Genomic DNA, 57,671 nt, shown 5'->3' with positions numbered 1-57,671 from the left:
GAGGTTGAGCGCTGCGAGCGTCGACGACGGCGTTCCATTCGTCGCCAACGCGTACACGAGCGCTGCCAACAGATAGATGGCCATGGCCTGGTGGATGCGCATGCGAGCAGCGCTCTCGGACAAGCCCCTGCGCCGGACGAACCACGGCCCCAGCGTCACCACCGCCAGCCCCGCCAGCGCCAGCACCGGGCCGGGCCACAACTCGAAGATGTCCTCTCGGTGCGCCAACGCGTGGACCAGCAAGAGGATGCTCGCACCAAGCACACCGCGCCCCTGCGCCCTGGCCCCTCCGAGGAACAGCACCAGACCGGCGATGCAGACCAGGCCTGCCGCCGTGAGCCCGGGCTGGAAGAGGGCCGCGACGAAGACCACGCCCACACTGATGACCGAATGGCGCTGAAACAGGCGCTGGAAGGAGTCGGGCAGCCCCCGGAGCGAGGCAACGGCATAGACGAGCCCCGCGGCGGCGATGCCCGCGAAAGCCCGCTGCCACAGCAGGAACACTGTGTCTCCTGGTGCGAGCCACGCGTCCTTATCGAGCCAGTGCAGGGACTCGGCGCCGATGCGGACCCACCTGCCTTCGGACGACCACGCGTGCGTGAGCCTGGGCCCGAACAGCGACTGCCTCGCGGCCCAGAGTGCCGCACCTGGCAGGCCGAGCCAGAGCCCCACGCTCGCGAGCCGCACCGAGCGCGCGGACACGGAGAGCAGCAACATCAACACCGCGGGCCCCAGCAACATCAGGGGCGGAATGAGGGCCAGCGCACGGGACGGCCGGGGCAGGCCGACGAGGAGCGCGCCTTTCAGGAGCACACATGCCAGGAGCGCCACGCCCAGATGGGGAACCCAGTGGTAGAGCTTGCCGTGACGAGGCTTCTCCAGAAGCCCGGCGATCCAGGGCCCGAAGCGCCGTGTCGCCAGCGCGACGCCCCAGAGCGCGATGCCGATGAGCGAGGTCCGCAGAGCGGCGACGTCCGGCGGCGACGGCCGGCCCGCGCGGTTGAGCAGAGCGGTGAGCGCGATGAACGCGCCCAGCGACGCGAGCGTCACCACCGAGCCGCGCAGGTGCCAGGCCTCGAATCCGCGCGACACGAAGGCCACCAGCGCGACCAGGAGGAGCAGACCGGCCGCGAGCAGGCACGTGGCGCGCTCTGCATCCGTGGGCCTGGCCAGCCACCCGGCCAGCGTGAGCGCGGCGATGACCGTCTGCACCAGCGCCGCCGTGGCGAAACCATCCGTGAAGAGCGGCAGCCCCCGCGCACCGAGCGGCAGCCTGAAGAGGTCGAACATCCTCCGCCTCTCGCGCCCGGCAGCGGTGTCCGCGGCATCCAGCGGAGTGCGGCCGCGCAGTGCGGAGAAGGCCGCGAAGCCGAGCGCCAATGACGCGGCGACCAGGGCGGCTCGCGGGGATGCGAAGTCGGAGACGGTGCCCATCACCTGGGAGACCGCGAGCGCGAGCCCCGAGGCCGCGAGGAACCCGACGAGCCTGCTGCCATCCCGCCGGACACGCAGCAGCAGCCAGGCCGTAACCACGGCCGTGGGAAGCGCGGAGAGCACACTGGCTGACAGCCCCGTGACTGACACGAGCAGGTCCGGAGCGCTCGGAGAGGAATCCACGGCCAGGAGGACTCCCGCCGCGGCCAGGCAGAGGGCGAGGTCATCCAGGGGCAGCAGCCCATCCCTTCGCGACGCAGGCTGCGCCCACGCGCCCTGCACGAGCCCCGCGACACCGTAGAGCCCACTCACGAGCGCGAAGACCGCCAGCCGGCCCCAGCTTCCCTCCAACGCCGGGGTCCCCTCGACGAAGGCGAGCACACCGAAGAGAAGGCCCACGCCGCCCAGGTAGTGCAGGCCCCGCCAGCGCCAGCCGCCAGCAACGTGCGCGGCCCCAGCGATGACCAGCCCCGTCAGCACCTGGGGCCACGGCGAGGCGGCGCTGCCCACCTGGCTTACCAAGGGCATTGCCACCAGCGACCCAAGGAGGGTCCAGGCGAGCAGGCGGATACGAAGTCCCGGAAAGGCACTCCAACGCGCCAGGAACATCAAGCCCGCGGTCGCCACCGTGCCGCCGAATACCCACCAGCCCGGATCCGTCGGCGCCTGCGTGCGAGCGAACAAGGCTCCGGCGAGGAGCGTCGTCATCACCATGAGGTGGACCAGGGCCCGCCGCCGTGGCTCCAGCAGGAAGAAGACACCCGCCGCGATGAGTGGCGCGAGCGCCGAGGCCAGGTCGACCTGGAAGTCCCCTCCGGGCTCGCTGGAGAACGCGCCCAGCGCGCCCACGACCGCGCCACTGGCGAGCACCGCGTAGGCCACAATCTCCAGCACCGGACTCACGCGCGGATGGGCCTCGCGCGCGGCGTCGGTGGTCGCGGCCACGGCGATGACGGTGGCCAATGCCTGGGCCCACAGCGTGAGGCCCGCGAACAGGGCGCTACCTGGCTCCAGGGCGTCGAAGCCCGACGGTGCGCTCACCACACAGAAGACGGCGAGCCACAGCGCGCCATAGAGCGCGGCGCTCGCGCTGACGAGCGCCGTTTTTCCCTCCGTCGCCTTCCGTGCGCGCCATACCGTGGCGGTCAGGGCCATGACACCCACGGAGGCACAGAGCGTGCGCAGCCAGGGCGCGTCCTCGAGCGCCATCAGTGGAAGCCCCGCGAACAGGGAGGGCAGGAGCGCCAACCCCAGGGCCGCGGCGGAAGTGCCATGCAGCAGGCGTCCCGCCGACCTCAGCGGCACCATGCCCAGCGCGGCGGCGCCAAGCGCCACCGCGACACCGAGCCCAGGTGACAGGGCGAACAGCGACGACAGCGCGATGAAGGCGACGGGGAGCAACGCGAGGCCAATGCCCGAGAGCACGCGCCCCACCGGCATGGAGCGCCGGGACAGGAGCACACCGAGCCCGATGAAGCCCGCGTGGTATCCCCACAGAGCGCCCGTGACGAGGAGCTGGCGCGGAACGCCGCCGAGCGCCTGCCAGGCTTCGCGCACGCCCATGAGCGAGCCGCCCAGCACCAGCATCGCGCCAAGGAACCACCAGATGAACTCCTGGAACCGGGGCGCGCTCTCCGGCCGTGCATCGAGCGCCACGACGGCCTCGAGCCCTCCGCTGAGCGGGCCTGATGCACCCCGGTCGAAGAACGTCTGCCCGGAATCCAGCGCCGCGCCCAGGTCGTCATCCCCCGCCTCCGAGTCAGGCCGGAGCCCTCGACGCGTGCGCGCTCTCTGCTCCCGCTCCGCCTTCGCGGCTTCGTCCAACGAGCGCGCGAGCGCAGCGCCCCAGCCCCAGAGCCGCCATTCTCCCCCGTCACGAAGCGAGGTCGCGGCACCATCGGCCCAGGCTTCCGCGCGGGTCGCCGCGTCCACGGGAGGGACAGCTACCGCTTCGAAGAGGTCCTGGGCGGAGGCCTGCTCGCCCTCCTCTGCCTTCGGGGTTTCGGGGTGAGGGTCGGCTGCGCCAGGCGCGAGGGACTCGGCGAGCCGGGTCGCGGTGACGACGTCGATGAGCGCGCTGGCCTGCCAACCTTCGATGTGACGACGCAGGGTCTCCCTGACGAGTGCATCGAGATTCGGCTCAGTGGCGGGCACGAGCGGGGCACCGCACTCCTGACACATGGCCCCCAAGGCCACGTCACGGAGCCGAGCGCAGGCTTGGCAGATCATGATGCGGCAGCATAGCGCCAGTCCCTCGATGTCTGCTTGACGCACGTCGACACCGAGGCTGTCTCACTTCCGCGGAAAGTGGCTCATCACCTCGTCTCTCGCGGCAACAGGCGGTGCCGCGAGGGACCAGGCCCCATCAGCGCATGACGCCCTCTACCGACCACCGAGTTACGTGAAGGACACGACGTGCGCCGGGTGCTCCGGGGAGCACTCCGGCTGACGCAATCCGGTCCAGCGTCCCATGGTCCGTTTCAATGCCGGGCCCCCGGTTGCCGCCGTGGATGAGCTTCCCGGAGGGAGTCCTGACGACGAGGTCCCCATCGCCCGCGCGCCCATGACGTGGCGATTTGCAACTTGATACCATCCGCCACACCGATGCGTGTCCGACATGAGCGAGACATCGCCCATCGAGCATGCTGACACGTGCCTCGCGAACCTCCCGTGTCCTACCCGCCTCTCTGTCGTTGCTCCGGCAAGTGAACCCGTGGGCGCTGCGCCTCGTGAAGGAGGAGGGCTCTCCGCTCGCCACCGCCGCCCTCCCCAGCCAGCCGACATCACGCAACGAGCGAAAGGGCGGAGCTGCGTTGAAACGGACGGCGCCTTGCTGTCACAAACAGTGATGGAAGCCGACCCAGTTGTACGTGGTGCGGCCGTGCCCCACGTTTGAGCAGAGCCCCCCTGACCCACGTCATGCGGCCAGGAGGAATCAGGTGGCGGCCGCCACGTCGGCCGCCGTTCTGCTCGAGCAGGGAGGAGTGGCGCCATGCCAGCTGAACCCCACAGCACCGCCAGTTACTCGGAGGAGGTCATTCCTTTCCTAGCGGGTGACGGGCGTGCGTTGCACCTGATCCGCATCCGCGGTGATGCAAAGCCGAACAAGGGGCCAGTCGTCTTGGTGCACGGCGCGGGCGTCCGTAGCAACATCTTCCGCGCGCCGGTACGGCAGACGCTCGTCGACGCGCTCGTGGCCGACGGATACGACGTGTGGCTAGAGAACTGGCGCGCCAGCATCGACGTTGAGCCCAGCGAGTGGACGCTCGACCAGGCGGCCGTCCTGGACCACCCGGCTGCCATCCGCACGGTGGTGCGCGAATCCGGGCACGACACCGTCAAGGCCATCATCCACTGCCAGGGCTCATGCAGTTTCGCCATGGCCGCGGTGTCCGGGCTGCTTCCTGAAGTAGACGTCATCGTCACCAACGCCGTGTCTCTTCACCCAGTGGTACCCCACGCGGCTGCGTTGAAGCTGAAGCTCGCCGTCGCTCCGGTGGCCAGGCTGACGCCTTACCTGGATCCACAGTGGGCCTTTGGCCCGCCCACGCTGACAGCCAGGCTTCTCACGCTCCTGGTCCGAGCCTTCCACCATGAGTGCACCAACCTGGTGTGCCGCTGGTCCAGCTTCACCTATGGCGTCGGGTTTCCCGTGCTCTGGCGCCACGAGAACCTCAATTCCGAGACGCACGACTGGCTCCAGCAGGAGTTCGCCAAGGTCCCCCTCACATTCTTCCACCAGATGTCCGAGTGCGTGCGCGCAGGACACCTGGTGCCTGTGGAGGGCTTCCAGGCGTTGCCAGAGGACCTGGCAGTGCGTGAGCCGGAGACGGACGCACGCTTCGTCTTCCTTGCCGGTGAGCAGAATCGCTGCTTCCTCTCGGAGAGTCAGCGCCGCAGCTTCGAGCACCTGGAGCGATTCCGTCCCGGCTACCACATGCTGCATCTGGTCCCCGGTTACGGCCACCTGGACATGTTCATGGGCCAGGACGCCTCCCGTGATGTTTTCCCCCTCATCCTCGCCGAACTCGACAAACCGGTGTGAAGGAGCGCCGCCATGTTGTTCCGCCTGCCCAGCCGCATCCAGGCACAGTCCGGCCGTTACTCGCGCGTGGACGGCATCCCCTACACGCTGCCTATCAATTCCAAGTCCTCGCCGGTGCTGATGGCCGCATTCACTGTCGATGCCGAGCAGGCAGCCCGGCTGCTACCCGGCAACGAACTGCACCCACTTCGAGTGTCACGCCGGAGAGGCGTACTGCTCGTCACCGTCATCGACTATCGCACCACCGACATCGGCGCATACATTGAGTTCAGCATTGCCATCGCATGCACTCGCGGTCCCCGGCCATCACGCCCGCTGCTGCCCCTCATGTTCCAGAAACGCCACGGCCTGGGCCAGTACGTGTTCGACCTTCCCGTCAACACGGAGGTCTCCGTGAAGGGAGGCAAGGGCATCTGGGGCATGCCCAAACACCTGGCAAACCTGGACTTCCGTATCCAGGACGGAACGGTGAGCAGCCGCTACGACGAGGGCGGCCAGCAGGTGGCCCTCATCGAAATCGACCGGCCTCGCCGCGCGTGGCTGCCGCTGTACGCCACAGCCGTCAATTACTGCGCGTTCCGCGGCATGCTCTTCAAAAGCTACATCTACTTCCGAGGGAAGTTTGGCTTCCGGCTGGGGAAGCGCGCGGGTGCACGGCTCGTCATGGGTGACCATCCACGCATTCGACCACTCCGGGCGCTAGGCATCTCCCGGCGCGCGTTCTTCACGAGCTTCCTGCCCACATCCAGCGGGGTGCTCGACGACCACTTCGAGACCTGGTTCCTCAGTCAGGCCGTGCTGCCCGCGGAGACGTACCCGGAGGGGCTGGAGAGCGTGATGGGGATGGGCCAGGGGAAGACACCTCAGAAGCCGCCAGGGCCCCCACACACATGAGGCGCCACGAACCCGTTCCTCCTTCGACCTGGGCTGCTCCGACGCCTGACGCTACCTCACGGTGGCCGGCGAGCGGGGACTGCCCTCACCCCGGAGATGATGCACATGACGGAACCCGCACCCGACCTCACCTTCAGAGAGCGCATGTCCGGCCCCCTGGCGATGGGCGCCACAGACCCCATGGAGGGGGCGACCCAGGCCAATGCCGCGCGCTTCACCATGCATTGCACCATCAGCGTGGATGACATGGATGCCTTCACCCGCGATGCAGCTCACACTGCCCGGCTGGAGGCGCGCGTCAGCTACCCACCCCTGGGCAAGGAACTCCCCGTGCAACAGGGCCACTTCAACCTCTTCCGCAATGCGGAGGAGCCCGGCACGAAGCTCATGAGCTACGGCCTGCGCTTCGGCGCGAAGGGCCGCGAGTACTTCCTGGAGGGCACCAAGACGCTTCGCGATGAGCCTGGGTTCGACCTCTGGCGGGACACCACGCGACTCTACTGCTACCTCCACGAGGGCCCGGATGCCCGAGGCCCCGTGGTGGGCGCGGGCGTACTGACGCTTGGCAAACGGGCGCTCGTCGAACTCCTCGGCAGCATGCGCTCGTCCCGCCATGGCACCGCGGGATTCGGCGCCGTGAGCCACTTCGGCAGGTTCTTCCTGGGGACGCTTTGGGACGTCTATGCGCCCTGGGCCCGGCAGGCGGGGGAAGCGCCCTCCGCCTCATCCATGGAGAGGAGCTTGTAATGGCATTTCGTCCCGAGCACTTCGACGCAATCATCGTGGGCTCTGGCTTTGGCGGCTCGGTGATGGCGTACCGACTGGCAGAGGCCGGCTTGCGCGTGTGCGTTCTGGAACGAGGAAAGGCCTATCCACCTGGCACGTTCCCGCGCAGTCCCTACGACATGCGCAACAACTTCTGGGACCCGAGCAAGGGGTTGCACGGCATGTTCAACCTCTGGTCCTTCCGGGGGCTGGGCGGCGTCGTCTCCTCCGGGCTGGGCGGAGGCTCGCTCATCTACGCCAACGTCATGCTGCGCAAGGACGAGAAGACCTTCGTCCATGAGCATCCGCAGACCGGCGGTTATGAGTATTGGCCTGTCACCCGTGACGACCTCGAAGAACACTACGACGCCGTCGAGCGGATGATGCACGTCCAGCGATTTCCGCTGGCGCACCCTCCCTACGACGCCACGGCAAAGACGCTGGCCATGAAGCTTGCCGCCGAACGCCTGGGCCGTGCAGCCGACTGGCAGCTTCCTCCGCTGGCCATCACCTTCGCCAACGCCGGGGCGGCGCCCGCGCTCGGCGAGCCCATTCGCGAGGCGGCGCCGAACCTCTTCGGCCGCATGCGAACCACCTGCCGGCTGTGTGGCGAGTGCGACATCGGGTGCAACTACGGCAGCAAGAACACACTCGACTTCACGTACCTGTCCGCTGCGCATCGCGCGGGGGCTGACCTGCGCACCCGCGCGGAGGTGAAAGAGTTCTGGCCCGCGGATGGAGGGGGCTACGTGGTTCAGTACGTGGACCATGCCGAGGCCCGCGAAGGCGAGCGGCGCGAGGTGGCCTCGGACCAACTCCAGCGGGTGACGCTCACCGCGGACCGGCTCGTACTGGGGGCGGGCACCTTCGGCACCACGTACCTGCTGCTGAAGAACCGGGCGCACTTTCCACGCCTGAGCGCCCGGCTCGGCACACGCTTCTGCGGCAATGGAGACCTGCTGGGCTTCCTGCTGCGCAGCGTGGACAGCAGCTCCGGGACCCGTCTGCCTCGGGTGCTGGATGGCGGAAGAGGCCCCGTCATCACCAGCGCGCTCCACTTCCGTGGCAAGGAGGAGGGCGGCACCGGGCGCGGCTACTACATCGAGGACGCGGGCTACCCGGAGTTCATCAACTGGCTCTATGAAGGCTCGCAGCAGGCCCCCCTTCTGAGGCGAGGCATGCGCCTGGCCTGGCGCCTCGTCAAGGGCTGGATCGGCCTGACGCGCGACACGGATGTCAGCGAGGAGATTGCTGAAGCGCTGGGGGATTGCCTGGGCTCAGCCACGTCGCTGCCGCTACTCGCCATGGGCCGGGACATCCCCAACGGGAACATGCGGCTGACACGAGATGGGAAGCTGGACATCGACTGGCGCATGCATGGTTCGCGCGAGTACTTCGGCCGTGTGCGGAAATCCATGGAGGACATCGCCGACGCGCTGGAGGCGAAGATGGTGCACAACCCCCTCAGTTACTTGAGCCGGGTCATCACCGTGCATCCGCTGGGTGGTTGCCCCATGGGACAGACGCCAGCAGAAGGGGTGGTGAACGCCCATGGCGAGGCGTTCCACTACCCCGGCCTGTACGTGGCGGACGGCTCGGTGATGCCTGGCCCCACCGGCCCCAACCCGAGCCTCACCATCGCCGCGCTCGCGGACCGGTTCTCAGACCACTTGATTGCGCACTGGCCACGAACCACGGCGCTCCGCAAACACCCCACCACGGAGGAACGCATATGACGATACGAGCTGCCGGCGGGGGAACCGCCATCGGCGCCGGGGGACGCCACGAACCACGCAAGCCGCATGGCAAACCGATGGTGCGGTGGTTCCACCCGAGCACCCTGGTCAAGACGGGGGTGAAGGCCTTCCTCTCCGCTGTCATTGGCAAGCAGGCGGATCGCCGCCTTCTGGACGCGCTGACCAACCCGAAGCAGCCGCTGGAGCAGCCCTACTTCGACTGCACCGTGGACGACGAGAATCGGCCGCGCGACGTGCTGTGGCTCGACTACGTGTCCGACCTGGGTGATGGCTGGAACGCCACCTATGCGGTGGCGACAGCGGTGATGAACCCAGCACTGGCGCTGGAAGATCCGGAGGGGGAGACTCACCACACGCAGGGAGGCGAAGTGCTCGTCTTTGGGGGTGACGAGGTGTACCCCACCGCGAGCGTACAGGAGTACTACGACCGGACAGTGGGCCCCTATGAAGCGGCGCTGAACCACCGACGGCGCGTGCCCTCCCTGTTCGCCGTGCCAGGCAACCATGACTGGTACGACGGGCTTGTCTCCTTCGTTCGGCTGTTCTGCCAGGGCCGGACATCGGAGGCGTGGCGGACGCGCCAGCGACGTAGCTACTTCGCCATCAAGCTGCCGCATGGCTGGTGGCTCCTCGGCACGGACATGCAGTTGGAGTCCGACCTGGACAACACGCAGGTGGAGTTCTTCAAAGAGGTGGTCAGCTACATGCAGGACGGAGAGCGCGTCATCCTGTGCAACGCAGAGCCGGAGTGGGCCGTCAGCAAGATAAAGGCGATCGCCGGGCGCAAGGCATTGGAAGGCAACCTCCAGTTCCTGGAGCAACTGGTGCTGGGCAAGAAGGTGAGCATCTTCCTTTCGGGAGACCTTCACCACTACATGCGGCACTCGGGCAAGGACGGACGACAGAAGATCATCGCTGGCGGAGGCGGGGCCTACCTCTACCCCACACACCTGCCGGGCGAGAAACGAGAGACGGAGGGCTTCGAGCTGCGGCAGTGCTTTCCGCCGAGCCAGAAATCACGGCGTCTCACGTGGCACAACCTGGCGTTTCCCTTCCTCAACCCATGGTTCGGCGTCTTCATGGGTGCCTTCTACCTGCAGCTTGGGTGGGGGCTCGCATCTGACATGAACAGCACGGGCGTATCGGACAAGCTCTCACGCGTGCTTCACCGGGCGCTCAAGGGGACAGGGACCTTGTTCCTCGGGGGTCTCACCCTCGTGAGCGCCATCACGTTCGCGGACGCGCGCCGGGGCGCATCCTGGCGATGGCTTGCGGGCGGACTCCATGGGTCGACTCACCTGCTCACGGCAGGACTGCTGACTCGGGCGGCCGCCACACTGGTGAAGCAGCTCGGCGTGGGAGCTCCCGGAAGCCTGCGCCGAGACATCGCAAGCTGGCTCCTGCTATTCACGTCTGGCTTCCTGGTCGCTCCGGTCCTGGTGGGGCTGTACCTGATCAGCTCCCTCAACGTGTTTGGTTGCCACGCGAATGAGGCGTTCTCTTCACTGGCCATTCCGGACTGGAAGTGCTTCCTGCGATTGCGCATCGACGCCTCCGGATTGACGATCTACCCAGTAGGCATCCGGCGCGTCCCGCGCGCGTGGAAGCGAGGGGCGAATGGCAGAGACCCGGTGTGGGTGCCGGACCCCGCGGACACACGGGCCACCCGCCCGGAGCTCATCGAGAAACCCATTGTCATCGGCCCCACCCGGGCGCTTCCCGTGAGGGTCGGCGTCGGATTGCGGCCACTCGCGAGCGTGCCCTGAACCGTAGCAACCGCATGTCCTGGCGTCGTTCGCACCGCGGTTGAACATTCCGCAACGCCTCACGCCAACGAACACGTCCCGCCTGAACTCTCAGACGCGAGCCTCACTCGGTGGGTCGGCTACAAGTCTTGTAGCGGCAACGAGACGGCCCGTATCTCCGGACGTCAGCCGTTTCCCGAGCCCCCAGTGCCCGGCCCTCTCACGAGAAGGGCCGGGTCGCTCCGGCCATGTCACAGACACCGCGATGCGTCATCCAGCGATGCAATCCGTCTCAACCCACCGGGTGTCAAAAACACACCATTTACATTAAGTGAAAACCCCCATACACACCGCGCGTCTCCAATTCGGGGACAACTCGCAATGAGGGGGAAGTCATGAAGAAGCTCAATACGTTGGGAGTTGTGGGTCTGCTGTCTCTGGCTGCCGTTGGCTGCGGTGGGGAGTACACGCCGGAGGAAGAGCAGGCCATGCAGCAGCCTGAGCTGAGCGATGTGGAGCAGGCCATGGAGTCCGCGTGGATTGACGCTGGTCAGACGCGCGATTTCTCGACCTGGCTGTTCGGCGTGACGCCGTTCTCCATCCAGAACGTCGGTACCGCCCCCACGTCGTATTACGCGTACTGCGGGAGCAACAACATCTCCGGTACCGTCAACGTCGGCCAGACGCACAGCAACCTGAACCTCAACTGCGCGTGGCCCGGGGCGCGGCTCTACGTGAGCAACACGAGCGGCACCGTCGGTACCCACAAGCTCTACGTCTGGACCTGGTAGCGCGCTGTTTCAGCAGCCCACCATCCGGATGATGCACTGGGGGAACTCTCTGCAGGGGGTTCCCCTTTTTCGGTGTCGCTCGCCCCTTGACTGAACGTGCTTTCAGGCCCACGGTGGGCGCATGAAGGCGCGTCCCATCGACAATCCGCCCAACCCCTGGGCGAGCACCGCGGTGGAGTACCTGGACGAAATCCCGCCGTCCAAGCTGGAGGTCTTCGAGGACCACAGCCGGCAGGTGCTGTCGCACAACGACAGCCCGGACGTGGGGTTCAGTTGGAGCGTCAACCCGTACCGGGGCTGCCTCCACGCCTGCGCGTACTGCTACGCGCGGCCCACGCACCAGTACCTGGACATGGGCGCGGGCACCGACTTCGAGACGAAGCTGGTGGTGAAGCCCCGGGCGCCGGAGCTGCTCCGCGAGGCCTTCGAGAAACCCTCCTGGAAGGGTGAAACCGTCGTCTTCAGCGGCGTCACCGACTGCTACCAGCCGCTGGAGGCCTCCTTACGGCTGACGCGAGGCTGCCTGGAGGTCTGCGCCGAGTACCGCAATCCGGTGGGCATCATCACCAAGGGCGTGCTCGTCGAACGGGACTTGGACGTCCTCCAACGGCTGGCCCGGGACGCGCGCCTGTGGGTCAGCATCAGCCTCCCCTTCCACAACGCGGAGCTGGCCCGGGCCATGGAGCCCTATGCCGCCTCCCCCATGCGCCGGCTGTTGACCATCCGCCGACTCACCGAGGCGGGCATCGACGTGGCGGTGTCGGTGGCGCCCATCATCCCGGGCCTCAACGACGAGGACATCCACCGCGTGCTGGCCGCGGCACGTGAAGCCGGCGCCACCCGCGCGCACCACATCCTGGTGCGGCTGCCCGGCCCGGTGAAGGACGTCTTCGCGGAGCGGCTGCGCGCGAAGCTGCCCCTGCGCGCGGAACGGGTGCTCCACCGCATCCGGGAAACCCGCGGCGGGGAGCTCAACGACAGCCGCTTCAAGCACCGCATGCGCGGTGGCGGCCTCTACGCGGAGACCATCCACCGCCTCTTCCACACGGCGGCGCGCAAGGTGGGCATCCGCGCCTCTTACATCACCGAGGACGCTCCGGACACCTTCCGGCGTCCGGAGCGCAAGCCGCCGCCTACGCCGCAGCTCAGTCTCTTCTGAGCGCGCACGCGGGCGGCGGGCGTCATTTCCGGATGGCTTGGACAATGGTGATGAGGATGACGGAGCCCACCGTCGCCACCAGCAGTGACCAGAGGTTGAAGCCCGTCACCCCGGTGCCGCCCATCAGACTGAAAATCCAGCCGCCAATCATGGCCCCGACGATGCCGGTGGCGATGTTGGCGAACATGCCCATGCGGGCGTTGGTGCCCTTGATGATGCTGGCCAGCCAGCCCGCGATGCCACCCAGCACCAACCACGTACAGATTCCCATGACGACCTCCTTCGTGCCCTCCGGTTGCTATCAGACCTCCCGCCCTCGCGCAGCGGCCGGCCGTCCTCCGAATGTACGCGCGAACCATGGACGCATTGCATCCGGCCCCTGAAACGACGACGCCCCGTGCCTCGCTCGGAGACACGGGGCATCCACGCCGCACGTGGCGCGCACCGGAGTCACTCAGTCCTTGCCGAGCATCCCGTCACGCAGGCTGCCATCCACCGGGCTCTTGCCCACGAAGACGGAGAAGAGCGCGTCGGAGAAGTCCTTACCCTCGACGGAGATCTCCTTGCCCGTCTTGCTGGACACCTGCGTGCCCTGGCCGGGGATGTACGTGAGGATGAGCTCGTCACCCTTCTTCACGTCCGGGATGGCCGCGTTGAAGGTGTCCAGCTTGGGCTGGAGCTCCGGCAGCTTGGAGCCCGCGTTCTTCTTGAAGCCGTCGCCAATGGCATCGACGATGGTCTTCTTGTCCAGGTCCCGCAGCATGTACATGCGCACACGCTTGATCTGGTCCGAGCTGATGATGGCGGCGCCATCCTTGGACGGCGTCTCCAGGTAGAGCCCCGCCGTGTAGACCTTGAACACCAGCTTGCTGCGCAAGCCCACGCCGTTGAGCTTCAGCTCCTTGCCGGCAACGGACGCGGTCTCCGGGTACTTCACCCCCGCGACCTCCTTGGCGAAGGCCGGAGCGGCGAACATCAGGGACAGCACGACGGCGGTCAGCGTGGCTTTCATGAATCCTCCGGGTGAGGGTAATCCGTGCGGTTGGACGCAGCCTACCCGCGCGTCTTCACGAAGTGGTCCATGAAGGCGGCCAACGTGCGCACATTTTCGACGCTCACCGCGTTGTACATGGAAACGCGGATTCCTCCGGCCGTCCGGTGCCCCTTGAGGCCCACCATTCCTTGCTGCTTCGCGTCAGCGACGAAGGACGCATCCAATGCTTCCGTGGGCAACTGGAAGACAACGTTCATCACTGAACGGGATTCGCGCTCCACCGGCGCGCGGTAGAATTCCGGGTGCCGATCCACGGCCCCGTAGAGCAACGCCGCCTTTTCCCGGTTCCACTGCTCCAACTGCGCGAGCCCCCCCACCGACTGAATCCAGGCCAGGACGTTGCGCACCAGGTAGATGGCCAGGGTAGGCGGCGTGTTGTAGAGCGAGTTGTTCTCCGCGTGGGTGGTGTAGCGGAAGATCTTCGGAATGTCCGTCCGGCCCCGCGCGATGAACGCCTTGTCAGCCACCACCAGCGTCACGCCGGAGGGCCCCAGGTTCTTCTGCGCGCCCGCGTAGATGAGGCCGAAGCGGCTGACATCGAAGCCCTTCCACAGGAAGTCCGAGCTCATGTCCGCCACCAACGGCACGTTCCCCACGTCCGGGAAGGTGTGCCACTGGGTGCCGAAGATGGTGTTGTTGCTCGTCAGGTGGACATACGCCGCGCTCGACTCGAGGCGCAGCTCATCCTGGCGGGGCACCCGCGTGTAACGCTTGTCCGGCCGCGCAGTGCTCACCGCGACGCGCGGCGTGCCGTAGTACTTCGCCTCGTCGAAGGCCTTCTCGCTCCACACGCCCGTCATGAGGTAGTCCGCGCTGGCCCCGGGCCTCAGGAAGTTCATCGGCACCTGGGCGAACTGCTGGGAGGCGCCGCCAGTGAGGAACAGGACCTGGTGGGTGTCGGGAATCCCCAGCAGCCGGGTCAACAGGGAGATGGCTTCGTCGTGGACCCCCTCGTATTCCCGTCCCCGGTGGCTGTGCTCCATCACCGACATGCCGGAGCCCTGGAAGTCAATCAGTTCGTCCCGAGCCCGCTCGAGGGCCGGTAGTGGCAATCCGGCCGGGCCGGCGTTGAAGTTGATGACGCGCATGTCAGTGTCCCTTCTTGAAATGAACGGCCGCGGAGACATTCTTCCCCCCAGCGCCCCCCCGGGTGCCAGCGAGAAGAAGGTTGCCCGCTTGCTTCCATGGAGACGGTAGCGTCCACCGGCCCTGTGGCCGGCGGGCCTTTGCGAGGGTCTGGAGGACAGGTGGGTGCGTCGGAGGGACTGACGGAATGGGTGCGGCGGGCAGCGCATGGGGAGGCGTCTGCCTATAGCGAGATCTACCGGCGCACACGTCCCCTGGTGACGCGGCTGGTGGGCGGCTTCGCCCAGTTGGACTCGGATGAGGTGGAGGACGTCATCCAGGAGACCTTCGTCCGGGCGTTCCGGGCGCTCCCCCGGCTGAAGGAGCCGGGGGCCTTCGAGTCATGGCTGCTGTCCATTGCCCGAAACCGGGCCCGGACGCGGCTGGAGCGGAAGTCCAGTACCCGGCGGCTGGAGGAGGACGTGGCGGATCCGGATCCGGAATCGGTTCCCCACATTCCCGAGGCGCTTCAACTGGAGCGTGACATCGCGGTGGTGCGGCGACTCATCGCGGAGCTGCCCGAGGGCGAGGAGAAACGGACGGTGCACCTCTTCTACGTGGAGGGTGAGCTGTCCGCGCGGGAAATTGCGGAGAAGCTGGGCGTGGGAAAAAGCGCGGTGACGATGCGGCTGGAGCGGTTCCGGTCTCGAATCAAGCGCGAGCTGCTGCGGCGAGTCCTCGCCGGCCGGTGGGAGTGAGTGTTCATGAAACACCTGGACGATGGCGCACTGGGCGCCCTTTCCCGCCGAGAGCCCGAGGCCGTGGCGTACTTCGCCGCGCACCTGGCGCACCCGTGTGAAACGTGCGAGGCGTTCCTCGCCACGCACCCGGGCCCGGGCCTGCTCGACGGCCAGGTGGACTCGCTGCTGCTGGGGCTCGCTCCGACGGGCGCGTCCGCCCCGCCCCTGGATGACGTGGGTCTGGCGCGCGTGCGGCGCGCGCTGCGAGCCCATCGGCCCGCGGCCGGGCACTGGGGCCTGGTCGCCGGAGGACTCGCCGCGTGCCTGCTGGCGGTGGTGTTGCTGCCCCGCATGCGGGCGGTGGATCCGGCCAGCCAGGAAGGCTCCGCGGCGGAATGGACGGGTGAGAAGGGACGCGCACGCGTCGCCCTGGAGCTGTCGGTGGTGGCACGCGACAGCGCGGGCGTCCTGCGGCGTCTGGACCCGGGCAGCCCGGTGGAGGATTCGGATGTGTTGCTCCTGCGCTACCACGCCACCGAGGCGGGCACCGCCCTGCTCTTCGAGCAACGGCAGGGCGCGGCGCCGGAGCTGCTGGGCCACTTCCCCCTGGTCGCGGGCACCCACGACCTGCAGGGGCCGCAGGGGCTCGCGGGCGTGAGCCTCGCGGGAGAGGAAGGCCCGGTGACGCTGTGGCTGGTGGGCTCCACCGGTGCGCCGCCCGAGGCCGAGACGGTCAGTGAAATGTTGGAGGGACGAAACGGGGCAGGCCCCCAGGGTCAGGACCCACTGGCCATCATCCGGTTCGACGTGAGCGTGCGAAGCAGCCAGAATCGTCCTTGAACGGTTCCACGTGAGGCGACTCCTTCCCATCCTGCTGGCCTGCCTGGCCGCGTGCGCGACGCCCTCCTCCTCTTCTGGGGAGAAGGGCGGACTGGTCCCGCTGAAGCTCGATGAAGCGTCGCTGTCCAGCGCCTACAAGCCGCGCCGGATGGCCCTGCTGGTGGGCATCGCCTCGTTCGACGACCCGCGCTGGAAGGGGCTGCGCTACACCGTCAAGGACGCCCATGATCTGGGCGCCGCGCTGAAGGACCCCGCGCGCGGCGGGTTCGACCAGGTGCGCATGCTCACCCGCCGCGAGGAGACGACGCGCGAGGCCATCCTCGCGGCGCTCCGGCAGCTCAAGAAGGAGGCGAGCCGGCCCGACGACGTGGTGGTCGTCTACTTCTCCGCGCACGGCACGCTGGCGCGCGATGCGAAGGGCGAGCTGCGGCGCTACCTGGTCACCCGCGACGCGGCCTACCGGGACATTCCCCAGACGGCGCTGAGCATGGACACGCTGAAGGCGGAGTTCGACGGGCTGGCCAGCCGGCGCCGCATGCTGGTGCTGGCCACCTGCCACAGCGGCAGCGGCAAGTCGTTGCTGCCCAAGGAATTGAAGGCGGAGCTGGAGGGCATCAAGTCCGGCTTCTACGCCCGGCCGCTGGAGGAGTCGTCGCGCGCGTCCATGGTGTTCGCCGCCTGCGACTGGGGCGAGACGGCGCGCGAGGACGAGAGCCTGCGCAACGACATCTACACCCACTTCCTCATCGACGGCTTGAGCGGCGCGGCGGACCGCAATGGTGACGGCGCCGTCACGGCCACCGAGGCCCATGACCACGCACGCCGCCGCACCTTCGCCTTCACCGAGGGGCGGCAGCGGCCGTCGGCGGAAATCATGGAAGTGGGCGCGGACCCCGTGGTGCTCTCCGGCAGCATCACCCGGACGGGCCGCCCCGAGCTGTTCTCCTACAACCCGCGCCTGGACGGCTTCACGCTCAAGGTGGACGGCGAGGAGCGCACGGACCTGCCCGGCGGCGCGACGGTGACGCCCGGCAAGCGGACGGTGGAGCTGACCAAGGGCGACGCCGTCCTCATGCGCCGTGACGTGGAGGTGGGCCAGGGGGACCGTCTGCCCCTGGAGCGCCTGCTGGCGGAGGCCTTCCCGCGGCGCTCACTGTCGCTGCTGGGCGGCATGTTCAGCTTCGCGGATGCCCGCAGCCGCACGGAGCTGCTGCCCATGTCCCCCGAAGTCGCCCTGTCATTGCGGCTGGAGGACCAGCCGATTCAGGATTTCGGACTGCTCTTCGACGTGGCCTTCAGCACCGGAGACCGGGCCCTGAAGCTGACGCCGGACAGCGAGGTGCCCTTCCGCTACACCACCGTCTCCGCGGGCGTGGCCCTTCCCTACCTGTGGCGCTGGGAGCGGCTGACGTTGTTCGCGGGGCCGCGTGTGGCCGGTCTGCACCTCAGGCGGTCCTTTGACGTAGAGGCCGCCGTCAACGGGCAACGGTTCTTCACCGTCAGCCCCGGCGTGGTGGGCGGCATCGTGTGGCGGGTGGGTGAGCGGCTGGAGCTGATGACACAGGCCCAGTTCATGCTGACGTATGTCGTTGTGGATGGGCAGGGGCAGGCCGTGGGTTTCACGGGTGGCTGGGCCGGCGCGGGATATCGTTTCTGATGCGCTCGACGTTTCACATCGCGCTAGCCACCCTCGTGGCCTGCTGCGCCGCGGGCTGCGGCAACCTGGAGAACGACCCCTTCCGGGTGGGCACCGTGCATGGGCAGCTCACGGAGAGCGACCCCGCGGTGGCCATGGTGTCGCTGGTGGGCCAGCCCGGCGTGAGCAGCCATGTCGACGCGGACGGGCGCTTCACCCTGGAAGACGTCCCCACGGGGATGGCGGAGCTCTTCATCATCGCCACGACCGAAAAGGCCGCCCGCGTCCAGGTGCGGGTATTGGGAGGCCAGTCCGTCCAGGTGCAACCAGTGGCGCCCACGCCCGCGAGCTTCCTCGACTTGCACGTGAAGACGACCAACGGCTTCCGGCTGTCCGCGGCGGAGGCGTCCGTGGAGGGCACGCCCTTCCAGCGGCTGCTGCTGGACGCGAAGGGGCGGCTGCGCGTGGGGCCCCTTCCGGACGGCTGCTACACGGTGACGGTGACGGCCCTGGGATTTCCAGCCACCCAGGTCCAGGACTGCGCGGGCCCGGGCGAGAAGAAGGAGCTCAAGGTCGACCTGGTGCTGGACGAGTCGCTCCTCGGACAGGGCTGCCAAGAGATTGGCTGCGAGGAAGGCCTGGTGTGCGCGCCGAACAAGAAGTGCCTGGAGTGCTTCGGCAACTCGCACTGCGGCGAGGGATTGACCTGCAAGGGCAACCGCTGCGAGGGCCCCGGTCCCCAGTGCGCGCCCTGCACGGGCGACTGGCAATGCGCCGCTGGAACGCACTGCGAGGTGCTGCCCGAAGGAAGCGCCGCGTGCGCCACCCGGTGTGGCGGCGACGATGACGCCCCCCCCTCCGTCCAGGCACGGCCGAACGACGTTGGGTCGGCACAGTGCGCGCCGGGCTTCACCTGCCAGTCCGGGCGGTGCCTGCCGGATGCCGCGAACTTCGCGGGCTGCCATGCCCTGCGGCGGATGGACGCGCCCTGCACCGACGACGCGAGCTGCCACGAGTTGGGACTGCTCGAAGGGCGCTGTGTCAGCGGGGCCTGCACGGCGCCCTGCGCAACGGACCTCGACTGCCCGGGCAGCCGGCGGTGCGTGGATTCATCGGCGGGCCCCATCTGCCAGGCCGGGACGTGACCCCGTGGCGAGCCAAGGCCCCCCTCGGCTCCGCCTCGTCCTGGTCCCCCTGTACGCCGCCACGTTGTGGGGCTGTGAGCCAGCTCCCCGCCCTCCTTCAGCGGCTCACAACACGCCTCCCCGGCTCGAAGTCAGCCCCACCCTGGACATCATCCCGCTGCGCGTGGGCCAGGCCATGGAGTTCGCGGCCACCGTCGAGGATGCGGAGGAAGGCGCAGCGTTGGGCGCCAACGTGCTGTGGGTGTCCTCCGTCGAAGGGCAACTGGCCCGCGGCGCGCGCGCCACCCTCGCCTTCCGCGAACCAGGAGCGCAGCGGCTGACCGCCTCGGTGGTGGACGCCGGTGGACTGGCCGCGAGCGCGTCACTCCACCTGAACGTCCTCGCGCCGGGGGCTCCCGTGGCCACCGTGCTGCGCCCCGCGCCGGGCAGCACCTTCAACCTCGGCGAGGTGCTGGGCCTGGAGTGCATGGCGATGACGGAGCGTGGCGTGCGGCTCCAGGGACGCGCGGTGCAGTGGACGTCCGCGCTGTCCGGGCCACTGCCTGCCGGCGACGTGGTGCGGGCGACCTTGTCCGTGGCCGGCGAGGACACCCTCCGTTGCACCGCGGAGGACTCCGCCACGAAGGTCTCCGCCACCGCCGAAGTGCGCGTCACCGTCCGCGCCACGCGCGCCCCCAGCGTGCGCATCCTCCAGCCCGAGCCCACGGAGATCTTCGTGAAGCAAGGCGAGGCCCCGCCCCACGGCGCCTCCGTCCGATTCGCGGCCACCGCCCAGGACTTTCACGCCGAGGGGGGCGCAGGCAACCTGGACGGCGCGGTGGAGTGGAGCCTGGCGCCCTCCGGGCATCCGCTGGGCCGAGGCCCGGTCCTGACACACGCCTTCACCACGCCCGGCGTCTACACGGTGAGGGCGCGGGTGGTGGATGGGCGCGGCAACACCGCCTCGGACCGCGTGCGGGTGCGGCTGGTCACCAACCTTCCGCCCCGGTGCGAGCTGGAGCTCCCCACGACCGAGAACCCACGCGTGCTCGTGGGCGTCCCCAGCCGGCTGCGGGCCCGCTGCGTGGATCCAGAGACGGAGCAACCGGTGGAGCCCATCTGGACCACCAGCGCCGAGCCCACGCCCCTGGGCACGGGTGAAGCCGTGAGCGCCGTGCTGTCCGTGGCCGGTGCGCAGGTGGTGTCCGCGTGCGCCGAGGACCCAGAGGACACCGCGTTGCGCGGCTGCGTGGAGCGGCCGGTGCGCGCCATCATCAACACGCCGCCCACGGGCTGCTCCATCCAGGCACCGCTTCCGGATGCGGTGGTGAACGCGGGTGTGCCGCTGACGCTCACGGGTTCGGCGTCGGACGCGGAGGATGCGCGGACGGGCCTGCGCTACACATGGGTGTCCTCGCGGGACGGCGCACTGGCCCAGGGTCCGAGCACGCACACCGTCCGCCTGTCCACGCCCGGCCACCACGTGCTGACGCTCACCGCGACGGACCCGTGGGGACTGGCCTGCGCGGCGGCCGTGGCCGTCACCGTGAACGGCGCGCCCGACGTGCGGGTGGAGAGCGTGATGCAAGGACTGCTGGATTGCGGCAGAGGCCCATGCGTGGAGGGGCAACCCGTGGTCCTCACCGGCTTCGCGAGGCCCGCGGCCCCCCAGGGCCACATCGCGGAGCTGGCGTGGCTGGACAACCTGGCGGGGAGCCTCTTGCCGGTCGCGCTGCCGCTGCCCACCGCCACCCTCGCCTTCCCCCTCGCCGGTCGCCACACGACGGTGCTGGCCGCCACCGACCAGGACGGCGCGGTGAGCCGCGCGGCGACGTCCTTCACGGTGCTGCCGCTGGGACGCGCGCGGTTGATGGAGGACGTCCCGGACGCGCAGCGGCCCGTGGTGGCCCTGGCACTCACCCCGGACGGGCTCCGCTACGCGGATGGCGCCTCTCCCCGGGTATATGCGGAACGCGCGTCCACGACGGTGCTGGACGTGAACGCCCCGGCCCTGTCGCTCCATGCGTTTCAAGGTGGAGGCGACAACGTGCTCTTCGTGGGCACCGACGGCGGCGGCGTGCTCCGGTGCGTCCAGCGCACCTGCACCCGGCACACGGGCGCCATGCTGGGGGCCACGGGCGCGGCGGTGTCCGCGGTGGCCGCATGGGAATCCCCGGACGTGCTGCTGCTGGGCACCCGCCGGGGCCTGGTCCTCACACGCGCGAGCGACCCCGCCTCCGGAGGACGCGCGGGCACCGTGGGAGGCCGCCGCCTGCTGGAGGGACGCGAGGTGCGCCAGCTCGCCATCTCCCCGGACTCCAGCCCGGAACGCGTGACGGCCTGGGCGGCCACGTCGGGCGGTCTGGCGGAAATCACTCTTTGGGCGGACGACGACTTCGAGCCCGGACTCGCCGAAGTCTCTGTGCGGCTTCACGCTCCGCCGGCCATCCCCGATGACGACGTCCTCTCCGTGGCCGTGGGGCCGGAGGGCCAGGTGTTCGCCGGCACGAGAAAGGGCTTCAGCGCGCTGGGACAACCCGGTCCCGCGCTGCGCGACGCGCCCTGGAGACTGCAGGACGAGGAGATTCGCACGCTCCACTTCGAACGGCAGGCCGTGGACGCGCGCACGCGAGACATCCTCTGGGCCGGCACGAAGAACGGGCTGGTGCGTTATGACGTGTCAGCAGACATCGCCACCCACTTCGGAACGGAAGAGGGCTTGCCGGACCCGGACGTGAGCGCCCTGCTGGTGGCTCCGGGAGGACCGCGCTACGTGGGCACGGCGCGAGGCCTGGTGACGTACCCCTGGCACTGAGCACCCAGACAGCGCGGGCCCTTCATCCCCCGTCGCTGTCGTCCGGGAGGAGCACCAGTCCGTCGCGGCCGAAGCGCGTCACCGTCGCGCGCAGGTCGGCTTCCGCCATGCCCGTGGCCGCCACCACGTCCGCCAGGGCCAGCCCTTCCACCGCCATCTTCAGCACCAGCAGCGCCGGTGGCGTAGCGGCCATGTAGAGCGTCTTCAACTGCTCCGGATGGCGCCACAGCAGCGCCAGCTCCGCGCCTGCCTCCGGTGACGTCGCGGCGCCTCGGGCCCGCACGTACGCGCAGAGGTGGAAGTCGTGCTCCAGCACCACCAGGGTGGGGTTGGCCATCAGCCGCTCCACGCGTTCGGGCGAAGGCTCCAGGGACGCGAACACCGCGAAGTCGGTCCACTCGAAGCGGGCCAGGGCGGGCACGAAGGGCGCCAACCCCCGCGAGGCCGCCGCGTCCGCGAGGAACGCGGGAAAGCCTTCGCACAGGTGGTTGAGCTCATGGTGCCGAGCGGGCCGCGTCCGCGTGAAGGCCACCACCAGGTCGTCCCATGCGTCCTGCCCCAGGGCCTGGCGCGTCAGCGGAAAGACCTTGTCCAGCGCGGAGCGCACATGGCCGAGCACGAATCCGCCGTAGAGCGACACCCGCTCGCGCGGCGCCTCCCATCCCGGGTGCCTCGCGTACAGCGCGGCCAGTGACTCCGGGCCGGGCTCGGCGAGGTAGTCCCCCATGCTGTCGAAGAAGTCGCGCAGGGACGGCTTCATGGGCCGGCGACCTCCCGCAGCGATGCTCGCGCAATGTCCGCCTCGTCCAGCACCGCGTCCAGGGAAGGGAGGTCCTGGTCCCACTCGACGAGCGTCGCCACCGGGCCGGTGCGCGCCAGCACGTAGCGGTAGAGCGACCACACGTCATCGCAGACGCGGTCGCCATGCGTGTCGACGATGACGTCCGGGTAGCAGGTGTGGCCGGCCAGGTGAATCTGCACCACGCGCTCCAGCGGCAGGGCATCCACGAAGGCCCGCGCGTCGTAGCCATGGTTGCGCGCGTTGACGTAGACGTTGTTCACGTCCAGCAGCAGTCCACAGTCCGCCTGCTCCACGACGCGGCGGAGGAAGTCCGCCTCCCGCAACGTGCCGCCGGGCATCCGCGCGTAGTAGCTGGGATTCTCCAGCAGGAAGGGACGGCCCACCCGGTCCATCACCTCGCGCACGCGGGGCACCACGTGCTCGACAGCGGCCTCGCTGAACGGCAGCGGCAACAAGTCGTGCAGGTACACGCCGTCCAGCCGCGAAAAGCAGAGGTGGTCGGAGAAGAAGGGCGCGTCCACCCGCTTCACCAGCGCCGCCAGTCCCCGGACATAGTCGTCGTCCAGCGCGTCCGGGCCGCCGATGTTCAACCCCACGCCGTGGGGCAACACGGGCCACCGCTCCGCACATGCGTCCAACGCGCGCTGCGAGCGCCCACCCAGCGACAGGAAGTTCTCCGGGATGATCTCCACCCAGTCGAGCGTCCGTTCGGTGCGCGGCAGCTCCGCATAGAAGCGCCTGCGCAGCCCGATGCCCGCGCCCAGCGGCTTCAGCCCATGTCGCTGTGCGTACGTCACCACGGCAGAAGCCCTCTCGAAGCGTGGGAAACAACCCGGGCGGCGGCGCTGCTCAACCGCCCGGCAACGAGGGCCCAGCCTTCACCAGGCCCTCGGGACTTCCGTCCGGCGGAACTACTCCTTCTTCTGGCCGCCGCAGGAGCCGGAGCCGCACGAGCCGGCGCCACAGCTGCCCTCGGCGCCCTTCTCCTCGGTCGCGGCCGGAGCGGCCTCCTGCGACTCCGTGGCGCCGCTGCTCTCCGCGCCAGTCTCCTCGGCCGTGGCGGGCTCCATCTCCGCCGCCTTCTTGGTCGCACAACCCGTGGCCAGCGCGGCCAGGGACAGGGTGCCGACAACCGCTGCAAGCGCCTTGACGTTCATGGATGAGACTTCCTTTCGGTACTGCGTGGGGGTGTTGTGTGGAGGTCGCGGTTGCATTCAGGGTGTTTCGCCGTGGCTGCGCCGACCGACCACCGAATCACGCAACAGACTGTCTCGAGCGGGTACCAGCGAGACGCCGTTGGGTCCTTCCTGGACACCCAGCGCTTCTAGCAGACCGGCCTGCTCCGCAAAAGCAGGCCGCGGCAAGTGCCGCTCCAGCAGAGCATTGAACAGCGGCTGTCCCGCGACGGCATCCACCGCGGCCCCGAATGCCCCGAAGGTCGAGGAACTGCCGCGAGCCGCGAGCAACTCCAGCACGTCATCCAGCCCGCGCGTGTTTCCAGTGATACGGCGCAATTCCACATCCAGATGCAACGCGAAGAGCGCTCCCGTCCAATAGACAGCGAGCGAAAAGCTGTCTTGAGACACGGCCTCCTGCATGGTTCGCGTGTCATTGCCCTCGAGCCCCCGAGCAAAGCCGCCCAGCAGTTCCTCCCAGGCGCGCCGCGAGTCCTGCCGTCCGGAGCGCGCACGCGCGACCTCCGTGTAGTAGGTGGCCAGCCCCTCCGACAGCCACGGCACGCGGGGCACGAAGACAGGATGGGTCAGGTGCAGCATCTCGTGGACGGCCACCCAGTCCCGCGCGAAGTCCTCCGGCCGCGCCTCCTGCCCCACGCTGATGGAGATGCTGGGCGGCGAACTCCAGCGCACCATGCCGAAGACGCTGGGCCCCTGATGCCCGGGCGCGGGGATGACCCGCACGGTGATGCGGGGATGCGGGAAGGCGCGCCGCACGGTGCGGACTTCCTCCGCGGCCTTGCCCAACCAGGTGCAGACGGCCGCGTCGCTCAGGTGCGTGAAGTGTCCCAGGATGGCCACGTCCAGCACCGCGTCCGGCAGACGCACCTGACACCGGCGGCCGCCGAAGCCGTGGAAGCCCGAGTCCACCAGGTCCTCGCCGCGCAGCCGGTACACGCCATTCTCCCCGGGCTGCCACGGCAGCAATGCATCGGTGCCCACCAGCGACAGCTCCACGCGAAGGCCCGGCTTCACCACCCGCGGCCGGATGAGGTACGCGCGGCCCGCGACGTGCCGCGCATCGCCGTCTCCGGAGCCCTGGAAGAAGTCCGGACCGCGCTCGCGAATGGAGGCGTCCAGCGCGTAGCGGTAGCGCAAGAAGCGCGTCCCCCGTGGCAGCAGGACGCGGCCCTCCTGGACGGGCAACGTCTGGACGCCCCCATCCTCCCGGTGCGCGGACACCGTCGTCACGGCGCCCGGCTGGCTGAAGAGGAACTCGCGCGGCGTGCCTCGCACCAGCACCACCTCCACGTCCACCACGTGCTCGGGCTCGCGCACGTAGGTGAGGTTGTAGCGCAGCGCCGCCGCATCCTCCCTGGGGTGGTGGCGCAGCGGCGTCTGACACGACATCAGCGACAGGCCGAGCAGGATGACGGAGGCGGCCCGGGCACACATGCGCAGCGGTGCCCTGCTCCACCTTCGCGGCCAGCCATGCCCACCATCCATACGCGGCGAAGGTTCGCCCATGACGCGCCGGAGGTGAATCGTCCCCTGGCAGCGGGCGCCCCGCTCAGCCCCCACCTTCGATCGCACCCGAGCCCCGGGCTGTTCTTGTAAACCGGCGTTTTTCACTTTACCGAAACGCGACCCGACCATGCCGCAATGCATCAGTAAATGCTTGACAAGGTGCTGTAGAGAGCGCGGCGACAGGTTCCCCACACGCCTAAAATGGAAGTGATTTCATGAGGTTGAGTGCCCGGGCACGCTGCTTCCGACCACGGTTCAGCCGGTCCGTCGCAGGGTCGACAGGGGTCCTCGTGGATGAAAAGGATCATTGCAAATCGGTAAATCGATTTGCAGAGTGGGTAAAGAGCCCGAGGCGCGCGCGGCCATTCGCGATCGCCGAAGGCATCAACGCACCCGGCCATGAACGACAACGCACTGAACGCCAACGTGGGCCTGAAGCTTCGGGGACTGCGCCTTGCACGGAACATCAAGCAGGCGGACGCAGCCAAGGACCTGGGCGTTTCCCCCGCGTACCTGAACCTCATCGAGAAGGGTAAGCGGGTGATGCCCTTCCCCCTGCTCTGGAAGGCCCTGCGCTACTTCGACCAGGACCCCGAGCAGTTCATGTCCACGCTGGGCGAAGGCCGCGTGGACGAAGCGCTCGCGAAGCTGCTGGACGAGCCGCTCCTCAAGAGCCTCGACATCGACCCGGAGTCGCTCCAGTCCCTCTCCGCGGAGCCGAAGCTCGCGGGCACGGTGGCGGCGCTCTTCAACCTCTACAAGAACACCCGCACGCAGTTGGAGAACGTGCTGGCACAGCTCAACGTCGAGGAGCGCACGCGTGCCCAGGGCGGCCCGGGCAACGGCACCTCGCCCGGCGTGCGCTTCGACTACTCGCCCTTCGACGAGGTCAGCGACTTCCTGGAGAAGCACCGCAACTACTTCCCGGAGCTGGAAGAGCAGGCGGACGCGCTGCGCCGCGACGTGCGGCTGGAGCGGCAGATCACCAGCGGTCAGCTCATCCGGCTCCTGGAGGAGCGCTTCGGCTACCGCGTCCTCTTCGACGACCCGTCCCCCTCCGGCTCGTCCGTGGTGCGGCGGTTGGACCCGGAGGAGCGGACGCTGACGCTGTCGCCCTTCCTCACCGAACAGCCGCTGAAGTTCCAGATTGCCGCGTCCATTGGCCTGCTGGTGATGGACCGAGAGAAGCTGCTGGAGCGCGTGCTGGACGCGGGCCGCATGCGCCACGGCGAGACGCAGCGGCTCATCAAGGTGAACCTGGCCAACTACTTCGCCGGCGCGCTGATGCTGCCCTACGGGGACTTCTTCAAGGAGGTCCAGCGCACGCGCTACGACGTGGAGTTGCTGTCGAGCATCTTCGGTTCCACCTACGAGACGGTGGCCCACCGCCTGTGCAACCTGTCGGACCCGAAGCGCCCCGGGCTTCCGTTCCACTTCCTGCGCGCGGACATCGCCGGCAACATCTCCAAGCGATACAGCGGCACCGGCATCCGCTTCGCCTCCGGCGGCGGAAGTTGCGCCAAGTGGGCCGTGCACCTGGCCTTCCTCAACCCGTCCCAGCTGACGCGGCAGTACTCCATCATGCCGGACGGCACCGCCTATTTCTGCTTCGCCAAGGTGCAGCTCCAGCCGATTGAGGGTTCCATCGTCAAGGGCACCGCGTACTCCATCGGCCTGGGCACCCACGCGGAGAACGCCAAGTACCTGGCCTACGGCCTGCCCACGACGGACCTGCGCAAGGACGCCATTCCGTCCGGCATCTCCTGCCGCTTCTGCGAGCGCACCGACTGCAACCAGCGCGCGGCGGCCAGCTACCGTTTCGCCTTCGCCTTCGACGAGTACACGAAGAAGGACTGCTTCTTCTCCCCCATCCTCGTCCACGAAAAGGCCGATAAGGCGGAGAAGGACCGGCACCCGGGCGCCCATTCCCTGGCCGTGGCCGCCAACGGGACTGACGGGAGCGAGAAGGACGATTCGTTGGACAAGACCTCCCGCCGCCGCAAGGGTGGCGACGCCTGAGGCCCCCCCATGCACCACCCGCCCGAAGACACCCAACGCACCCACATCCTCGACGCCATCCAGAAGCAGAAGAACGCGCTGGCGCCGCTGCGCATCACCGGCTCGCCCACCGAGGTGGGACAGGGTCTGGTGAACCTGGCCGAGCTGCACGGTCTGCTGGAGGACCACGCCGCCAGCCGGCAATTCTACGAAGAGGCGCTCGAGAAGTTCCAGGAGGCCAAGTACAAGCCCGGCCAGGCGCAGGCCCTGATGGGGCTGGGCGTGGTGAAGGCGAACTTCGAGGACCACCGCGGCGCCATCGAGCAGATTGCCCGCGCCGCCATGCTCTTCAACGAGTCCAAGGACCGTGAGGGCGAGGCCCTGGCCCGCGCCTGCATCGGCGAATCCCTGCGCTCGCTGGGCCAGCCGGAGGCCGCCGAGGAGAAGTACCAGGAGGCGCTCATCCTCCTGCGCCAGACGCGAAACACGGAGCGGGTGGCGCGGCTGCTCATCGACATCGGCGACATCCGCATGGAGAAGGGCGACTACGAGCCCGCGCGCAAGCGCTTCCTGGAGGCCGTGCCCCTGCTGGAGCAGGGCGAGGACCCGGAGGCGCTCGCACTGGGCCACCTGCTGCTGGGCGAGTCCGAGGGGCTCCTCGGCAACCACGAAGGTGCGCGCCCGCACCTGCTCCGCGCGGTGGAGCTGTACCAGGAGGTGCACGACCACGCGTATGAGGCCCGCGCCCGCTGGGACTTGGGCCTGTCCTGCTACTACCAGCAGGACTTCGCGGCGGCCCGCAAGCAGTTCGAGACGCTGATTCCGCTCTACGGGGATCTGGGTCAGACGGGCGAAGTGGCCAAGGTCCAGAACATCCTGGCCCACTTCACCGCGCGCGGCGTGTGAGCGCTCCTCCCTGACACCGGGGAGAGCGCCGTCACACGCGCTCTTCCTAGGCTTGGATGCCGGCGCCCACCGCGATGGCGAGCAGCCCCAGCACGCCCACGGCCATCGCCATGTAGCGCCACTCACCCCTCAGGCCCAACAGCGTGCCCGCCACCGCGAGCCGCGCCACGGGCGTCACCAACAGCAGTGACGCGGCGCCCTTTCGCAATAAGTCGATGGCGACGTGCACGCGCTCGGATTGGGGCATGGCCTCCAGCCCCAGCGACAGGACGAACATTCCGCCGCTGACCACCGCGCCGACGCGCAGCACCCGCGCAATCCACCGGTCGCCCACCACCGCGCGCTCACGGTGACGATGCCGCACGTGCTCCGCCGCCCCCGCGTCCGGTTGCGCCATGGGCGCTCCGTCCATGGGGGGCGTCAGCGACGCGACCCCTCCCGTGACTGCCACGTTGCGCGCGACAGCGGGATGCTCCGCTGTCACCGCCGACACGGAAGCACATGCCGCGCGCGCTTCCTCGGGTTCACTCACTTCAGGATGCTCGGCCACAATCCCTCCCCTCCCTTCCACAGCATCTGTCCCGCGACCACCAACAACACCACCGCGAACAAACGCTTGAGCACCGCCGTGGGCACCCTCGGCATCAGCCGACTGCCCACATATGCGCCTCCCAGGACACCCACCACCAACGGTGACACCAGCGCCAGTTTCAGATGGCCCCTCAACGCGTACGCGGCAACGCTCGCGGCGCCCGTGACGCCAATCATCAGGTTGCTCGTCGCGCTGGCCACCTTGAACGGCACGTGCATGCCGTACGCCATCAGCGGCACCTTGAGCGGTCCTCCGCCCACCCCCAACAGCGAGGACAGTCCACCGGCCACGAAGGAGCCGGAGATGCCCAGCGGGTAGTTGGCGGGCGCGTAGTCGTCCATCGCGGCGGGCTCCTGGCGCGGCGAACGCAGCAGCAACATCTGCAGCGCCACGTAGAGCGTGAAGAGCCCGAACACCACCGCCACCATCGCCGGCGCCACCATGGCGGCCACCATGCCGCCAGCGATGGCGCCCATCACCGTCGCCAGCTCCAGCGACAGCCCCAGGCGGATGTCACTCAGGTGTTTGTGCACATAGCCCGCGGCGGCGGAGCACGAGCTGGCCACCACGCACATGAGGCTCGCGGGGATGGCTTGCTCCACAGGAATGTCGAACCCCAGCACCAGCGCGGGCACCAGGACGATTCCGCCTCCGATGCCGAGCATCGCACCCAAGGTACCCGCGAGTGCGCCCACCGCGATGAGGAGTAGGACTGTCATTCCTCTTCGAGGATAGGAGCGGCTTCGCGCTTCGGACAGCGCCATTCCCCGAGGGAAACCGGGCTCGCCAGGACGCCTGCTCTGCAGGTGTCACGCCGCCCGAGCGCCCAGCGTCCCTTCGGGGAAGGCCTCCAGGAAGCGGGCTCGCGTACGGGGCGTGAAGGTGCCCCTCGCCATGTAGCCGTGCAACCGACGCAGGACGCTACGCGCCGTGTCCAGCGTGCCTTCCACCTCCGCGGCGAAGTCGAACGTGTCGTTGCGGTACAGCTCCTGAAACGACAGCCGCGCATACGCGGGCAACGCGCGCGCCCTGCCCATGGGACTTGAAAGGAAGAGACCGGAGACGTACAGGCCGCGCACCCAGCCATCGACCTCCGACTTGCTGGGCGCCTGGCCCACACGCTCCTGTGAGGACAAACGGACCAGCTCGTAGAGGCCGCCGCCAATGCCCCGCCACGGGAAGCCCAGGCTCTTCACCACCTGACACTTCTCCCGCACCCGCGGCGTGCCGAGCAGCTCCATGCCGTGCAGCTCGCGCAGATAGAAGAGCGTCTGCGCCCATTCGATGTCGCGGTGCGCCTCCAGGGCACGCTCACCGCGGCGGCGGTGTCGCACCACCAACCTGTCCACCACCGGATACAGACGGCGGTCCAGGCACAGGTGCGTGAAGTAACCCGCGAGCACCGCGAGGCCAGGCTCCGTGCCCACCAACGCGCCGGAGGCCACCAGCTCCGCCATCTTCAGCCCGAAGCCCACCGGGGCGCGCTCATGGTACAGCCGCGCGAAGTGCGGCAGCTCCCGCTCGGGCAGGAAGGCGGCGAGCCCACCCCGGATGCCTTCGCACAACGGGAGGTCTGGCAGCGCGGCGCCGAAGCGCGCATACGGCAGGTCCTCCGACAACGCACGCACCCAATCCGCCGGCAGCTCGCCCGGGTTGGCGGCCATCCGTTCAATGGCGGTCAGATGCATCAGCAGCGTGGGCATTCCCCACACTGCTACCCAGTGCAACGAAGCAATGCAATGCTCGAATGAAATCCAACGCTTTGCGTGTAACAGGGCGGGCGTTACAGTCCGCGCCCTTTCCACCAGCCCAAGCCTTTTCACTGTTCAGGAGTTCCACGGCCCATGAACTTCAGCTTCGTCTCCGGCGATGCCACACGGACGAGCGGCGACCTGCTCGTCATTCCCCTCTTCGAGGGCGAGCTGGGAGACAGCGCCCCGTCCTCCCTCTCCTCGGCGGATGGCGCCCTGGAAGGACGCCTGCGCGGCGCCGCCACCCAGGAGGGCTTCAAGGGACGCGCGGACCAGAGCCTGGTGATGCACACCCTGGGGCGCACGTCGTCCGAGCGCGTGCTGCTGCTGGGCCTGGGAAACCGCGCCCGCTTCCACCCGGAAGTGCTGCGGCTGGCCGCCGGCCGCGCCGCGAAGACGGCGCAGCGGCTCAAGGTCACCTCGGTGGCGTTCGCCCTGCCGGCCACCGAGTCCACGCAGGACGCGGTGCGCGCCGTGGTGGAAGGCGTGGCGCTGGGCGTCTACCGCTTCGACAAGTACAAGTCCTCCGCGCGCGAGGAGAAGAAGGGCGCCGCGAAGCTGGGCAAGGTGTCCCTGCTGCTCCCCGAGGGCACGGAGCGCACGCGCGAGCTCGATGCCGCGCTGACGCTGGCGCAGCGCGTCGCGGAGGCGACCAACTGGGCCCGTGACCTCGTCAACGAGCCGCCCAACGCGGTGACGCCCACGGTGCTGGCCGAGGCCGCGCGTCAGGCCGCGAAGGAAGGCGGGCTGAAGGCCACCATCGGCGGCCGCCGCGACATCGAGAAGCTCGACATGGGCATGTTCCTCGGCGTCACCGCGGGGAGCACCGAGGAGCCTCGCCTCATCCACCTGACGTACATGCCCAAGAACGCGCGCGACGCCAAACAGCCGCCGCTGGCGCTGGTGGGCAAGGCCGTCACCTTCGACTCGGGCGGCCTGTCGCTCAAGCCGACGGACGGCATGGTGGACATGAAGACGGACATGGCGGGCTCGGCCGCGGTGCTGGGCGCCATGAAGGTCATCGCCGCGCTCAAGCCGCCCTTCCCCGTGCACGCCTTCATCGGCGCGTGCGAGAACATGCCGGCCGGCAACGCCTACAAGCCGGGTGACATCCTCACCTCGCGCCTGGGCAAGACGGTGGAGATCACCAACACGGACGCGGAAGGCCGCCTGGTGCTGGGCGACATCCTGACGTGGGCCACCGAGCACAAGCCGGCCGCCATCATCGACCTGGCCACGCTCACGGGCGCCTGCATCGTCGCGCTGGGCAACTACATCGTCGGCGCCTTCGGCGACCACGAGGAGACGGTGACGCAGGTGCTCCAGGCCGCGCGCACCGCGGGCGAGGAGATGTGGCGCATGCCCATCAGCGACATGCAGAAGGACGCCCTGCGCTCCGAGGTCGCCGACATGAAGAACTCCGGCGAGCGCTGGGGTGGCTCCATCAACGCCGCCATCTTCCTCCGCGAGTTCGTGGGCGAGACGCCGTGGGTGCACCTGGACATCGCGGGTCCGGCGAGCAGCCCCAAGGAGCGTGGCTACCTGAGCAAGGGCGGCACCGGCGTGGGCGTGCGCACCCTGGTGGAGTACGTCCGCCTGCGCGCGCAGACGCAGGACACCGCGCCCGCAGAAGCAGCGCCCGAGGCCAAGGCCAGCAAGGCCAAGCCGGCCCGGAAGCGCGCGAAGTAGCTCGGCTTCCAGCCAGAGGGCGTCCCTGATGAAGGGGCGCCCTCAGCGCTGGGGCACCTTCCACGCCGTCGCCGGCCCCGCAAGCGGGCGGACGCCCTGGATGAGCGCATCCACGCTCTGGGGCACGTCCGCCGCGGCCTGCGCCGGCCAGGTGGCCAGCATCATCAACACGCGCCCGGGGATGCCTTCACGCACGGCCACCTTGCCGTGCACGCCATCCCCCACCTGGAAATCGAAGCCCACCGCGGTGTCCGACAGCGGAATGGGCGCCGGGTCCGTGGTGGTGAAGCCCGGGTGCTGGCGGAGCCCTTCAGTGAGCCGCTCCGCGAACTGCGTGGGAGAGGCCACCGCGGGCGCCACCTGCAACACCACCTGCGCTCCGGAGACGTTGTGGCGGAGGATGACGGGAATGGCGAGCCCCTCCGGCGTGCGCTCATTCGTCTCGTCCAACTGCCAGTCCGCCGTGGGCCGGATGATTTCGAAGCCCAGGTCCTCGTCCACGTAGCGGCGCGTCGTCGAGCGGCTGTCCTCGCTCGCCGCCTCCGCTGATGGGGCGGGCCCGGAGCCGCCGGTCCCCGCGTGCTTCACCGCTTGGCGAGCGCCACTGCAGGCCGCCGTCAGCGCCAGGAGTCCCCACACCCACTTCCGAATCGCGACCATGCCCGCTCCCCGCCCCGAACGCCGTGACGGCGAACGTGGGCACGTGCGAACCCCTAGGCCAGTCCTCCTTGGAGGGTGCGGTAGGTGTTGGACAGCCGCTCCGCCACGTCCGCGGGCAGGACGTTGCGCGCTGAAAACAACGCATAGGACACGAAGGCGTCCAGGGCCTCCAACGTGAGGGCCCGGCCCACCGCCTCGCCTCCCGTGGAGAGGTTGGCCCTCAGCCGCGCCACGTCCACGCGCCCGTCAGCCGCCAGCGTCACCCCGGCGTACGCGTCCTCCAGTCCCTGCGGCGGCGCGTCGAGGAAGCCGCGCAGCAGGTCCGTGTCCTTTCCGGCCTCGCGCAGGGCCCGGTGCACCAGGGACAACAGCAGGTTGTAGCGCTCCTCCGCGGACAGCAGCTCCCAGGCCATGCCCTCCACGGCGGGCGCCTGCGCCGGAGGCGGCGCCGCGGGGTGGACGGCCACGTTGCCGCCGCGCACCGCTTCCTCCAGCCACGTGTAGAAGGCGTGCGGGCCGCCTTCATAGGACGCGCGCAGGCTGGCCAGCGGCAGCCCGTCCGCCAGCCTGGCGAACAACCGCGACTCACCAGGCAGCGGTCCTTCGGACCCCAGCGTGACGCGCGTGTCGTCCGGGAAGCGCCGACGCAGGCGAGACACCAGCTCCGCCCGTTTGATGCCGGTGAGGACCAGGTCCCGCGTGCGCTCGGGCAGCTTCACCACGTCCGCCATCGGCGCGGGGCCTTCGACGAAGACGAAGCTGCCGTCCTCCAGTTCGAAGAGGCTGAGCACCACCTCACGCACCACGTACGTCATGGCGCTGTACAGGTTGGCTTCGGAGACGAGCCCTTCCGACGTCAGCACCTGGCCGATGCGGCGCGACGGCGTCACGCGCGACAGGGCCTGCGTCAGCTGCGCCTGCGTCAGCAAGCCCAGGCGGAGCAGCGCCGCACCCAGCCGCTCCCAGCGCTCCGTGGAGGTGGCGAACACCACCTGCCCGTCCCGGAAGGACACCGTGCGGCGCCCCGTGGCGTGCTGCACCGCCAGCAGGCCGCTGCGGATGCCGGACAGGACGTGGGCGAAGACTTCCTCCACCGACAGGGTGCGCAGGCTGCCGGCAAGGAAGCCAGCGAAGCCGGGCGGCTCCTGGAGGAGGACCATCCCCTCCGGCCCGTGGAACCAGGCCTGGAGGGGACGGGAGGGGGACAACCCCTGGGCGAGCGGCCGCTCCAGGTCGAGCGATGCCGCATCACTCGCGAGGCGGGGCGTGGCTTTGGGTCGTGTCGCCACTGCCCACCTCTCCGACTGCCGGGAACTACTTCTTCGGCGCGTTCAGCTCCGCGTCGATGATGCTCTTGAACTCTTCGAAGGGCTGCGCGCCGGACAGCAGGATGCCGTTGATGAAGAAGGCCGGGGTGCCAGACACGCCCGCCTGCTTGCCCTCGGCCAGGTCCTTCTGAACGATGGCGCCCTTCTCACCCGAGTCCAGGCAGGCGTTGAACTTCGCCGTGTCCAGCTGCAGGTCGGCGGCGTACTTCTTCAGGGAGTCCACGCCCAGCGCCTGCTGGTTGGCGAAGAGCAGGTCGTGCATCTCCCAGAACTTGCCCTGATCGCCCGCGCACAGCGAGGCCTCGGAGGCCTTCGGCGCCTCCTTGTGGAAGTCGAGCGGGAAGTGGCGGAACACGATGCGGACCTTGTCGCCGTACTCCTGCTGCACCTGCGCCAGCGCCGGGTTGGCGCGGCTGCAGAACGGGCACTGGAAGTCGCTGAACTCGACGATGGTGACGGGCGCGCCCTCAGGCCCCCCCTTGGCGGCGCCCGTGGCGGCCACCTGCTTGCGGACAACCGGGGGACGCGGCGGCTCCGGCAGCGTCAGCTTGACGTTGGCGGACTTGCGCAGCTCCTCGAAGAGGGCCTGCGCGCGCTCCTGCTTCGGCTGCTGCGTCAGGAACTCCACGATCTGCGGCTTCATCTGCTCGTAGGTGGAACCCTCGGGCAGCTGGCCAGCGGCACCGTCGTAGACTTCCTTGATGCGCTCCTCGGTGGGCGCGGGGACCTTGTCGTCGATCTCCGCCTTCAGATACGCCTCTTGGGAGAGGCCGCGCTTCTTGGCCTCTGCATCCACGAGCTTCTCCGTCACCATGCCGTCCAGGCCACGCTTCAGGAGCTGCGACTTCTGCTTCTCCAGGTTGGCCAGCGGCTCCTGGAGGCGCTCGCTGAGCTCCTTGTAGGTGATCTTCTGCCCGTCGCCGAACGTCGCGACGACAGTGTCGGGCGCGGGCTCACCCGCAGCCTGCTGCGCCGCGGGAGCGGTGGCCGGCGCCTTCTCCTTGTTACAGCCGGCGGTGAAGGAGGCCGCCAGGAGCGCGGCGAGGATGACGCGGGTGGGACGGTTGAGCATATCCCGCCCACTTAGCCGAGCCTTACCGGACCTGCAAGTTAATGACGTCAGGCGACAAGCGGCTCGAAGTCCAGCGCGCCGGCCAGTCCAGAGAAGCCCAATCCCATGCCCTCCAGCTCGCGGCGGCGGGCGGGAACGATTTCGTAGCAGCTCGGGTCGGACATCACCTTGCGCACCAGCTTGTGGTTGAGCGCGTGGCCCGTCTTGTACGCCGTCATGTGGCCGATGACGGGCCGGCCGAACAGCGACACGTCGCCGATGGCGTCCAGGATCTTGTGGCGAACGAACTCGTCCGGGAAGCGCAGCCCGTCCGGGTTGAGGATGGAGACCTCGTCCACGACGATGGCGTTCTCCAGCGAACCGCCCCGGGCCAGGCCCATCTGCTTCAGCTTCTCCACGTCCCGCAGGAAGCCGAAGGTGCGCGCGCGGGAAATCTCACGCGCGAAGTCCCGGTCACCGAAGTCCAGGTCGAAGGACTGGCCCTGGATGACGGGGTGCTCGAAGTCGATGGTGCAGCTGATGCGGAAGTGCCGGGCCGGCGTGAGCGAGGCCTGCTTGTCGCCGTCCACCACCGACACCGCCTTGCGGATGACCAGCAGCTCCTTGGGCGCCTCCTGCTCCCGCACGCCCGCGCTCTGGATGAGCGCCGCGAAGGGCGCCGCGCTGCCGTCCATGATGGGGACTTCCGGACCGTCCAGCTCCACCCGGAGGTTGTCGATGCCCATGCCGGCCAGCGCCGCCATCAGGTGCTCCACCGTGCCCACGCGGACACCGTCACGCCCCAGCGTCGTGGCCAGCGACGTGTCCACCACGTACTCCGCCAGCGCGGGGATGCTCACCGGGCGGGCGAGGTCCGTGCGCACGAAGACGATGCCATGCCCCGGGGGCGCCGGGCGCAGGGTGAGCGTCACCCGGGCACCCGAGTGGAGCCCGACGCCCTGCAGGGAGGCGATCTTCGAGAGAGTGCGCTGGTTGTAGGAGGACGGTCGCATTGTGGGTGTCGCCTCGTGGCTTCTCGGTGCTGCGGAGCTTCCGCTCCAGACCCGCCGGAGGGCTGGAAACGTTCATCAGTGGTCTGATGTGACGCGCGAGTCCAGCAAGCAGCATGCCACTTCCGTGTGACATGCCTGGCAGCGCCGCGGGCTTGAAATTCAGCTCCAACCCCTTGGAGTTGCTCGGCTTTTTCGTGCGTCTTCAGGGGCACCGGTTCCGGCCTGGCGCCCCTCCCCCCGTAGCGGATTGCTGATTCCCTCCTGAACCGCGACACCGATGTCGGGGATTTGTCATCCCCGTCCTTGGCATCCCCGCGCCCTCCCCCTCGTCACCAACCCGTGTCTTCCATGCAACACGGGCGCGTCCATAGCGCAAGGAACTCAACGACGCAAACACCCGCCGTGACAACTCCCCCCACACAGGGGCCGCCATGCGGGGTGGCCAGTAGCACCACGACGGGGCTGTATCAGCGTGCGGGGGTGGTGAGGAACCTGTCCCGTAGGGCTTCTGCGTCCTGGCGATCAAAGCCACGGCCCTGGAGGTGCGTGCGACGGCTGACGGAGTGGAAGGTGGACTCCAGCGTCTGGATGAAGCGCCGCAGGTCCTCGCCGAGCCGGGCGCGGATGCCAGGCCCTTCTGGAGGCCAGGGCAGCTCCACCAGCAGCGAGGTGAAGCGGTCGAAGGCGTCGTAGTCGCCGTAGCGCAGCAGTTGGTAGCTGCCGTCGTGGAAGTAGCCCAGGAAGCCCTTGAGGGCGTCCAGCACGCGCTCGGCGGCGGGGACGTCCTCGGCGCGCAAGTGGGACTCCGCGGCGCGGCACAGCTGGGCGTATACCCACAGGTCCTTGCGCAGGCGCAGCGCAGCCTCCTGCGGGCTCATCAGTTCGTCGAAGACACCGTCGGCCAGGCCCCCGTTGGGCGCCAACGCCTCCACCAGCGCCACCACCTGCGTGCGCAGCACCGCCGTGAAGGCGGACGCGGCGCGCAGGGGGGCCTCCGCGTCGCGGTCCAGGTTGACCAGCACCTCGCGGGCCACGCGCTCCGTCTCCCGGGCGATGTCGCGCGCGGCGCGCAGCGTGGCGGCCTGCAGGGACTTGGAGCCAGCATTGGGAGACAGCTCCGAGTGCATCCACGACGCCAGCGCGGTGGCCTCGCTGCGCACCAGCGCCAGCAGCACGCGCACACGACGGGAGAAGGGCGGCTGCTCCTCCGCGTCCACGTAGGCCAGGTAGTGCAGCAGCCGGAAGAGGCCCAGGAAGGCGGTGGTGAAGGCGGTGCGCTGCTCCTCCTGGAGGGTGACCAGCGTGTCCAGCAGCCGCACCGAACGGAGCCGGTCGTATTCGACGCGGAACTCCAACGGGCGGAAGGGGCGGAAGTAGCGGTTGAGGACGATTTCCCGCAGAGACAGCTTGCCCACGTCCTGGAAGAGGCCGAGGTTCGCCGCCGGCAGCTTGAGCAGGTGGTCCAGCAGGTTCTTCAGCGCGTCGAAGGCCTCGCGCAGCACGAAGAGGCTTTCGGGCGGCGTCTCCTGGTCCAGTTGCTCTTCGATGAGCGCGCGCCGGACGCGGTCGTCCGCGAGCTGGGTCTCCACGTACTTGCGGAAGACCATCTTCTGGTCGCTGTCCGGGTCCTGCAGGTGGCGCGCGACACGGATGGCGCGGTCCATGGCGTCGCGCACGTCCGCCAGCTCCTCGCGGAAGTCACGCGTGACGAGCGGCCTGTCGCGCGCGTCCACCACCGTGTTGAGGTTGAGGTAGCGCTCCACCGCGCGCAGCAGCATCTCGAACTCGAACAGCAGCTCCTCCCGCCCCTCCACGGGCACGCCGCGCAGCCAGCGCTCGCGTTCGGCGAGGAAGCCGGCGCGCGACGTCTGGGAAGCGCGCATCAGGTCGGCGTAGAAGTCGCGGGGGACGCGGGGCGGTGAGGAAGGCGTGTCCTGGCTCATGGCATCTCAGAAGAGGCTGCCCTGGGGCGTGGGCGGTGGTTGCTTCTTGAAATATTGGTACGTGCGGTGCGTGGCCATCCGGCCCCGCGGCGTACGCTGGAGGAAGCCTTCCTGCATCAGGAAGGGCTCGTACACGTCCTCGATGGTATCGCGCTGCTCGCCCACGCTGGCGGCGATGGTCTCCACACCCACCGGGCCGCCGCCGAACTTGTCGAGAATGGTCAGCAGAATCTTGCGGTCCATGGAGTCCAGGCCGCTGGCGTCCACCCCGAGCCTGTCCAGCGACTTCTGCGCCAGCTCCAGGGTGATTCTGCCATTGCCTTCCACCTCCGCGAAATCACGCAGCCGGCGCAGCAGCCGGTTGGTGATGCGCGGCGTGCCCCGCGAACGGCTGGCCACCTCGCGCGCGGCGTCCTTGTCCAGGGGAATGCCCAGGATGCGCGCGGAGCGGTGGAGGATGCTCTCCAGCGCCTTGGCGTCGTAGTACTCCAGCCGTTCCTGAATCTGGAAGCGGTCGCGCAGCGGCGAGGTGAGCAGGCCGGTGCGCGTGGTGGCGCCAATCAACGTGAAGGGCGGCAAATCAATCTTCATCGCCCGGGCGGCGGGCCCGGTGTCGATGGTGATGTCCAGCCGGAAGTCCTCCATGGCCGGGTAGAGGTATTCCTCCACGGCGGCGTTGAGGCGGTGGATTTCATCGATGAAGAGCACGTCCCGCGCGTCGAGGTTGGTGAGCAGGCCCGCGAGGTCCCCCTTGCGCTCCAGGGCGGGGCCGCTCGTGACGTGGATTCCCACGCCCAGTTCGTTCGCGATGATGTGCGCCAGCGACGTCTTGCCCAGGCCCGGCGGGCCGGAGAACAGGCAGTGGTCCAGGGCTTCGCCCCGGCTGCGCGCGGCCTGCACGTAGACCTTGAGCTTTTCGACGACGGGCCCCTGGCCCACGTACTCGTCGAACGAGCGCGGACGCAGGGAAGCCTCGAGCCGGACGTCCTCGGGCAGGACGTCTTCCGAGAGTGTGTCGGACTTCCTCGCCATGACCATCCGGACCCTATACAGGAAGGCCGCGCGTGTCGCCGCACATCTGGCGGCGATACATCCAGACGGCCGCCGGCCCTGCCAGCCAGGCGGGCGCGGGCAGGGGAAGGTAGGGCCCCCTCCCAGCGTTCCAGGCACAGCCCCCGCCGATACTCCGAGGCGATTGAAGTGCGCCTGCCGTATGCGAGAGTCGAGCCTGGAGACCGCATGAACACGAGCCCTGCGTTTCGTCCCCTCCCCTCCCTGGCCGGCGCGCGCGCCGAACCCGTGCCCGGGCTCCGGCTCCAGAAGCTCCGCCGGGCCGCGTTGGATGCGCGGGAGGCCTTTGTGAGGGAAGGCCCGGTGGCCGCGGTGGCCACCTGCGACCTCGTCACCTTCCCCTACCCCGCCCAGTTCGCCTTCAGCGGCGCGGCGTCGTCTCCGGCGCCCTACGTCATGCTGACGAACCGGATGCAGGTAGTGCAGTTCGTGGACCGGGAGGGCGCGCGGCGAACGCTGCTGTTCAACCCCTCCGACTACGAGCGCGGCGTCTCCGCCCCCTTCTACCGCGCGCTGCGCGAGCGCTACGGCGGCTTCGTTTCAGACAAGGTGATGTCCACGCGGCACGGCTCGGTGCAGAGCCACCTGGCCGCGCTCGGCCTCATCCCGTCGGATGTGGACTACCTGGCCTTCGACCACCTCCACATCCAGGACCTGCGCGGCTGGCTGGGCGGTGACGGCATGCCCGCGTACTTCCCCCGGGCCCGGCTGCTGGTGCAGCGCGCCGAATGGGAGGTGGCCCTGGAGCCGCACCCCATGCAGGCGGTGTGGCTCGTCCCGGGCGGCGCCGACATCCCCCGCGAGCGCGTGGTGCTGCTGGACGGTGACGTGTGGCTGGGACAGGGCGCGGCGCTGCTGAGCACGCCCGGCCACACGCGCGGCAACATGTCGCTGGCGGTGGCCACCTCGCGCGAGGTGTTCGTCACCAGCGAGAATGGCGTGGCCACGGAGAGCTACACGCCGCTCCAGTCCGCCATCCCCGGCGTGCGCCGCTTCGCCGAGCACATGGGCTGGGAGGTCGTCCTCAACGGCAACACGCGCGAGGACTCCCTGGACCAGTACTCCTCCATGGTGGTGGAGAAGCTGTTCGCGGGCACGTCCTCCGTGGAGGGCGCGTTCATCAACTTCCACCCGTCCTCGCAGCTCACCGCGCACGTCATGGCGCCCGGGTTGTCGCCCACCATCGTCCTGCCCGCGCCCAACTTCGGCGACGTGCGGCCCACCCCCGCGTCACGGCGGGCCGCCTAGCGCTCAGCAGTCCCGGCTGAAGCAGAGCCACCAGGGGCGGAAGGGCACCGCGTACAGCTCCTGGTCCCTGTCTCCATCCGACGCGGCGAAGAAGATGTTGAAGCCGGCGCGCACGAAGTTGAACGGGTTCGACGACGCGGCCCCCGGCGCGATGTCCAGCAGCCGGCTCGTCACCCAGGGGCGGCCGGCGCTGTACCAGACCTCGCGCCCGTGCCCCGCCGTCTCCGCCGAGAAGAACAGCCAGCCGGACTCGGCCTTGAGCCCCGTGGGCACGCTGCCCACCGGCCCCGGCGCGATGTCTCGCACCATCATCGTGCCCTGCGCCGTGCCGTCGGTCCGCCACAACTCGCGGCCGTGCACGCCGTCGTCCGCGGTGAAGTACAGCTCGCCGCCCAGCGCGACCAGCTCCTTGGGCATCGACCCCTGGGGGCCTGGCCAGAGGTCCCCGACGAGCCCCGTGCCCTGCGCCGAGCCATCACTGCGCCACAGCTCGCCGCCGTGCACCGCGTCGCCTGGGTTGCCGTACCAGTCGCTCGCACCCGCCAAGAAGTACAGCGTGTCATCCAGCGCGGCGAGGTACGCCGGGTAGTCACCTGGAAAGGTCCGCACCCGCTCGGCGGACGGCGGCGCCGTGCGCGCCACCCACAGTTCGCCCTGCTCCGTGCCCGGGTCCAACAGGAAGAACAGGTGCCGGCCCGCCGGCGTCAGCCCGAAAATCACCCCGGCGCCCTGCTGGGAGAACAGCCGCGTCGGCCGGCCCTGGCGGTCCACCCACCAGAGCACCGTCTCCGCGGCGTTGGCGGACACCAGCGCCAGGCCCTTGCCCCACGCCGTCAACTGGCTCAGGGCGAGCGAACCCGCGCCGGGCAGGAAATCGTGCACCCGCTCCGTGCCCTTCTCCGTGCCGTCGGTGCGCCACAGCTCGCGGCCACTCACGCCGTCATCCGCCGTGAAGTAGAGGGCGCCGTCCACCTCGGTGAGGAACTCCGGCGCCGCGCCCACCGTCCCACGCCGCACGTCCCGCACCAGCACCGTGCCGTCCGCCGTGCCGTCCGTGCGCCACAGCTCCGCGCCATGCACGCCGTCGTCCGCGACGAAGAAGACCCAGGGCCCCACCCGCGTCAGGTTCCGAGGCTGCGAACCCGCCGGCCCTGGCCGCAGGTCCTTCAGCCGGAGCGTCTGCCGCGCCCCGTCGATGCTGGCCCACAGCTCGCGGCCACTCACGCCGTCATCCGCACTGAAGACGAGCACCTCGCCCGCCCGCGCCAGTTCCTGCGGCTGTGAACCTGTCAGTCCCGGTCGGATGTCACGCAGCCGCTGGGCCGTGTCGCTGCACACCGCCCAAGGCTGCGGAAACAGGACGGGCGCCTTGCGCCCCGACGACTCCTTCGACATGTCGACAGGTGCCTGCGACCCGGGAACGGCCCGCGTCCATTCCTCCCCCGCATCACCTTCCACCAGCGGCGCACACCCCGCAGTTCCCCCGCAAAGCAGCAACAGCCCCACAGGAATGGCACGCCATGACGTCATGTATGCAACCCTCATCCTCGGCGCCGTGCCGGCCCTCGCCGCTGGAGCTGGAAAGTGTCACCCATGCCGGATGCTCCTACTCGGACTCGGGTAGGAAATCGCGTCTGCTGTCCGTCATCACGCGACGCCTGACGACTTCTGAAGACAGGGCAACACTGGGGCCTTCTGGCCCCAGCGTCTTTCAAGCTCTCAACGGGAGAGAGGACGGTACGGCCCAGCCGTTCTCCCGGATTTTGCCGTCACAGCGCCGTCACACCCGATGTGTCGCAGCGATCAGCCGCCCGAGCGGAGCGCCTTGAGGGCCTCGCGGAACAGCGCCTGGAAGGTGGCCTCCGCCCCCAGCCGTTCGCTGGCCAGGTCCGCGGCCTTCTCCGCCTGGGGCTGCTTGTAGCCAAGGTTGAGCAGCGCGGAGACCAGGTCCGCATGGGCTCCACTGACGGCGGCCGGCGCGGTCCCGCGCGACACCGCTTCCAGGTGAATCGTCTTCACCTTGTCCTTGAGCTCCAGCACCAGCCGCTCGGCGGTCTTCTTGCCCACGCCGTGAATCTTCGCCAGCCGCGCCACCTCGCCCCGCGACAGCGCCGCCACCAGCTCCGGCACCTCCATGCCGGACAGCACCATCAACGACAGCCGGGGTCCCACCCGCGAGACGCTGTTGAGCAGCAGGAACACCTCTTCCTCGCCCTTCGTCAGGAAGCCGAAGAGGTCGAAGGCGTCCTCGCGCACCACGGTGCGCACGCGCACGTCCACCGGCTGTCCCTCCGCCGGCAGCTTCCCCAGCGCCAGTGAGGAGAAGTTCACCCGGTAACCCACGCCGCCCACGTCGATGGTGGCGTCCTCCAGGTCCTTCTCCAACACCGTCCCACGCAACCGCGAAATCATCTCGCCTCCGGACGCCGGTACGCGGGCGCCAGCCGGTCCGCCAGCAGCGCCGCCGCGCCCTTGCGCTTCTTGCCCGACGCGGACGCCGCCGGTACCGCGGCCCGCCCATGGTTGAGGTGGCACAGCGCCACCGCCAGCGCATCACTCGCGTCCGCGCGCTCCAGCACCGACGCATCCAGCTCCAGGAAGGTCCGCACCATCCGCGCCACTGCGTCCTTCCCGTCCGCGCCGCCCGCCCCCACCGCCTTCTTCACCTTCGCCGGCGCGTATTCGAAGACGGGCAGCCCCGCCTGCGCCGCCGCCAGCAGCGCGACGCCGCGCGCATGCCCCAGCACCAGTGCGCTGCGTGCGTTGCGGAAGGTGAACACGCCTTCCACCGCCACCGCGGCCGGGCGGTATTTCACCAGGGCCGCCGTCAGCGCGCCGTGCAAGTCCCGCAGGCGGTCCGACAGCGGCAACGCCGGATCGCCCTTGATGACACCGTGGCCCACGTGCACCAGCCGGCCCCGCTTCTCCTCCACCACCCCGAAGCCCATGAACCGGCTTCCCGGGTCAACGCCAAGCACGCGCACGTTCCACTCCGTTCCAGGACTCCGCTACTGCAACAACGAATCCAGCATCGCGTCTTCGATTTCGTAGTTCCCGTGCACGTTCTGCACGTCGTCGTTCTCCTCGAGCGCGTCCAGCAGCTTCAGGAGCTTCTTCACCGTGTCCACGTCCAGTGCGACGGTGTTCTGGGGGAGGAACACCCACCGCTGCTGCCCCAGCGGCAGGCCCGACTCCTGGAGCCGTCCCGCCACCGTGTGCAGGTCCGCCGCCGCGGTGCGCACCTCGGAGCCTTCGTCCCCCAGCATGATGACGTCCTCGGCGCCCGCGTCGATGGCCTGCTCCATCAGTTGGTCCTCGGAGGGGCCGTACTTCACGCTGATGACGCCCTTCTTCTGGAACATCCAGGCCACCGCGCCCTCGGCGCCCAGGTTGCCCCCGTACGCGCTGAAGGTGGAGCGCATGTCGGCCGCGGTCCGGTTGCGGTTGTCGGTGAGGCATTCCACCAGGATGGCGACACCGCCGGGGCCGTAGCCCTCGTACGTCACCTCCTCGTAGTTCTCTCCCTCCAGTTCGCCCGTGCCCTTCTTGATGGCGCGCTCGATGGTGTCCTTCGGGATGTTGGCCTCGCGGGCCGCGGCCAGCGCGACGCGTAGGCGGGCATTGCCGGAGGGCTCACCGCCACCGAGCCGCGACGCGACGGTGATTTCCTTGACGACCTTGGAGTACAGCTTCCCCTTGGTCGCGCCCATCGCGGCCTTCTGGCGCTTGATCTTCGACCACCGATTGTGACCGGACATGGTGGGTGTGCCTCAACGGGCGCCCAGCGGATGGAGCACCCCGCGCCGGGCCTTGTCCCCTACCGAGGGCCGCCGAGTCAAACCCTTCAAACGCCTGCGTCGTCGGACCGGACAGCCCCCTCCAGGCCCTCCGCGCCACTCGACGCGCCGGGGACCTTCTTGGGGAAGTCCAGGATGACGGGAGGCTGCGAGCCTCCGACCAGGGTGAAGGGCGCGGAGGCCCCATCCCCACCGCAGGCAGCGGGGGCCGGCTCCCGCGCATCCACCGGCTCGGCGTCCACGGAGGGCGCGGGCTCGAAGAAGCCGGGCACCGTGGAGCCACAGTGCGCCCGCTCGCGCTCCTCCAGCAGGCACGCGGGCACCAGGATGCCCAGCGCGAACAGCCGCGTGGACGCCTCGTACGCCACCGCCTCCGGGAACTGGCACTCCAGCAACATGGCGCGCAGCGTGCGGCGCCCGTCGAAGAGGCGCACCACTTCGCCCACGTCCTCCGGCAACGACGCCAGCATCTCCGCCAGCCGGGCGAAGTCCACCGTCAGCCGAGATGCCAGCGGCAGGCCTCGGGCACGCAGCGCGTCGAAGCGCTCCAGCCCCTGCAGCACCGTCTCGCACAGGTACGGGCGGTCCATGGTGAACGAGCCCTTGTGCAGCTCGGGCCCCAGCGTCACCGCGTAATCACCCGCGCCGAAGCAGAGCATCCGCCGGAAGGCCAGGCTGCCGCGCTCGCCATTGAAGACGGCGTCCACCACCAGGCCGTGCCGGAAGGCGAACCAGCCCTGGCCCTCCGCCATCACCACGCGGCCTGAGCGGACGCCCGCCAGCAGCGCTCGCGCCACGTCCGTCAGCGGCAGCCGCTGCGTGTCCGACGCGAAGGCCGCGTCACCGCTGCACTGGCCCGCCTTGAGCCGGGCCAGCGCCACCACGTCTCGCGCGTCCACGGGATGGGCCAGATAGTCGTCCGCGCCCACGCCGCCCGCAAGGTCCCGGTGGAACTCCTCTTCACGCCGAGCCAGCAGCAACACCGGCAGGTGCGCCGTGCGCGCGTCCGCGCGAACCTGGCCACACAGGCTGAAGCCGTCTCCGTCCTGGAGCTCCACCTCGGTGACGACCAGCTGCGGCGCCGTGCCGCCTTCCGCCAGCGACGCCAACGCGGCCTGCGCGCCCGCGACCAGCAGGACTTCGAAGCCCGCTTCCGCCAGCGCAGCGGCCAGCACGGCCTGCGCGCCCGGCGCCGAATCCACCAGCAACACCCGGGGCCGGCCTCGTGACGCATGGCGACGCGCCCCCGCCTCGGCCAGGGCTTCCGGTCCGGCATACGTGGAAGGTTGTGGGAGCGCGGTAGCCATGAATTACTAAATCTTCGCGCCAAGCCGGACAAATACGCAAGGCGCCGACAAGCCCCTGGAATCGTTGGGGTTTCCGCCCGCCGCTCTGCGGGGTAGGGTGTATTCATGATGCGTCCCGGCTGCTTTGGCCCACTCGTGTCCGCGCTGTTGCTCGTTTCCCTGGAGTCCGCCGCCCAGGCGCCAGCCCCTGCTCCCGCCGACGAAACGCCGCGCGTCACGACGTCTGACACGGCGCTTCTTCGCGGCACGAGCGAGGATCCGCTGGGCGCAGTGCTGGCGCCAGTGACGCTGCCGGACGGAGCCACGGCGCTCTATGGCTTCGTGGGCGCACCGGAGATCGGCGTGGGCTTCCGGCAAGGCATCTCCGGCTTCGAACTGGAGGCACGCGCGCGGCTCCAGTGGTTCCAGCTCTCCGCCTCGCTGGAGCTCGCGGTGCGGCGCAAGGTGCTGGAGCAAGGCATCCTGTCCCTGGCGCCCACGCTGGGCCTGGGCGTGGTGCTCAACTCGGGCGCCACGTACATGGATGACCGGAACTACTCCGGCGTGCTGTTCCGCGTATCGCCCGGGCTGGTGGCGGGCTGGCGCGTCGCGGACACGGTGTCCGTGCTGGGGCTGTTGGACGTGCCGGTGGACATCGGTCTGTCCAATGGCCAGTCGCGGCGCATCCAGGCGCTCGGCGGAGGCGGCGTGGAGGTGTACCTGGGCAGCAACCTGTCGGCGCTGGCGGCGGGCCAGCTCGGCGTGGAGTCCTTCCAGGAGCGCTCGGGGGAAAGCCACACGCGCCTGGGCTACAGCGTACGACTGGGCCTGGGCGTCCGGCTCTTCTGACTCACGTCAGTCCAAAGCGCTCCAGCTTCTTGAGCAGTCCCTGGCGCGACAGGCCCAGCGCCTCCGCCGTGTGCGTGCGGTTGCCATTCAGGCGCCGCAGGGCCTCCTCGATTTCGCGCCGCTCCAACGCTTCCACCTTCTGAGCCAGCGTCGTTGTACCTGGCGCGCGGGTGGCGTGCAGCCGCTCGCTGCCGGTGAAGGACAAATCCTCGGGCTGGATTTCGCGCCGCTCCCCCGCCAGCACGGTGGCGCGCTGCATCTCATGGCGCAGCTCGCGCAGATTCCCCGGCCACGCATGGGCCAGCAGGGCCTCCGCCGCGGCGTCCGACAACAGCCGGGCGCGCCCGTCCGGGCACAGGTGGGCGCACTGATTGAGGAAGTGCTTGGCCAGCAGCGGAAGGTCCGCGGAGCGCTCGCGCAGGGGCGGCAGGCGAATTTCAACGCCCTTCACGCGCCAGTAGAGGTCCTCGCGGAAGGCGCCTTCCTGAAGCATGCGCCCCAGGTCCTGGTGGGTGGCGGAGATGAGCCGCACGTCCACCTGGACGGGCCGGTCCGCGCCCACCGGAAGGATGTCGCCCGTCTCCAACGCACGGAGCACCTTCACCTGGAGGGACGGCGACATGTCGCCCAGTTCGTCCAGGAAGAGCGTGCCTCCGTCCGCCTCCGCGAAGAGGCCACGGTGGTCCTTGGTCGCCCCGGTGAAGCTGCCCTTCACGTGGCCGAACAGGGCGCTCTCCAGCAGCGACTCCGGCAGTGCGCCGCAGTTGATGGGGACGAAGGGCCCGTCGTGGCGGCGGCTCTTGAGGTGGACGGTGCGCGCGAGCAGCTCCTTCCCCGTCCCATTCTCGCCAGTGACGAGCACCGGCAGCTCACTGGCCGCCACGCGCTCCGCCAGGGACGTGGCCGCCAGGAAGGACGCGCTCTGCCCCACCAGGGAGACACCGCCCGCCGCGCGCGTGAGCGAGCTGCGCAGCGTCTCCACCTGCCGCTCCAGTGTCACCCGCGCGAGCGCCCGTTGCACCACCACCAGCAGCACATCCGGGTCCACTGGCTTGGTGAGGAAGTCGTACGCGCCCAGGCGCACCGCTTCCAGCGTGTGCCGCGTGTCCCCTGCCCCGGACACGACGATGACCTTCGTCCCGGGCTTCGCGCTCAGCAACGCCGCGAGCCCCTCCAGCCCCGCGGAGACGCTCCCGTCGGGAGGCAGCATCAGGTCGAGCAGCACCAGGGGGAAGTCGCGTGCATCGAAGGCCGCGCGAGCGGAAGGCCGGTCCGCAGCTTCCACTACCTCGTAACCCGCATCGCGCAGCAGCCCGCCATAGACTTTGCGGAACGCGGCGTCGTCATCCACGAGCAGCAACGGGTGCGGTGCGGACATACGTGTGGCCTCCGCCTCAGTCCGGAAGCGGCGTCTGGCGTGGCGTGCCCATCAACTCCAGGGTGCGCAGGGCCACCTGGATGAGCGTCTGGGCGCACGGCTCACACCCGCCGCCACAGCACCGCGGCCAGCGGCCTTCCGGGTTGCGCAGCAACGGACGCACACAGGACTGGTAGTAGCTGGGGAAGCCGAGCTCCTCGCTGGCGCGGACCAGCGCGGCTTCAAACGGAGGTGACGCGGGGGGTGTGACGTCGGACACGGGGCTGTCATAACAGCCACCGTGTCCGCTGCCCACTCGCCCGCGCCCCCCTCTCGGGCTCAGGGTGTCACGACCATCCGAGCACCCACTTGACCATCGTTGGCGGACACCAGGTCCGGGAGGCTACCCACACTCACGTCCGCGGCCACGTACCAGACGTCCCCGCTGCTGACGGTGGCCCGCGACGACACCGACACTGTCCGGCACTGCCCCCGGGCAAGCGTCACGCTCATCTGCCCGACCCGCACATCCACCGCCGGGTCCAGGTGCTCGTCACGAGACAAGTAGGCCCTCACGGAGGCCGACGCCTGACCAAAGCCTCGATTGCAGACGGAGACCTCCGTCGAATACGCGTCACCTGCTTGGACGACCACCGGGGCACTCACGGCCGTCACGGCGAAGTCGCTCCAGCCCCCCACGGCGATGGGCACGGAGAACAAGAGGGCGCGCCACTGCTCGGGGGCATACACGTCCCATGGGTCTCCGAGATAAGCCACCAGCCTGTAGGCGCCCTCCTGCGGCACGTTGGACCAGCCCCGCAGCGTCGCCTGTGCGCACGCACCCGGAACGAGCGCCGGAACCACGACATACTCGGAGAGCGCGGAGACGGGAAAGTCATCCTCCGTGCGCAGCGCGAGCCCGACCGCAGTGCCAGGCTGAGCCACCGGGCTCCGGTTGCACACCGTCGCGGTGGCATTGATGGTGGCGTTCGTGTTGATCGCCGTCGGCGCTTGAAGGTCCGTGACGACCAATCCACTGAGCTGGGTCACCTGGATGATGTCCCCCAGGGCGTCGTTGTTGGACTCCACCAACTCCGTGATGGCGTTGTCGATGTCGGCTCTCGCCGCCAATCGAAACGCCCCCGTGTAGTAGGGCACCCTCGCCTCCGCGTCCAACGTGATGCAGGCCCCTGGCGCCAACGACTCGACAGACAGCTTCGCCCCCTGGATGCCCGCCGAGATCTCCGGGAGCACCTCCGGCACGAAGAGCGTCTGGACGGCCGCTCGCGGCGTCCGCACATTGCCCTGATTACAGACCGTCACCGAGACAGGCAGCTTCCCTTCGGGCCACGCCGCACGCCCCTGGGCGACGATCCGCGTCACGACCAGGTCAGGCCCGGTCCCCAGCCCCACCACGGGGCCTGTCAGCGCATTGTTCTCCAGGTGTGCCTCTCCCCCGACAGGCGCAACGAGCTCCACCGAGGCCTTCACATGGACAGTGGCGGGCAACCCCTGCGTGGGAACCGTCCCCACCACGGGAAGCACCGCGCAACCCTTGCCTAGCGCGCCAAAGGCCCGGGTCCCCACGCGAATGCCTGCCCGAGGGTCCGGGCCATCCGACAGCGCCACATGAACCGCCAGCGCCGACGCGGAGAGCGTTCCCGTATTGCAGACCGTGACTTCCGTGGTGAAGGAGGCCCCCGGAACGAGCGCGTGCGTCAGCGGCTCGATGCGTGTGACGGAGAGGTCCGCCGAGGAGCCCAGCAGGACGTTCACGGACCTGTCGTTGTTGCCCGAATGAGCCTCTGTCTGCGCACCAACCGGATTCACCGTGGCCACCAGCCGCCAGCTTCGCGCCGCGTTCGCCATGGAGCCCAGCGACTCCTCCCACTCGATGCACTGGTTGGCCTCCAAGGCCGGGATGTTCCGCGATGAGACACGCAACACGCCTTCAGCGGAGGGCTCACTGGCACGAAGCTGGAATTGCACCTGCGTGGCGGACGCGGGAGCCGTGCCCTGGTTGCACACTGTCGCGCGCACAGGAAGGCTCCCGTTGATCGACTCCATGGCCGGCGCCCTCAGCGCCGCGACGACGTAGTCGGGAATCGAGCCCACCTCGAGAGGACTGACGACACTGAGGTTGTTGGTCTCGTCAGCCTCGGGCCGCTCATTCAGCGGATCCACCATGAACGCGAGGTACGAAGTGCCCGGTTCGCCGAGCACCCCGACGAACACGACGCGTTCGCATCGTCCGGCATCGAGAAAGAGCCACGACTGGTCGCGCATGACGACGTCGTCGGTGTCGATATGTGCGTCGGACGACCGATAGAGATATACCGTCGCCTGCTCAGACCCTTGGCCTCTGTTGCACACACGGGCAGCCACATAAAAAGGCCACTCCGGGCGAACGACCGAGGGCACAGCCACCGACTCCACGGTGAAGTCGGGAAGCGCGTCGAACGTCACGGAGTCGCCAGCGTGCGCGTTGTTCTCCTCCGAGACCTCGTCCACACGCGCGTGCGGATCCACCAAGGCCCCGATGAACCACATCCCCGACTGGGACGCCTCCTTGTTGGCGACGATTGAACGTGACGCACACTTCCCGGCCCCCACCCATCCCGAGGAAACGGCCCCGAGCAACGCGTCCTCCTTGGCGATGCACACGTCCCGGGACACGAACACCTCGACGTCCGCGCTCCCCGCGCGGCGGCCCATGTTGCAGACCGTGACGACAACCTCGAAGGGGTCCCGCCCGTAGACGCGCGATGGCGCACGAACATCGGTGATGACGAAGTCGGGCAGCTCATCCCCACGCACCGCACGCGTCGTCGTTCGCGCCGCCGGAGGCGGACCCTTGCAGTCTTCGAATCTCACGGGAAGGTCGTGGGTGACCTCCCCGGAAACGCGCGGCGACGCGGCGAGCGCCATCGGCATTCCCAACACACACGGCGCCAGTTGCAACACAAGCCCTAGAAGCCCACCTGCAATTCTTGACGGCATCGTTCCCCCTCATGCTCCGGGGCTGGCCTTGAGTTCAGGCGGCAGCAACCCGGGGCATCGGGACGTGATCTAACATGCGGGCCTGACCGGAACGAACGCACGGGCGCGAGGAAGCCTCGCGGGGATCCTGGCATCAACGGGTCCACGCGACGCGCCGCGATTCAGAGCAGCGAGGATTGCGCGGGGACTTCGGGTGCGCTCGCCAGGGGCTGGCACGAGGAACACCAGTACGTGTTCCGTCCACCGATGCGTTGATGGGAGACCGGTGTGGCACAGCGCGGGCACGGCGCCCCGGCGCGGCCAAACACGTTGCGCCGGTGCTTCGCCTGGCCCTGAACGCCGAAGAGGTCTCGCTGGGTTCCCCGCATGCGGAGCCCTTCATCGAGCACCGCCTGGATGGCGCGGTCCAGCCGCACCACCTCATCGGCCGTGAGAGACGACGCCAGCCTGCGTGGGGCAATCCCCGCCTGCCATAGGCTCTCGTCCGCGTCCCGGTTGCCGACCACGACGGCCTGCCGCAAATCCCGGGTGATGATTTCGACTTCAGGTACCTCTGCCACGCGGACGTCTCCTCCGCACATGCATGGTGCCGGCGCCTGACCGCGCGCCACGGAGATGCCCACCCGCCATGGGGCCTGACTGCCCTCCGAGCGGAGCGCGCGATGCTCAGCCCCAGGGCCGCCCGCAAGCGGACGCGCCCCTGGGGCTCAGGCGCGGACCTCCACCTCGCGAACCTCGCGAGACACCTCCCGCACCTCCACCTTCACATCCAGGAACTGGGCGATGGTTTGGAGCTGCGTCTCGGCATGCCCATCCAATGGCAGCGTGCGGAACACGCCGCCCTTCGCCAGCGCCACGAGGAGCAGCAGTTGGTCACACAGGTGCTCGCCCACCGGCACGTCCGCGTCGAGGTAGCGCTTCACCTCTTCAGCGACCTGTCCGGCCACGGCCTCCGCCCGCTTCCCCCGCTCACCAAAGCCGGTGAAGACCTCTGTCACGTGCTCGCTCTCCACTTCGGCGACCAGCACGTTGCCGGGCCCCAGCGGACGCTTCAGTTCCTCCGTCCGGAGTTCATCGGGCCGCCACTTCAGCGCCGCTCCCGCCGTGCCCAGCTCGCGCTGCGCCACGTCGAACGGAATCATCGCAATCACGGCCTTCAGGTCGCGACGGACCACGCGCCCCCGCTCCAGCAGGTGCAGCGGCTTCAACGGCGCGGGTCGCACGTCGACCCGGAACCGCCCGCCCCCGGCAGGGAAGAAACCGGCACGCTCCAGGGTCGCCTCCACGGACGGCCCCATGCGACGGACCAGCGGCAGATACGCCCGCTGGAGGAAGTCGAACGGTGGCGCCATGGGGTTGTGCGTTCCCCCCTCCAACATCAGCGTGGAAGGCCCCTTCGCCAGGAGCAGCGCCGGAAGCACCGTCTGGAGCACCAGCGTCGCGCTGCCCGCGGTGCCCACCGCGAAGTGGTAGTTCCCCGCGGCCAGGGCACTCGGCCGGAAGGTCAGCTCTCGCGAGCCGAGCTCCGCGCCCGACACCTCCGCGGCCCCCACGGCCTCCGCGGCCTTCACCGACGTCAGGTGCTGGCGCAGCAGGCCCGGCTTCTTCCGACCCGCGCGGATGTTCTGGATGGTGAAGGGCTTGCCCGTCACCAGCGACAGCGACAGCGAGGTGCGCAGCACCTGCCCCCCGCCCTCACCCAATGAACCATCGATGCGCACCATGACGACTTCCTCCTTGCTGCTCGCGACTCACGAACCACCCGGCACGCACTGACACCCCCGTGAAAATAGCGGCGCCCGCGTCCCCATCCTGGCGGCCTTTCGGCCTCTTGGGGAGCGCGGGCGCCTCGGTGTCTTCATCCCGGCATGGTCACCTCTGGGTTTCTAGCCCTTCACGCACACGACCTGCTTCAGGGTGTGGACCACTTCCACCAGGTCCGCCTGCGCCGCCATCACCGCGTCGATGGGCTTGTACGCAGCCGGCGTCTCGTCAATGACGTCCACGTCCTTGCGGCACTCCACGCCGGCGGTCGCCTTCACGTGGTCCTCCACCGTGAAGCGCCGCTTCGCCGCCTCACGCGACATCACCCGGCCCGCACCGTGGCTGCAGGAATGGAAGCTGTCCGCGTTCCCCTTCCCGCGGACAATGAACGAACGCGCCCCCATGCTTCCGGGGATGATCCCGAGGTCACCCTCTCGTGCCCGCACCGCCCCCTTGCGCGTCACGAAGCAGTTCTTCCCGAAGTGATGCTCACGGGCGATGTAGTTGTGGTGGCAGTTCACCGCCGCGTCCTTCAGCTCGAACGGAGGCAGCTCACCGCTCAACTGCAGCGCATCCACCGCCTCTTGCAGCATCAGCGCGCGGTTCGTCGCGGCGAAGTCCTGCGCCCAGCTCACCGCGAAGACGTAGTCCTCGAAGTGCTCCGTCCCTTCCGCCAGGTACGCCAGGTCCCCGTCCGGGAGATTGATGAACCAGCGGCGCATGTCCTCCTTCGCCAGCTCGATGAAGTAGCTCCCGATGCGGTTCCCCACCCCGCGCGAACCCGAGTGCAACATCAGCCACACGCCATCCGACTCATCGAGGCACAGCTCGATGAAGTGGTTCCCCGTTCCCAGCGTCCCCAGGTGCGACAGCTCCGGCCCACGGCCGATGCGCGGATGCTTCCCGACGATGCGGTCGTACCCCTCCACCAACCGCGCCCACTCCTTCTGGTGCCGCGCGGGCGCCACACGCCACGCCCCTACGTCGTTGCGGCCACCGTTGTCGGAGCGGCCATGCGGCACCGCGCGCTCAATCGCCGAGCGAACCCCACGCAGCGAGTCCGGGAGCTGGTCCGCCCGCAGCGTCGTGCGAACGGCGATCATCCCGCAACCGATGTCCACGCCCACCGCTGCCGGCACCACCGCCCCCACGGTGGGGACCACGCTTCCCACCGTCGCGCCGTAGCCGCGGTGCACGTCCGGCATCACCGAGACCCACTTGTGGATGAAGGGGAGGCCACGCAGGTTGCGGAGCTGCTTCTTCGCCTCGTCCTCGAACGGAACCCCCACCGTCCACGCCTTGATGGGGCGGCCCGCCTCGTCCGACAGCACCTCGTAGTTCCCGTTGATGCGGCTCATCGTCTCCACCTTTCAGTCGTCCGCCGGGCGCTGTGTCCCGATCACGGAGGAGGCCTAGAGCAGCCGGCGTGCCAACACCGCTTCCGAGGGGAGCCCTCCAAGCGAGCTGGCATTCCCTATCCCCATAGATAAAATCCTATCTCGATGGCGAAATCGCGCGCGCGCAAGACGGTGGTCCTGGGGATGCTCGGGACGACGCTGGACAACGGGCAGGGGCCGCAGCGCTGGGCGCGGTGGCGGCCCACGGTGGCGCTGTGCCAGCAGGAGGACCTGTTGGTGCACCGGCTGGAGTTGTTGCATCCACCGAACGCGACCTCGCTCGCGGCCACACTGGCGGGGGACATCCGCCAGGTGTCACCGGAGACGGAGGTGCGGGGCAGGCCCCTGCGCATCCAGAACCCGTGGGACCTGGAGGAGACCTACGGCGCGCTGCTCGACTACGTGCGCGGCTATGCCTTCAACCCCGAGGCGGAGGACTACCTGGTCCACATCACCACGGGCACGCACATCGCGCAGATCTGCATGTTCCTGCTGGTGGAGAGCCGGCTCATCCCCGGCAAGCTGGTCCAGGTGTCACCCGACCCCCGGGACCGCGCGGGCGCGGGTACGCACACCCTCATCGACCTGGACTTGTCCCAGTACGACACCCTGGCCGCGCGCTTCCGGCAGGAGCAGCGAGAAGGCCTGGCCTTCCTCAAGTCCGGCATCGACACCCGCAACGCGGCGTTCAACCGCCTCATCGAGCGCATCGAACAGGTGGCCGTCCAGTCCCGCGCGCCCCTGCTCATCACGGGCCCCACCGGCGCGGGCAAGTCGCAGCTCGCGCGGCGCATCTACGCGCTGAAGAAGTCGCGGCGCGGCGTGGCGGGCCCCTTCGTGGACCTCAACTGCGCCACGCTCCGGGGCGACGGCGCCATGTCCGCGCTCTTCGGCCACGTGAAGGGCGCCTTCACGGGCGCGCTGAGCGACAGGCCCGGTCTGCTGCGGCAGGCGAATGGCGGCGTGCTGTTCCTGGACGAAATCGGCGAGCTGGGCGCGGACGAGCAGGCCATGTTGCTCCGCGCGCTGGAGGACAAGCGCTTCTTGCCCGTGGGCGCGGACCGAGAGGTGGAGAGCGACTTCCAGCTCATCGCCGGCACCAACCGGGACCTCCAAGTCGAGGTCGAGCGCGGGCGCTTCCGGGAGGACCTGCTCGCGCGCATCAACCTGTGGACGTTCCGGCTGCCCGCGCTGCGCGAGCGCCCGGAGGACATTCCACCCAACCTGCTCTTCGAACTGGACCAGTCCTCCGAGGCCGTGGGCACGCGCGTCACCATGAACAAGGAGGCGCAGGAGCGCTTTCTGGACTTCGCCACGTCCACCGAGGCGAGGTGGGCAGGCAACTTCCGGGACCTCAACGCGGCGGTGCTGCGCATGGCCACGCTGGCGGCGGGCGGACGGATTACTCGGGACGTGGTGGACGAGGAGCTCGAACGGCTGCGCGAGCAGTGGCGGCCCTCCGGAGCGAAGGCGGCGGTCGTCGCCGGGGACCTGGTCGCGGAGGTGCTGGGAGAGAACCTCGCCAGCGAGCTGGACCGTTTCGACCGGGTCCAACTCGCGGACGTGCTGAGCGTCTGCCGGGCATCACGCTCGTTGTCGGACGCGGGGCGCTTGCTGTTCGCTCAGTCACGCGCCCAGAAGAAGAGCGTCAACGACGCGGACCGGCTGAAGAAGTACCTGGCCCGCTTCGGACTCACGTGGGCGGACGCCAGCGGGCGAGGCGCGTAGGCCGGGCTCAGAGCATGGGCATGCCACGCGTCGTCACGCCCTTGCCTCCCTTTGCGCCCTGACTTCGCTGCCCGCCCTGCCCATCGCGGCCCAGGAGGTAGAACGACTCCTGCCTGGACACGAAGAACTTCCAGCCCTCCTCGGTGAGGTAGGCCGGGTCCTCCTGCATCACGAAGACCTTCTGCCCGTCCCACTCCGGCACCGACGTGGCGGTGTTCAGCTCGATGGCGATGTACGAGCCGAGGCGCAACGTCTTGGCCTCTTCCTGCCGGCTGGCCGAACGGAAGTCGATGCTCGCGCCCAGCGCGTGGCCCTGGTTGCCCAGCGGGTGGCTGTACACCATGGCCTCGATGCCCTTCTCCTTCATCTCCGCCATCGTCTGCGTGTACACCTGCGCGGACGTGCGGCCCGGACGGGAGGCGCGCAGCATCAGCGCGTCCTGGAGTTCGATGGTGTTGGCCAGCGCCCGCTTGAGGCCCTCCGGCGCGTCCGTCTCCCCCTCGTTGAGCACGTAGGCCATCTTCTGCCAGTCGGAGTTCAGCCCCATGTAGGTGATGCCGAAGTCCACGTGCAGCAGGTCACCGCGGAGGATGACGACGTCCTCCTTCGCGGGCGCCAGGAAGCCTCGCGAGCTGGCGCCGTCCGCGCCCTTGCGCTGCACGCGCAGGTCCGGCTGGAACCAGGTGTCCACGCCCAGCGCCCAGAGCCTGTCATAGAGGAAGCGGCGCACGTCACCGACGGTCGTCTTCCCCGGCACCACCACCTCCGGAGAGAAAGCCTCCTTCACCACGGCCTCCGTCAGCATCACCAGTCGCTGGTAGTGCAGCCACTCCTCGGGGATGCGCGTGTCCAGGTACTCCTCGATGAGCGGCGCGGCGCTCACGAAGCGGGCCTCCGCCTCCGCGCCCAGGGAATCCACCAGGAAGGCGTAGCTGTCCTTCGTCAGGCTGCGCGTCACCCCGCGCTTGCCGCCAATGCCCAGGGCAATCGTCCGGGGCTGATAGCGCGTGTTCAGGTCCGCCAGGACCTCCTGCGGCTTGCGCCCTTCTTCGGGCAGCTCGAAGAAGCGCGCGAGCGTGGCCTCCGAGTAGCCGGAGAGCGCGACGCGCTTGAGCCCCTCGGGCCCGGCGTCGACGAACACGAAGATGTCCCGGTTACCTGCGTAGGGCCGCGGCGGCGCGATGAACTGGGTGAGCGGGTCGTCGTGGAACTCCTCGTTGACGACCACCCACATGCCCACGCCATGGCGGCGCATCATGTCCAGCAGCATGCCGTGGCGCTTCTCCAGCCAGGCTTCGCGCTCGGAGATCTGCTCCGACCAGGACATGAGGCGCGGCGGCGAGTCGTCAGCAGCGCCCTGGCGCCCCGTGGTGGCACAGGCGGCCAGCAGCAACAGCGGCAGGGCCGCCCACTTCGCGGACTTCATGTGAGGACTCCCATCGAGAAGGAGGCCGCACCGTATCGCATGAAAGCCAGGGGGCCTCCGCCTCCAGAGCCCTTGGATTCTCTGGAGACGGAGGGCCTGGGGCGCGCCCCCTCCCTCACTCCCTGGAAGTCCGCACTCCAGCGCCTCTCCGGATGAGCGCGTCCTCGACGCCCGCATCATGTGGTCGTCGGCCCCCCGGTCCCGACGCGGCCACCCTTCGAGATGACGGCTGTCCCCCGACGCCGTCTGCTGGAGCGGGGCTTCGTTCCCCGCGCGCCGAACTCAGAAGCTGGCGATCCGGAACTCGAAGTCGCCCTCGTCGGACGCCTCCAGTTCCTGCCCCCCCAGGTCCTCCGCGTCCCCCCCCGCTTTCACGGCCTGTCTCTTCTACACATCTCCGAGCCCACGAGACGCTCATGAAACTCGTATGCCGCCTGCCGCTTGAAAAA

47 protein-coding genes (1 of these 47 running past the window's edge) are annotated in these 57,671 nt (G+C 69.1%); 18 read left to right on the top strand and 29 right to left on the bottom strand.

Annotated elements, in window-relative coordinates:
- On the bottom strand, window positions 1-3,663 hold the 5' portion of the coding sequence (locus FMQ63_RS14925) for a hypothetical protein (protein WP_216609032.1). It extends 1,347 nt beyond the left edge of the window; the window shows 3,663 of its 5,010 coding nt (coding positions 1-3,663); it begins with the start codon at window positions 3,661-3,663; the stop codon falls past the left edge of the window.
- 763 nt (window positions 3,664-4,426) lie between these two features.
- Between FMQ63_RS14925 and FMQ63_RS14920 the strand changes: the two genes are divergently transcribed.
- The 7 genes from FMQ63_RS14920 (at window position 4,427) to FMQ63_RS14890 (ending at window position 12,590) form a co-directional block, all read left to right on the top strand.
- Window positions 4,427-5,479: an esterase gene (locus tag FMQ63_RS14920; RefSeq protein WP_011554917.1), complete on the top strand. Its 1,053-nt coding sequence runs from the start codon at window positions 4,427-4,429 to the stop codon at window positions 5,477-5,479.
- A 12-nt stretch (window positions 5,480-5,491) separates the two neighbouring features.
- Entirely contained in the window at window positions 5,492-6,373 is an 882-nt protein-coding gene (locus FMQ63_RS14915) for an acetoacetate decarboxylase family protein (RefSeq protein WP_011554918.1), read from the top strand.
- A gap of 105 nt (window positions 6,374-6,478) precedes the next feature.
- Window positions 6,479-7,120: a hypothetical protein gene (locus FMQ63_RS14910; RefSeq protein ID WP_020478686.1), complete on the top strand. Its 642-nt coding sequence runs from the start codon at window positions 6,479-6,481 to the stop codon at window positions 7,118-7,120.
- Window positions 7,120-8,874 (top strand): GMC oxidoreductase, encoded by a 1,755-nt coding sequence (locus FMQ63_RS14905; RefSeq protein ID WP_011554920.1) that lies wholly within the window; start codon window positions 7,120-7,122, stop codon window positions 8,872-8,874. The genes FMQ63_RS14910 and FMQ63_RS14905 overlap by 1 nt, the downstream gene beginning before the upstream one ends.
- Window positions 8,875-8,951: 77 nt before the next feature.
- Window positions 8,952-10,661, top strand: coding sequence for a hypothetical protein (locus FMQ63_RS14900; protein WP_225909378.1), 1,710 nt, complete (start codon window positions 8,952-8,954; stop codon window positions 10,659-10,661).
- Window positions 10,662-11,035: 374 nt separating this feature from the next.
- Window positions 11,036-11,431 carry a hypothetical protein gene (locus FMQ63_RS14895; protein ID WP_011554922.1) on the top strand — a complete coding sequence of 132 codons (396 nt, stop codon included), beginning with the start codon at window positions 11,036-11,038 and terminating at the stop codon, window positions 11,429-11,431.
- A 121-nt stretch (window positions 11,432-11,552) separates the two neighbouring features.
- A complete protein-coding gene (locus FMQ63_RS14890; protein ID WP_011554923.1) occupies window positions 11,553-12,590 on the top strand; it encodes a PA0069 family radical SAM protein in 1,038 nt (345 codons plus the stop codon).
- A 22-nt stretch (window positions 12,591-12,612) separates the two neighbouring features.
- On the opposite strand, the gene FMQ63_RS14885 is transcribed toward FMQ63_RS14890, so the two are convergent.
- The 3 genes from FMQ63_RS14885 to serC all read right to left on the bottom strand — a co-directional run bounded on the left by FMQ63_RS14885 (window position 12,613) and on the right by serC (window position 14,732).
- Window positions 12,613-12,861 (bottom strand): GlsB/YeaQ/YmgE family stress response membrane protein, encoded by a 249-nt coding sequence (locus FMQ63_RS14885; protein ID WP_011554924.1) that lies wholly within the window; start codon window positions 12,859-12,861, stop codon window positions 12,613-12,615.
- A 183-nt stretch (window positions 12,862-13,044) separates the two neighbouring features.
- Window positions 13,045-13,602 (bottom strand): chalcone isomerase family protein, encoded by a 558-nt coding sequence (locus FMQ63_RS14880; RefSeq protein WP_011554925.1) that lies wholly within the window; start codon window positions 13,600-13,602, stop codon window positions 13,045-13,047.
- 41 nt (window positions 13,603-13,643) lie between these two features.
- Complete coding sequence (gene serC, locus FMQ63_RS14875; RefSeq protein ID WP_011554926.1) at window positions 13,644-14,732, bottom strand: 3-phosphoserine/phosphohydroxythreonine transaminase; 1,089 nt, start codon at window positions 14,730-14,732, stop codon at window positions 13,644-13,646.
- Between the two features lie 159 nt (window positions 14,733-14,891).
- Between serC and FMQ63_RS14870 the strand changes: the two genes are divergently transcribed.
- Genes FMQ63_RS14870 through FMQ63_RS14850 form a run of 5 tightly spaced genes read left to right on the top strand, consistent with a single transcriptional unit; the run spans window position 14,892 to window position 21,864 of the window.
- Complete coding sequence (locus FMQ63_RS14870) at window positions 14,892-15,467, top strand: RNA polymerase sigma factor (RefSeq protein WP_026114018.1); 576 nt, start codon at window positions 14,892-14,894, stop codon at window positions 15,465-15,467.
- 6 nt (window positions 15,468-15,473) lie between these two features.
- On the top strand, window positions 15,474-16,289 hold the full coding sequence (locus FMQ63_RS14865) for a hypothetical protein (protein ID WP_216609028.1): 816 nt from the start codon (window positions 15,474-15,476) through the stop codon (window positions 16,287-16,289).
- Between the two features lie 10 nt (window positions 16,290-16,299).
- A complete protein-coding gene (locus FMQ63_RS14860) occupies window positions 16,300-17,946 on the top strand; it encodes a caspase family protein (RefSeq protein WP_011554929.1) in 1,647 nt (548 codons plus the stop codon).
- On the top strand, window positions 17,946-19,070 hold the full coding sequence (locus FMQ63_RS14855; RefSeq protein ID WP_011554930.1) for a carboxypeptidase-like regulatory domain-containing protein: 1,125 nt from the start codon (window positions 17,946-17,948) through the stop codon (window positions 19,068-19,070). Before FMQ63_RS14860 ends, FMQ63_RS14855 begins: the two co-directional genes overlap by 1 nt.
- A gap of 4 nt (window positions 19,071-19,074) precedes the next feature.
- Window positions 19,075-21,864 carry a hypothetical protein gene (locus FMQ63_RS14850; RefSeq protein ID WP_011554931.1) on the top strand — a complete coding sequence of 930 codons (2,790 nt, stop codon included), beginning with the start codon at window positions 19,075-19,077 and terminating at the stop codon, window positions 21,862-21,864.
- Between the two features lie 22 nt (window positions 21,865-21,886).
- On the opposite strand, the gene FMQ63_RS14845 is transcribed toward FMQ63_RS14850, so the two are convergent.
- From FMQ63_RS14845 to FMQ63_RS14830, 4 genes are all read right to left on the bottom strand, one after another.
- Window positions 21,887-22,624 (bottom strand): DUF2063 domain-containing protein, encoded by a 738-nt coding sequence (locus FMQ63_RS14845; protein ID WP_026114019.1) that lies wholly within the window; start codon window positions 22,622-22,624, stop codon window positions 21,887-21,889.
- Window positions 22,621-23,466, bottom strand: a complete 846-nt coding sequence (locus tag FMQ63_RS14840; RefSeq protein WP_011554933.1) for a DUF692 domain-containing protein — start codon at window positions 23,464-23,466, stop codon at window positions 22,621-22,623. The genes FMQ63_RS14845 and FMQ63_RS14840 overlap by 4 nt, the downstream gene beginning before the upstream one ends.
- Window positions 23,467-23,577: 111 nt before the next feature.
- The gene (locus tag FMQ63_RS14835; protein WP_026114020.1) at window positions 23,578-23,823 is read right to left on the bottom strand and encodes a hypothetical protein; all 246 of its coding nucleotides are present in this window, start codon (window positions 23,821-23,823) and stop codon (window positions 23,578-23,580) included.
- A gap of 57 nt (window positions 23,824-23,880) precedes the next feature.
- Window positions 23,881-25,560, bottom strand: a complete 1,680-nt coding sequence (locus FMQ63_RS14830; protein ID WP_011554935.1) for a hypothetical protein — start codon at window positions 25,558-25,560, stop codon at window positions 23,881-23,883.
- Window positions 25,561-25,767: 207 nt separating this feature from the next.
- Here FMQ63_RS14830 and FMQ63_RS14825 point away from each other — a divergent pair, with 207 nt between their 5' ends.
- A complete protein-coding gene (locus FMQ63_RS14825) occupies window positions 25,768-27,387 on the top strand; it encodes a short-chain fatty acyl-CoA regulator family protein (protein ID WP_011554936.1) in 1,620 nt (539 codons plus the stop codon).
- 9 nt (window positions 27,388-27,396) lie between these two features.
- On the top strand, window positions 27,397-28,272 hold the full coding sequence (locus FMQ63_RS14820) for a tetratricopeptide repeat protein (protein ID WP_011554937.1): 876 nt from the start codon (window positions 27,397-27,399) through the stop codon (window positions 28,270-28,272).
- Window positions 28,273-28,318: 46 nt separating this feature from the next.
- Here FMQ63_RS14820 and FMQ63_RS14815 read toward each other — a convergent pair whose 3' ends face one another.
- The 3 genes from FMQ63_RS14815 to FMQ63_RS14805 all read right to left on the bottom strand — a co-directional run bounded on the left by FMQ63_RS14815 (window position 28,319) and on the right by FMQ63_RS14805 (window position 30,567).
- A complete protein-coding gene (locus FMQ63_RS14815; protein WP_011554938.1) occupies window positions 28,319-28,804 on the bottom strand; it encodes a hypothetical protein in 486 nt (161 codons plus the stop codon).
- Entirely contained in the window at window positions 28,801-29,583 is a 783-nt protein-coding gene (locus tag FMQ63_RS14810; RefSeq protein ID WP_011554939.1) for a sulfite exporter TauE/SafE family protein, read from the bottom strand. The genes FMQ63_RS14815 and FMQ63_RS14810 overlap by 4 nt, the downstream gene beginning before the upstream one ends.
- Before the next feature lie 90 nt (window positions 29,584-29,673).
- Window positions 29,674-30,567, bottom strand: a complete 894-nt coding sequence (locus FMQ63_RS14805) for a hypothetical protein (protein ID WP_026114021.1) — start codon at window positions 30,565-30,567, stop codon at window positions 29,674-29,676.
- A 141-nt stretch (window positions 30,568-30,708) separates the two neighbouring features.
- On the opposite strand from FMQ63_RS14805, the gene FMQ63_RS14800 reads away from it, so the two are divergent.
- Window positions 30,709-32,304 (top strand): leucyl aminopeptidase, encoded by a 1,596-nt coding sequence (locus FMQ63_RS14800; protein ID WP_011554941.1) that lies wholly within the window; start codon window positions 30,709-30,711, stop codon window positions 32,302-32,304.
- Between the two features lie 42 nt (window positions 32,305-32,346).
- On the opposite strand, the gene FMQ63_RS14795 is transcribed toward FMQ63_RS14800, so the two are convergent.
- The 6 genes from FMQ63_RS14795 to ruvB form a co-directional block, all read right to left on the bottom strand.
- Window positions 32,347-32,964, bottom strand: a complete 618-nt coding sequence (locus FMQ63_RS14795) for a hypothetical protein (RefSeq protein WP_011554942.1) — start codon at window positions 32,962-32,964, stop codon at window positions 32,347-32,349.
- Window positions 32,965-33,017: 53 nt separating this feature from the next.
- On the bottom strand, window positions 33,018-34,253 hold the full coding sequence (locus tag FMQ63_RS14790) for a DUF4388 domain-containing protein (RefSeq protein WP_011554943.1): 1,236 nt from the start codon (window positions 34,251-34,253) through the stop codon (window positions 33,018-33,020).
- A gap of 25 nt (window positions 34,254-34,278) precedes the next feature.
- Window positions 34,279-35,364: a thioredoxin domain-containing protein gene (locus tag FMQ63_RS14785; protein ID WP_011554944.1), complete on the bottom strand. Its 1,086-nt coding sequence runs from the start codon at window positions 35,362-35,364 to the stop codon at window positions 34,279-34,281.
- Window positions 35,365-35,411: 47 nt separating this feature from the next.
- The gene (gene lpxC, locus FMQ63_RS14780; RefSeq protein ID WP_011554945.1) at window positions 35,412-36,356 is read right to left on the bottom strand and encodes a UDP-3-O-acyl-N-acetylglucosamine deacetylase; all 945 of its coding nucleotides are present in this window, start codon (window positions 36,354-36,356) and stop codon (window positions 35,412-35,414) included.
- A 467-nt stretch (window positions 36,357-36,823) separates the two neighbouring features.
- Window positions 36,824-38,299 carry a hypothetical protein gene (locus tag FMQ63_RS14775; RefSeq protein WP_011554946.1) on the bottom strand — a complete coding sequence of 492 codons (1,476 nt, stop codon included), beginning with the start codon at window positions 38,297-38,299 and terminating at the stop codon, window positions 36,824-36,826.
- 6 nt (window positions 38,300-38,305) lie between these two features.
- A complete protein-coding gene (gene ruvB / locus FMQ63_RS14770) occupies window positions 38,306-39,337 on the bottom strand; it encodes a Holliday junction branch migration DNA helicase RuvB (protein ID WP_011554947.1) in 1,032 nt (343 codons plus the stop codon).
- Window positions 39,338-39,538: 201 nt separating this feature from the next.
- On the opposite strand from ruvB, the gene FMQ63_RS14765 reads away from it, so the two are divergent.
- Window positions 39,539-40,618 (top strand): hypothetical protein, encoded by a 1,080-nt coding sequence (locus FMQ63_RS14765; protein ID WP_026114022.1) that lies wholly within the window; start codon window positions 39,539-39,541, stop codon window positions 40,616-40,618.
- A gap of 3 nt (window positions 40,619-40,621) precedes the next feature.
- On the opposite strand, the gene FMQ63_RS14760 is transcribed toward FMQ63_RS14765, so the two are convergent.
- From FMQ63_RS14760 to FMQ63_RS14740, 5 genes are all read right to left on the bottom strand, one after another.
- Entirely contained in the window at window positions 40,622-42,013 is a 1,392-nt protein-coding gene (locus FMQ63_RS14760; protein ID WP_225909380.1) for an ELWxxDGT repeat protein, read from the bottom strand.
- A 408-nt stretch (window positions 42,014-42,421) separates the two neighbouring features.
- The gene (ruvA, locus tag FMQ63_RS14755; protein WP_011554950.1) at window positions 42,422-43,030 is read right to left on the bottom strand and encodes a Holliday junction branch migration protein RuvA; all 609 of its coding nucleotides are present in this window, start codon (window positions 43,028-43,030) and stop codon (window positions 42,422-42,424) included.
- Entirely contained in the window at window positions 43,027-43,602 is a 576-nt protein-coding gene (ruvC, locus tag FMQ63_RS14750) for a crossover junction endodeoxyribonuclease RuvC (RefSeq protein WP_011554951.1), read from the bottom strand. The genes ruvA and ruvC overlap by 4 nt, the downstream gene beginning before the upstream one ends.
- Before the next feature lie 24 nt (window positions 43,603-43,626).
- Window positions 43,627-44,376, bottom strand: a complete 750-nt coding sequence (locus tag FMQ63_RS14745; RefSeq protein WP_011554952.1) for a YebC/PmpR family DNA-binding transcriptional regulator — start codon at window positions 44,374-44,376, stop codon at window positions 43,627-43,629.
- A gap of 86 nt (window positions 44,377-44,462) precedes the next feature.
- Window positions 44,463-45,722 carry a PleD family two-component system response regulator gene (locus FMQ63_RS14740; protein WP_011554953.1) on the bottom strand — a complete coding sequence of 420 codons (1,260 nt, stop codon included), beginning with the start codon at window positions 45,720-45,722 and terminating at the stop codon, window positions 44,463-44,465.
- Between the two features lie 105 nt (window positions 45,723-45,827).
- Here FMQ63_RS14740 and FMQ63_RS14735 point away from each other — a divergent pair, with 105 nt between their 5' ends.
- Complete coding sequence (locus FMQ63_RS14735) at window positions 45,828-46,550, top strand: hypothetical protein (RefSeq protein ID WP_011554954.1); 723 nt, start codon at window positions 45,828-45,830, stop codon at window positions 46,548-46,550.
- Window position 46,551: 1 nt separating this feature from the next.
- Here FMQ63_RS14735 and FMQ63_RS14730 read toward each other — a convergent pair whose 3' ends face one another.
- The 6 genes from FMQ63_RS14730 to FMQ63_RS14705 form a co-directional block, all read right to left on the bottom strand.
- Window positions 46,552-47,928, bottom strand: a complete 1,377-nt coding sequence (locus FMQ63_RS14730; RefSeq protein WP_011554955.1) for a sigma-54 dependent transcriptional regulator — start codon at window positions 47,926-47,928, stop codon at window positions 46,552-46,554.
- Between the two features lie 16 nt (window positions 47,929-47,944).
- On the bottom strand, window positions 47,945-48,187 hold the full coding sequence (locus FMQ63_RS14725; RefSeq protein WP_043612432.1) for a hypothetical protein: 243 nt from the start codon (window positions 48,185-48,187) through the stop codon (window positions 47,945-47,947).
- 59 nt (window positions 48,188-48,246) lie between these two features.
- The gene (locus FMQ63_RS14720) at window positions 48,247-50,781 is read right to left on the bottom strand and encodes a CARDB domain-containing protein (RefSeq protein ID WP_225909381.1); all 2,535 of its coding nucleotides are present in this window, start codon (window positions 50,779-50,781) and stop codon (window positions 48,247-48,249) included.
- Between the two features lie 287 nt (window positions 50,782-51,068).
- The gene (locus tag FMQ63_RS14715) at window positions 51,069-51,467 is read right to left on the bottom strand and encodes a zinc finger domain-containing protein (protein ID WP_020478683.1); all 399 of its coding nucleotides are present in this window, start codon (window positions 51,465-51,467) and stop codon (window positions 51,069-51,071) included.
- 147 nt (window positions 51,468-51,614) lie between these two features.
- Window positions 51,615-52,631, bottom strand: coding sequence for an RNA 3'-terminal phosphate cyclase (gene rtcA / locus FMQ63_RS14710; RefSeq protein WP_011554959.1), 1,017 nt, complete (start codon window positions 52,629-52,631; stop codon window positions 51,615-51,617).
- Window positions 52,632-52,793: 162 nt separating this feature from the next.
- The gene (locus tag FMQ63_RS14705; protein ID WP_011554960.1) at window positions 52,794-54,029 is read right to left on the bottom strand and encodes an RtcB family protein; all 1,236 of its coding nucleotides are present in this window, start codon (window positions 54,027-54,029) and stop codon (window positions 52,794-52,796) included.
- Window positions 54,030-54,173: 144 nt separating this feature from the next.
- Here FMQ63_RS14705 and rtcR point away from each other — a divergent pair, with 144 nt between their 5' ends.
- The gene (rtcR, locus tag FMQ63_RS14700; RefSeq protein WP_011554961.1) at window positions 54,174-55,796 is read left to right on the top strand and encodes an RNA repair transcriptional activator RtcR; all 1,623 of its coding nucleotides are present in this window, start codon (window positions 54,174-54,176) and stop codon (window positions 55,794-55,796) included.
- 7 nt (window positions 55,797-55,803) lie between these two features.
- Here the strand turns inward: rtcR and FMQ63_RS14695 are convergent, their stop codons facing one another.
- Complete coding sequence (locus tag FMQ63_RS14695) at window positions 55,804-57,222, bottom strand: M24 family metallopeptidase (RefSeq protein WP_011554962.1); 1,419 nt, start codon at window positions 57,220-57,222, stop codon at window positions 55,804-55,806.
- Window positions 57,223-57,671 lie beyond the last annotated feature (449 nt).

The sequence above is a fragment of the Myxococcus sp. CA005 genome, assembly GCF_006518205.1.
Taxonomy (GTDB): Bacteria; Myxococcota; Myxococcia; order Myxococcales; family Myxococcaceae; genus Myxococcus; species Myxococcus xanthus.
This window is presented reverse-complemented; position numbering and strand designations above follow the sequence as displayed.

Excerpts from the sequence above, each read along its gene's own strand:
- FMQ63_RS14905 (WP_011554920.1), top strand. The coding sequence starts at position 7,120 with ATGGCATTTCGTCCCGAGCACTTCGACGCAATCATCGTGGGCTCTGGC.
- FMQ63_RS14735 (WP_011554954.1), top strand. The coding sequence starts at position 45,828 with ATGATGCGTCCCGGCTGCTTTGGCCCACTCGTGTCCGCGCTGTTGCTC.
- FMQ63_RS14805 (WP_026114021.1), bottom strand. The coding sequence starts at position 30,567 with ATGCCCACGCTGCTGATGCATCTGACCGCCATTGAACGGATGGCCGCC.
- ruvA (WP_011554950.1), bottom strand. The coding sequence starts at position 43,030 with ATGATTTCGCGGTTGCGTGGGACGGTGTTGGAGAAGGACCTGGAGGAC.
- FMQ63_RS14705 (WP_011554960.1), bottom strand. The coding sequence starts at position 54,029 with ATGAGCCGCATCAACGGGAACTACGAGGTGCTGTCGGACGAGGCGGGC.
- FMQ63_RS14885 (WP_011554924.1), bottom strand. The coding sequence starts at position 12,861 with ATGGGAATCTGTACGTGGTTGGTGCTGGGTGGCATCGCGGGCTGGCTG.
- lpxC (WP_011554945.1), bottom strand. The coding sequence starts at position 36,356 with ATGCGACCGTCCTCCTACAACCAGCGCACTCTCTCGAAGATCGCCTCC.
- FMQ63_RS14835 (WP_026114020.1), bottom strand. The coding sequence starts at position 23,823 with ATGAACGTCAAGGCGCTTGCAGCGGTTGTCGGCACCCTGTCCCTGGCC.
- rtcR (WP_011554961.1), top strand. The coding sequence starts at position 54,174 with ATGGCGAAATCGCGCGCGCGCAAGACGGTGGTCCTGGGGATGCTCGGG.
- FMQ63_RS14760 (WP_225909380.1), bottom strand. The coding sequence starts at position 42,013 with ATGTCGAAGGAGTCGTCGGGGCGCAAGGCGCCCGTCCTGTTTCCGCAG.
- FMQ63_RS14800 (WP_011554941.1), top strand. The coding sequence starts at position 30,709 with ATGAACTTCAGCTTCGTCTCCGGCGATGCCACACGGACGAGCGGCGAC.
- FMQ63_RS14900 (WP_225909378.1), top strand. The coding sequence starts at position 8,952 with ATGGTGCGGTGGTTCCACCCGAGCACCCTGGTCAAGACGGGGGTGAAG.
- FMQ63_RS14740 (WP_011554953.1), bottom strand. The coding sequence starts at position 45,722 with ATGGCTACCGCGCTCCCACAACCTTCCACGTATGCCGGACCGGAAGCC.
- FMQ63_RS14920 (WP_011554917.1), top strand. The coding sequence starts at position 4,427 with ATGCCAGCTGAACCCCACAGCACCGCCAGTTACTCGGAGGAGGTCATT.
- FMQ63_RS14695 (WP_011554962.1), bottom strand. The coding sequence starts at position 57,222 with ATGAAGTCCGCGAAGTGGGCGGCCCTGCCGCTGTTGCTGCTGGCCGCC.
- FMQ63_RS14730 (WP_011554955.1), bottom strand. The coding sequence starts at position 47,928 with ATGTCCGCACCGCACCCGTTGCTGCTCGTGGATGACGACGCCGCGTTC.
- FMQ63_RS14845 (WP_026114019.1), bottom strand. The coding sequence starts at position 22,624 with ATGAAGCCGTCCCTGCGCGACTTCTTCGACAGCATGGGGGACTACCTC.
- rtcA (WP_011554959.1), bottom strand. The coding sequence starts at position 52,631 with ATGGTGCGCATCGATGGTTCATTGGGTGAGGGCGGGGGGCAGGTGCTG.
- FMQ63_RS14745 (WP_011554952.1), bottom strand. The coding sequence starts at position 44,376 with ATGTCCGGTCACAATCGGTGGTCGAAGATCAAGCGCCAGAAGGCCGCG.
- serC (WP_011554926.1), bottom strand. The coding sequence starts at position 14,732 with ATGCGCGTCATCAACTTCAACGCCGGCCCGGCCGGATTGCCACTACCG.
- FMQ63_RS14775 (WP_011554946.1), bottom strand. The coding sequence starts at position 38,299 with ATGAGCCAGGACACGCCTTCCTCACCGCCCCGCGTCCCCCGCGACTTC.
- FMQ63_RS14910 (WP_020478686.1), top strand. The coding sequence starts at position 6,479 with ATGACGGAACCCGCACCCGACCTCACCTTCAGAGAGCGCATGTCCGGC.
- FMQ63_RS14795 (WP_011554942.1), bottom strand. The coding sequence starts at position 32,964 with ATGGTCGCGATTCGGAAGTGGGTGTGGGGACTCCTGGCGCTGACGGCG.
- FMQ63_RS14890 (WP_011554923.1), top strand. The coding sequence starts at position 11,553 with ATGAAGGCGCGTCCCATCGACAATCCGCCCAACCCCTGGGCGAGCACC.
- FMQ63_RS14820 (WP_011554937.1), top strand. The coding sequence starts at position 27,397 with ATGCACCACCCGCCCGAAGACACCCAACGCACCCACATCCTCGACGCC.
- FMQ63_RS14895 (WP_011554922.1), top strand. The coding sequence starts at position 11,036 with ATGAAGAAGCTCAATACGTTGGGAGTTGTGGGTCTGCTGTCTCTGGCT.
- FMQ63_RS14785 (WP_011554944.1), bottom strand. The coding sequence starts at position 35,364 with ATGCTCAACCGTCCCACCCGCGTCATCCTCGCCGCGCTCCTGGCGGCC.
- FMQ63_RS14880 (WP_011554925.1), bottom strand. The coding sequence starts at position 13,602 with ATGAAAGCCACGCTGACCGCCGTCGTGCTGTCCCTGATGTTCGCCGCT.
- FMQ63_RS14825 (WP_011554936.1), top strand. The coding sequence starts at position 25,768 with ATGAACGACAACGCACTGAACGCCAACGTGGGCCTGAAGCTTCGGGGA.
- FMQ63_RS14810 (WP_011554939.1), bottom strand. The coding sequence starts at position 29,583 with ATGACAGTCCTACTCCTCATCGCGGTGGGCGCACTCGCGGGTACCTTG.
- FMQ63_RS14865 (WP_216609028.1), top strand. The coding sequence starts at position 15,474 with ATGAAACACCTGGACGATGGCGCACTGGGCGCCCTTTCCCGCCGAGAG.
- ruvB (WP_011554947.1), bottom strand. The coding sequence starts at position 39,337 with ATGGTCATGGCGAGGAAGTCCGACACACTCTCGGAAGACGTCCTGCCC.
- FMQ63_RS14915 (WP_011554918.1), top strand. The coding sequence starts at position 5,492 with ATGTTGTTCCGCCTGCCCAGCCGCATCCAGGCACAGTCCGGCCGTTAC.
- FMQ63_RS14855 (WP_011554930.1), top strand. The coding sequence starts at position 17,946 with ATGCGCTCGACGTTTCACATCGCGCTAGCCACCCTCGTGGCCTGCTGC.
- FMQ63_RS14765 (WP_026114022.1), top strand. The coding sequence starts at position 39,539 with ATGAACACGAGCCCTGCGTTTCGTCCCCTCCCCTCCCTGGCCGGCGCG.